Raw genomic sequence first — 56900 nt, 5'->3', positions numbered from 1 at the left:
GGCCCCGACGGCGCCGGCATCGAGCCGGGCCTGGCCGACACGCTCGTGATGCAGACCGCCGAGGCGGTGCAGCGCCAGGAGCAAATGGGCATCACGCCGGTGCTGCTGGTGCCGGGCCAGTTGCGTGCGGTGCTGTCGCGCTTTCTGCGTCGCAGCCTGCCGCAGCTGAAGCTGCTGTCGCATGCGGAGATACCGGATTCCAAGACCATCAAGGTGACGGCGCTGGTGGGAGGGCAGGGTTAAGGCCAGTCGCAGGCGCTAACGCGTCACAGGAAAATCTCGCAGTTCATCCGGCATGTGATGCGTGCTGAAGTAGGATGCATGTAACAGGCCGGTGCGGCGCGACGTGCAGGCAGTCCCATGCAATGGAAGGTTGGTGGTCGTAGGGTGGAATACCCCGAAGGGGCATTCCACCTTTGGTCGAGCAAGTCATGGCTTTAGATTTACCTGTCGTTCCAAAGCCAAAGCCAAAGCCAAAGCCAAAGCCAAAGCCAAAGCCAAAGCCAAAGCGCCAGTGCTGCCAGCGCGTTGCCGGGTGACGCAATGCGGCTGCACTGCCGTGGAGACAAGCCGGGAATCCGTCCCGGCGGCCGGGTCACTTTTTTTGCTTCGCCAAAAAAAAGTAACCAAAAAAAGGCGACCCGGTGATCGCGCCCCGCTAGCGCGGGGTACCGCTGACACGGCGCGCTCAACGGGATTTCACTTCAAAAGCAACGGCAACGGCAACGGCAACGGCAACGGCAACGGCCACTTCAACAGCAACGGCAACTGTCGCTTCGCGGACGTCAGACACAACAATGGCAACTGCGCCGCTGCCGCAACGGCAGATTAAATTGCGACTTCCTTCCTGCGGTTTTCCAGCCGCCGGGGAAAAAGGCCTATAAACCCCTCCTGTTCCCCCGATGCAACTTCTCTGTGATCCTCAATAATCTGTCCTGTAAGAAATCCCTGCGCAGCACCGGCGCCGGATCACACCACAGGAGCGGCATTGGCTAACAGCGACTTTCATGCAGATACTGGACCAGCGGCATGCAGCGGCATGCACGGAATCAGGCTGCCGTCGCTGGCCGGAATGCCGCCCGCCAAGAACATCAAAGTGACTGCCCTGATGGGAGGCCAAGCATGAACGTCAAGAAATTCTCTGCCCAGACATCGCGTGAAGCATTGCGCATGGTGCGCGACGCCCTGGGTGCCGACGCGGTGATCCTGTCCAATCGCACGGTCAACGGCAGCGTCGAAGTGCTGGCCCTGGCTAGTGCCGACATGGCATCCCTGGCCGAGCCGGCGGCAGATGCGGAAGTGCTGCCGCAACCTCTGGTAGCGGCGTTGGCAGGCAAGCGCCTGCCAGCCGCGGCACAGGCAGCGGCCACGGCGGCCGCTCCCGCAAAGGCGCCAGTGCCGGCGCCTGCCCAACCGCAGGTGCGCAACGGCTCGGCCGCCAGCGCCTTCGAGCGCCTGCGCCCGACTCCAGTAGCCGAGCCGGTACCCGTGGCTGCTGCGCCCGTCCAGCGCCAGAGCGCGCCGCAGCCGCGTGCCGCCGCCCCAGCCGACAGCACCCAGGCCGAAATGCGCCAGATGATGGAAGAACTCCGCTCGATGCGCAGCATGATGGAAGCCCAGCTGGCCGAGATATCCTGGGGCGCGCAGCATCGCCGCGAGCCGATGAAGGCCACCGTGATGCGCGAAATGCTGGCCGCCGGCTTTTCCGCCAGCCTGGCGCGCTATCTCACTGAAAAGCTGCCCGAGCATGACGGCGTCGATGGCATGGCCTGGATCAAGGGCGTCCTGATGCGCAACCTGTCAGCCGCGCCCGATGAAAACGCGATTCTCGACAACGGCGGCGTGTTCGCGCTGGTCGGGCCGACCGGCGTGGGCAAGACCACCACCACCGCCAAGCTGGCGGCGCGCTGCGTGATGCGCCACGGCGCCGGCAAGCTGGCCCTGATCACCACCGACGGCTACCGCATAGGCGGCTTCGAGCAACTGCGCATCTACGGCAAGATCCTCGGCGTGATGGTGCATTCGGTGAAGGATGAAGCCGACCTGCGCATCGCGCTGTCCGAGCTGAAGAACAAGCACACCGTGCTGATCGACACCGCCGGCGCCAGCCAGCGCGACCAGATGGTGGCGGAGCAGGTGGCGATGCTGTCCGGCGCCGACACCCCGGTCAAGCGCATCCTGTGCATGTCGGCCACCTCCACCGGCGAGACCCTCAATGAAGTGGTGCGCGCCTACAAGGGCAACGGCCTGGCCGGCGCCATCATCACCAAGCTCGACGAGGCCGCCACCATCGGCAGCGTGCTGGACGTGATCATCCGCCAGAAGCTGCAGCTGCAATACATCGCCAATGGCCAGCGGGTGCCGGAAGACCTGCACCTGGCGCGCCCGAACTTCCTGATCGACCGCGCCTTCAAGATGAAGCGCGAGACCGCGCCGTTCCAGTACCAGGATGACGAGCTGCCGCTGGTGATCGGCAACACCGCCCGCATGATGAATGACCAGTCGCTGCGCGAGGTGGCAATTGGCTAGCATCCGCATCGACCAGGCCGAAGGCCTGCGCCGCATGATCGCCAAGCCGGCGCCGCGGGTGCTGACCTTTCTGTCTGCCACGCCCGACCATGAAAAGAGCGCCACGCTGCTTAACCTGGGCGCCTCGCTGGCCCGCGCCGGCAGCGGCGTGCTGCTGCTCGACGCCTGCGCCACCGCGCGCGGCGTGGGTGCGGGGCTGGACCGCATGCACGGCGGCACCCTGCTGCAGGCGGCGCGCGCACAAGCGCGGCTGGCCGACGTGGTGCTGCCTATGCCGCAGGGCTTCGGTATCGCCGTGATGGCGCGCGGCAGCACCAGTGCCTTCGAGCGCGAGCATCTGTCGGCGCTGTTTGCCAGGCTTTCCCTGGACAACGACATCGTGCTGGTCGATGCCGAGCTCGATGCCGGCAACGCGCTGCCGCTGGACGCAATGGGCGAGGGCGACATCGTGGTGCAGGTGGAAGACAGCCCGGAATCGATTACCGCCGCGTACGCGCTGATCAAGCGGGTGTCCGAGCGTTATGGACGCCGCCCGGTCAGCGTGCTGGTAACGGGCGCCGGCATCGTGCGCGCCGGCATGATCTACAGGAATATCGCAGCGGCCGCCCGCCGTTACCTGGCGCTGGAGCTGCAATCCATCGGGTCGGTTCCGCATGACGAGCACCTGGTGCGGGCCACCCGCCTGGGCCGCACCGTGATCGACGCATTTCCACTGGCGGGCGCCTCCGTGGCGTTCCGCGACCTGGCTGGCCGCTTTTCCCGCTGCGCGATGCAGGCGGGCGGCCGGCGCAGCGCGCTGCCCTGCGGCGCCACCATCGGGGCTTGAAGCACATGTACACCGTACAAGGAAAATCCGACCGCAACCACTTGCTGACGCAGCATGCGCCGCTGGTGAAGAAGCTGGCGCACCTGATGCGCGCCAAGCTGCCGCCCAGCGTCGAGGTCGACGACCTGATCCAGGCCGGCATGATTGGCCTCCTGGATGCGATCGGCCGCTATGAGGAAACCCATGGCGCGCAGTTCGAGACCTATGCGGTGCAGCGCATCCGCGGCGCGATGCTCGATGAACTCCGCAGCAGCGACTGGATGCCGCGCAACATGCGCCAGAACATGCGCAAGATCGAGGTCGCGATGACCGAGATGCAGCAGAAGCTCGGCCGAGCGCCCACCGAGAGCGAAGTGGCGGGGCGGCTCAAGATGTCGCTGGCGGAGTACCAGGACATGCTGGCCGACGCCGGCGGCCATCAGCTGGTGTACTACGAGGACTTCCAGGATGGCGAGGCTGGCGAACACTTCCTGGACCGTTATTGCACCGACAGTGCGGCCGACCCGCTGCAGGCGCTGATGAACACCGGTTTTCGCAGCGCCGTCATCGAGGCCATCGAGGCATTGCCCGAGCGCGAGAAGATCCTGATGAGCCTGTACTACGAGCAGGAGATGAACCTGAAGGAAATCGGCGCCATCATGGGCGTGTCCGAATCGCGGGTCTGCCAGCTGCACAGCCAGGCCGTCGCGCGCATGCGCGCCAGACTCCGGGAACAGGCATGGACTGGGGTAGCCTAGCCGGCCTGCTGCTGGCCGTGGGCGGCATCGCCGCCGGCCAGATGCTCGAGGGCGGCCAGGCCCGCTCGCTGCTGCAGCCGGCGGCGTTCCTGATCGTGGTGGTGGGCACGCTGGGCGCGGTGCTGATGCAGTCGGGCCTGCGCAACTTCATCGCCGCCATGCGCATGGCGCGCCATGCCTTCCTGCCCCGGCGCGACGACCATGCCCGGCTGTCGCGTTCCTTCGTCTTCTGGAGCAACAGCGCGCGCCGGGAAGGCCTGCTGAGCCTGGAGCGTCATTGCGAGCGCGAGACCGATCCCTTCATCAGGAAGGGCTTGCGCATGATTGTCGACGGCGTCGACGGCGACCGGCTGCGGCTGGTGCTGGAGCAGGACATCAATATCTACGAGCGGCGCGAGCGCGCCGTGGTCAAGGTGTGGGAATCGGCCGGCGGCTATGCGCCCACGGTGGGCATCCTGGGCGCGGTGCTGGGCCTGATCCAGGTGATGGAAAACCTCGGCGACCCGAGCAAGCTCGGCGCCGGCATCGCGGTCGCCTTCGTCGCCACCGTGTATGGCGTGGGCCTGGCCAACCTGCTGTTCCTGCCGATCGCCGGCAAGCTCAAGGCGCAGGTGCAGAATGAAGTGGGGTGGCGCGAAATGCTGGTGGAGGTGATGGCGGGACTCGCCGCCGGCGAGAACCCGCGCCTGATCGAGGACCGCATGGCGGCCTGGGCCGCCTGAGCCGGCCATGGCGCGCAAACGCTACGAGGAAGAGCCGGAAAGCCAGGAACGCTGGCTGGTGTCCTATGCCGACTTCATCACCCTGCTGTTTGCCTTCTTCGTGGTGATGTATGCGGTGTCCTCCATCAACGACGGCAAGGTGAAGGTGGCATCCAACGCCTTGACCACCGCCTTCGGCCGCCTGCCGGCCGCCGCGCCGCCGGTGCGTGACAGGCTGGCCCCGGAACTGCCGCTGCTGCCGCGCCAGTCCATCTACCGCAGCCGCCTGAACGACAATGCGATCCGGCGCGAGAAGGAGCAGCTGACCACGATCGCGCGCGACCTGCTGACCGCATTGGCGCCCCTGGCCAGCCAGGGCAAGGTGAAAGTCACCCAGGGCGCGCGCGGTATCACGGTGGAGATCAATGCCAGCGTGCTGTTTGCGCCGGGCGACGCGAAGCTGTCAGCGCCGTCGACCGAAGCGCTGGCGGCGGTGGCGCAGGTGCTGAAGGACGACCTGCATGCGATCCAGGTGGAAGGCCACACCGACAATGTGCCGATCCGCAATGCGCTTTATCCCTCCAACTGGGAACTGTCCTCGGTGCGCGCCTCCAGCGTGGTGCGGCTGTTCATCGACAACGGCGTGGCGCCGGTCCGCCTCACGGCGATTGGCCACGGCGCGAACCGGCCAGTGGAATCCAACGACACGCCGGAAGGCCGGTTGCGCAACCGGCGGGTGCAGCTGATGATCATGTCGAATCTGCCGGATGTGCAGCGGGAGGTGGAGATTGGGTCGGGGAGTCGTTGACTCCTGGCAGTACACGCTATCTGGCGCGGCGGCCTGGGAGCGGTGTCCTAGCCCTTATCGAGCCCAATGTAATCCTATCAATTTACGATTAGGTACTCGCCGTTGTCGTTGTCGTTGTCGTTGTCGTTGTCGTTATCGCTACTGGTCTCAGAAATGCTTTCCAAGCGCCCATCTCGCAGCTTCCCTTTGGAAATGACGCTTGCATTACTGGTGACAGGGGACGCAGAGGAATTGGAGGCCTGATCCGGAATCCTCACGTCTTCCATCTCCAACTTTTTTGCCATGAGTGCCGACCATGCTTGGTTGTGAGCTTCAACATGTCTCGACGGCAAGAAGTCGTCTGCACGGTAAAGCGGGACCAGCATGATGGCTGGCTTGTCGCGCTCCGGCTGATCGGCCAGCCATTGTTTCGCAGCATCATATGCCGAACGCCAGTGATCATCGCCGTCGTCTCCCACTTCAAGCACCATCGTGCGCATGTTTCGACCGTACTCCACCAGCATGCCCATGTAGTAATCCTGCAGCCTGGCCCTATATCTAAACTGCCTCTCTTCCGGGCAAGACCATTGCGCTGATGGACTGCAGTTCTCCCCTGGAATCGGTAATTGATCTGCCAGGATGTGGGTTGCTTTTGTCAGGATGCGTACGTCGGCTGTCACCTTGAATGGCGCGATCCTGGCAATGGACAAGCCTTTGGGAACCGTAGTCATGCCGTGGTATGCCCTGCGCATTTCCTGGCTAAAGATATTCGTGTCCCCTTTCCTTTGCTTGTCCAGGACATGGCTGGGCTTGCTGCCGAAAAAGGAAGCAGGGTCGATGTGATCGGTATAGACGCGACAATCCAATCGGTCGAGCATTGCCATCCTTTCCGTATTCAGCAAGGCGGCATTCCGATTTTCCCCTAAGTTTTGCGTCATCACATTCGTGGTCATCTGTGCATCCAGATAGGGACGGATATACATCTGGATTGCGGCGCGAACCTTGTCGCATCGCGTTTCCTGCTCGGCGGGAAAGAGAAAGAGCGTTTCGTAGAAATACTGTCCCCAGGTTCGCGGACGCAGATACAGGACCTGTTCGCCGTCGACTTCCTTTTTCCATAACCTCAGGGGGCCTTTCCCAGCCTTGATCAGACTGTTGAGGACTTTGATCCGTTTCGAATCGCTCAGTCCTGCGAAAGCATTTAAATCGACCTTCTTGGTCTTTATGGCTCGCTTGACCCGGGCTTCCTGAGCATCGGTTTCAGCGGCATCCGATATGTGAGGGGAATTCGGTCTGTCAGATGCTGTCGACGTATTGTCTGCCATGAAGTTCAGGTCTCAATGCTCAGAATTGGTTGGAAGCAGCGCGTTCATTGGCGGCCCTGCAATGAACGCGCTTGGTAACTGCTCCGAGGAAAATCGTTCGCGCAGCATATTAGATCGGCCTGCGCGCGTATGACCAGGCAGCGCCAGGCAGCTTTTACGCTCGGTAAATCGTGAGCGTCAGTCATCGCGCAATTCCTCGCCTTTGACGTTCCAAATGGGCCAGCGGCGGTTAACGCTATTTCGCTATTTGGAGGCAAGCTACGCAAGATCTTCATCCAGACTTCGTACATATTGGTCTCTGGTCTTCAGCGGCTTATTCGAGCCTTGCTGGTTTAGGCCATCCAGGATGAATTGGAGACGATTGAGTGGGCTCAATCCCTGTTTCCCTCCCTTATGCAGAGCCTGCTCGAAACTCTCAAGCGGGGGGAGCAGCATGATTGATTTTTTCGATTGCGATTTTCTTCTGATATTGATGGCCGCTGAATAAGCCGCATCCCAATGTCTTTTTTCATCGGCGACAAGCTCCAGAACGACGGTGGAATTTTGAACTTGGCCAAGGCACTTTTCATAGTAGTCAACAAGGTTAATCTCGCCGTCCCCGGGAGGGTTTTGCAAAAGCCCAAGTTGCTCTGTCTCGACGGACCGGACAAGTTTGTCATGCTTGTCGCTGCCTGTTCCCAATGTGCGGACAATCTTGGCTTCTGCGATCACGTCCGATGACTTCGCCCATAGGATGGACACGCCGTCCGGGACGAGAACTGCACCTCCGACAGTACGCGTTTTGGCAAATTCGGGCGCAGATTGTGGTTGTCGTGTCCTGGCCGACGCGTGCATGGTCGATCGTTGAGACCGTGCTGAAGCAGTGAATTTTTTTTGTTTAACGCGTTCGTGCAATTTGCTTATTTGCGCTGCGTTCCGGCTCGGGTTTCCTTCATCGAGCAGCGGACGGACGAAGGTCTCAACAGCAATGTGCGCATCCCGCCTCCGTTGCTGTATGTCGTATAAAAAAAAGCCCAGCTTTTCCAGCAGGTATTCAAATCTGCCTACCTGGTACAAGCAGATCATGTCGGGCCGGCATCGGGATTGTCTAGTGCGGATGGGCCTGGTCGCGTTATCGACAAAAGAACTGATGTCTTCGGGTAGGGTAAGCGCAGGCATATCGCCAGACGATGCATTCTCCGGCGCCGCGGCGATAGACGGTACGGACTTGAAATACAGCTTTTCTGCCGTTCTCATGAGATGTCCTTTCAGCGTTGCTTCTTCTGCCAATTCGATCGGTAGGATTACGGGCAATGAACAGCAAATCTGTTACCGGTTAGCACGTCATCGTTCCAGCCAAATTGGAATCCGGTGAGATTTCCTGCACGGCTCCCGCAGTCCGGCAATCCGGCGCGAGGGACGGGGCTTGCGGACAATGAAGCAACATCTCTGAAAGGAGAAACGATTTCACGTACCGAAACCCATCTTCCACATTATGAAAAACATCCTGTGCATAGCACCAGATTTCGATTTCACGAAAAGGAATTTAATTTCGTATCGCAAAATATGATAATTAAGATGCTGATTTAAAAGAATAAATTTTATGTCATATGTCTTATATAAGACCTTGTTGCCCTGCAAAATAAAGCCTACTATTTATCCCATGCCGGAACGTTTTCAGGCGCTTCCGCACCGATCCGAATCACTTACATCAACACAGGAGAAATCACCATGGCAACCCGTCAAGAGCAGATCCAGGCACTGGAAAAAGATTGGGCAGAGAATGCGCGCTGGGAAGGCGTGAAGCGTCCTTACACCGCTGAAGACGTGGTCCGCCTGCGTGGCTCGATGCAGATCGAGCACACCATTGCCAAGCGCGGCGCCGAAAAACTGTGGAACCTGCTCAAGACCGAGCCGTTCGTCAACACCCTGGGCGCGCTGACCGGCAACCAGGCAATGCAGCAGGTGAAAGCCGGCCTGAAGGCGATCTACCTGTCCGGCTGGCAAGTTGCCGGCGACGCCAACCTGGCCGGTGAAATGTATCCCGACCAGTCGCTGTACCCGGTCAACTCGGTGCCGATGGTGGTCAAGCGCATCAACAACACCTTCCAGCGCGCCGACCAGATCCAGTGGTCCGAAGGCAAGGACGACATCGACTTCTTCGCGCCCATCGTGGCCGACGCCGAAGCCGGCTTCGGCGGCGTGCTCAACGCCTTCGAACTGATGAAATCCATGATCGAAGCCGGCGCCGCAGGCGTGCACTTCGAAGACCAGCTGGCATCGGTGAAGAAGTGCGGCCACATGGGCGGCAAGGTGCTGGTGCCGACCCGCGAAGCCTGCGAGAAGCTGGCGGCAGCCCGCCTGGCGGCCGACGTGTCCGGCACCCCGACCCTGGTAATCGCCCGTACCGATGCCGAAGCAGCCGACCTGCTGACCTCCGACGTGGACGATATCGACAAGCCGTTCTGCACCGGCGAGCGCACCGTGGAAGGCTTCTACCGCGTGCGTCCCGGCATCGAGCAGGCGATTTCCCGTGCGCTGGCTTATTCCGAGTATGCCGACCTGGTGTGGTGTGAAACCGGCAAGCCGGACCTGGCCTTCGCCAAGCAGTTCGCCGAGGCCGTGCATGCGAAGTTCCCGAACAAGATGCTGGCCTACAACTGCTCGCCGTCGTTCAACTGGAAGAAGAACCTGGACGACGCCACCATCGCCAAGTTCCAGCGCGAACTCGGCGCCATGGGCTACAAGTTCCAGTTCATCACGCTGGCCGGCTTCCATTCGCTGAACTACTCGATGTTCAACCTGGCCTACGGCTATGCCCGCAACAACATGAGCGCCTTCGTGGAACTGCAGGAAGCCGAATTCGCCGCCGCCGAACGTGGCTTCACCGCTGTGAAGCACCAGCGCGAGGTCGGCACCGGCTACTTCGACGCGGTCACCCAGACCATCCAGCAAGGCCAGTCGTCCACGACCGCGCTGCATGGCTCGACCGAAGATGAGCAATTCTTCGATGCAAACAAGAAGGTAGCCTGATTCACCCTGAAAAGTTCGTAATCGTTTGACCACGAAAGGCCGCTGACTGCGGCCTTTCGTGTTTCCTGAGGACAATTTCACTTCAGTGCGTGTTACCATCTGGAACTTGTGCGGACGAGAAGGTAATTTCGGCCGCATGAAACTTGCGCGACTGTTTCTGCGACCCGGGCTTCTGGCCAGCGAACCTGCGCGTTGCCGGCTTTGCCCGCATGGCGTCTGCCCGCGGGAGCCTGATCATCCATCGCAAGCGTCCAGGCATGCAAAAACTGCAGTTCTTGAAAGGCAATCTTCTGTCGGTGCTGATATGGCCAGCACTGTGTCTGCTGCTGGGCAGTATGTTGTGGGGTGCGACGCTGGTCAGGCTCCATACTGACCGCCAGCTGGCGCAGGACAATGCCTTGAAGAGCGTGGCTTCCCTGTCCGGCGCCTACGCGCAGTACCTCACCCGCACCGTCGAGCAGATGGACCAGATCGCGATGCAGGTGCAGTACGACTGGAACCGCACCGGCGGCGCGCTCGACCTGAAGGACTTCCGCCGGCAGGGCTTGCTGATCGCGCCGCAGCTCATCACCGTCACCATCCTGGACAAGGACGGCATGCCGGTCACTTCCACGGTGAACCTGAATGCCCGGCCGTCGGGCGCCACGCGCGAATACTTCGTCTACCACCGCAACAATGATTCCCTCGCCGCGCGCGTGGGCATGCCGCTGATCTGGCCGGCGACCGGCACCTCCATCCTGCCGTTCACGCGCCGGCTCAATGCGCCGGACGGCAGCTTCGCCGGCGTGGTCGCGGTATCGATCGGCTCCGGTTATTTTTCCGAGTTCTATGACGATGTCAGCCTGGGCAACGACGGCCTTCTGGCCATGGTCGACCTGGAAGGTGCGGTGCGCACCGCGCGCCTGGGCGATACGATCCATACTTCGGCTTCGCCGGTTCTGCATCACAGCACCATCTTCAGCAGCACCGAGGGCGCAATGCGCATGGAAGGCCGGCCTGCCTTCGCCGATGGCCAGGCGCGCTACGTTGGCTGGCGCAAGCTGCAGGGTTATCCCTTCATGGCGATGGTCGGCATTTCGGAAAATGAAGCGCTGGCGGGCTACCATGCCACGCGCGCGGCGTATCGCGACTATGCATTGGGCGGCAGCGTCGCGCTGCTGTTCTTCGGGCTGGTGGCCAGCATCATGGCGGCCCGCCTGGCCTGGCGCAAGCAGCAGATGGAGGCGGTGCGCGCCACTTACCGGGTCGCCACTGAAGGCGCCAATGAAGGCTTCTACATGCTGCGCCCGATGCGCTCGGGAGAGCGCGTCACCGACTTCGAAGTGGTGGACTGCAATGAGCGCGGCGCTTCCTTCTACGGCATGACGCGCGGACAGTTGCTGGGGCAGCGTTTCTCCACGCTCAATTCGCCGGCGACGCTGGCCGCCGTGCTGTCGACCCATGTCGCGGCGCTGGCGTCAGGCTTCTACGAGGACGAGACGGAAATCATGCCGGGCGGCTCGCTGCGGCTGGCGTGGGCGCACCGGCGCCTGGTGCGCTCCGGCTCGGATCTGGCGGTGACGCTGCGTGACATCAGCGACAGCAAGCTGCACGAGCAGCAGTTGATCCGCATGGCCAGGGAGGATGCGCTGACCGGCTTGCCCAATCGGCAGTGGCTCAATGAGGAACTGGCCGGCGCGCTGGGCAGGGCGCGCCGTCAGGGCGGCATGCTGGCGCTGCTGTTCATCGACCTCGACCGCTTCAAGCATGTCAACGATACCGCCGGCCACCAGGTCGGCGACGACCTGCTGAAGGCAGTGGCGCGCCGCATGCAGTCGGTGCTGCGGCCGGGCGATCAGGCGGTACGGCTGGGTGGCGACGAGTTCACGGTGATGATGGAGCGCCTCACCTCGGAGCAGGACGCCAACCATGCCGCCGAGCGCATCTGCGCGGTGCTGTCCGAGCCGTTCGCGCTGGCCGGCTCCCAACACAGCATCGGCGCTTCGGTCGGCATCAGCATCTTCCCGCGCGACGGCGACGGCCTTGATGCGGAGAAGATGCTCAACAATGCCGACATCGCGATGTATGCGGCCAAGGCGCTTGGCAGGGGCGGCCATCATGTGTTCGAACCGCAGCTCTATGACCGATTGCGGCAGCGCATCGATATCGAACAGGCCCTGGGCAGCGCCATCGCCAATGATGAGTTCGCGCTGTATTTCCAGCCGCGGGTGCGCACCAGGGACGGCGTACTGGTGGGCCTGGAGGCGCTGTTGCGCTGGAATCATCCGGAGCGCGGCCTGTTGTCACCGGGCGACTTCATTCCGCTGATCGAAAGCGCCGGCCTGCTGCAGGCGCTGGGCGACATGGTGATCAACAAGGCTGCCCAGCAGATCGCCCAATGGCAGCGACGCGATCTGCCGCTGGCGCCGGTGGCCGTCAATGTGTCGGCGCGCCAGTTCAACCAGGGCGACGTTGTTCAGCAACTGGCGGCCGCGATCAAGACCCATGAGATCAGTGCCTGCTGGCTGGAAATCGAGATCACCGACGTGGCCGCGCTGGCCGACAGTGCCAGCGTGAAAGCCCAGCTGGAGGCGCTGGGCGCTATGGGCGTGCGCCTGCATATCGATGATTTCGGCGTCGGCCCTTCCTCGCTGGCCCAGTTGCAGCAATTGCCGGTGCAGGTGCTGAAGATCCACCCGCGCTTCACCTCGCGCCTGGGAGGCGACCCGGCGGGGGCGGCTTTCTTCAATGCGATGATCACGATGGCGCATGCGCTGAAGCTGGTGGTGGTGGCCGAAGGCGTGGAGTCGCCATCGCAGCGGGCGCTGCTGCGGGAACTCGACTGCGACGAAATGCAGGGCTACCTGATTGCGCCGGCGCTGCCGGCCAGCCAGGTGGCGGCGCTGCTGCGCGCACCCCGCATGGTCGACGAAGCGCCGGCATAGCCGCCATCCTGCAACGGACCGTATCCGGCAAGGTCAGGCCGATGCCGCTTGCTACAATCGGCGCATGACCATTTCCCACTCCCTGCAGTTGCGGCTGCTGCTTGACGGCGTGATCGCTCTTGGCCCCGGCAAGGCGGCCCTGCTGCGCGGCATCGAAGAAAGCGGCTCGATCTCGGCCGCGGCCCGCACGATGAACATGTCCTACCGGCGCGCCTGGCTGCTGGTGGAAGACGTCAACCGCTGTTTCCGCGCGCCGCTGGTGGAAACCAGCACCGGCGGCGCCCGCGGCGGCGGCGCCCGTCTGACCGACCATGGCCGCGCGGTGCTGGCCCGTTACACCGCGATGGAGCAAGCCGCGCGCGCGGCCGTGGAAGCCGACATGGCCTATCTGTCATCGCTGCTGGCGCCCGGCCTGCAGCGATGACGCCTTTCCATGCTGATTCGCAAGACAAGTGACGTGGTTTTCGTTATATTCCTCCGGATATTACGAAAGCCCTCCATGTTCTCTTGCCTTATTCGCTGCGGCCTGCTGTTGCTTGCCGCGCTTCTTGCGCCGGCGGCCGTGGCGCAGCAGCAGCCGTTGCGCGTCGCCGCCGCGGCCGACCTGGCCACCTGCATCGACCGGCTCAATGCGGCTTCCGGCACCGGCGCCAGCGCCACCATAGGCGCCTCCGGCAGCTTTTACGCGCAGATCAACAATGGCGCGCCGTATGACGTATTCCTGTCCGCCGATACCGCCTATCCGCGCGCGCTGGCCGATGCCGGCCTGGCCGATCCGGCCTCGCTGTTCGTCTATGCCCACGGCCGGCTGGCCCTGTGGGCCGCGGCGCCCGGCATCCGGGTCGACAACGGCCTGCGCTTGCTGACCGATCCGGCAATCCGCCGCATCGCCATCGCCAATCCGGAGGTGGCGCCCTATGGCAAGGCCGCCAAAGCGGCGCTGCAGCGAGCCGGCCTGTGGGATCAGATCAGGGACAAGCTGGTGTTCGGCGAGAACATCGCGCAGACCATGCAGTTCGTGGAGAGCGGCAATGCGCAGGTCGGGCTGGTCAGCAGCGCGCACCTGGCCGGCAGGCGGGCGGGCTGGCTGCTGCCTGCCGATGCCTACCCGCCGATCGAGCAGGGCGCGATCCTGACCCGGCACGGCAGCGCCAATCCGCAGGCGGTGGCCTACCTGCGCTTCCTGCGCTCCGACAAGGGCCGCGCGCTGCTGGCCGAATGCGGCTTCACATTGCCGACGGGCCGGGAGTGATGCTGACGCCGCCCTGGGCGCTTCCGGCCGAGCTGTGGATGTCGCTGGCGCTGACGCTCAGGCTGGCGCTGGTGTCGACCGCACTGCTGATGCTGATGGCGCTGCCGCTGGGCGCCTGGCTGGCGTCGGCCCGCAGCCGCCTTGCGCTGGGCATTGAAATCCTGATCGCGATGCCGCTGGTGCTGCCGCCCACCGTGATCGGCTTTTATCTGCTGGTGCTGCTGTCGCCGCGCCATGCCTTCGGCCACTGGTGGCAGGAGGTGTTCGGCCAGCCGCTGCCGTTTTCCTTTGCCGGACTGGTGATCGGCTCCTGCGTCTACAGCCTGCCGTTCGCGGTGCAGCCGGTGGTGGCGGCGTTTCGCATGCAGCGGCCGGAGGTGCTGCAGGCCGCCTACAGCCTGGGCATGACGCGGCGCCAGGCTTTCCTGCATATCGCGCTGCCGCTGGCGCGCTCTGGCGTGATGGCCGGCAGCCTGCTGGCCTTTGCCCACACCATAGGCGAATTTGGGGTGGTGCTGATGCTGGGCGGGAATATTCCTGGCGTGACCCGGGTGGCATCGATAGCGCTCTATGACCAGGCGCAGATGCTCAACTATGCCCATGCCCACGGCTTTGCGCTGCTGCTGCTGGCGATGTCCTTCCTGCTGCTGCTGTGTACGACCCTGGCGCAGAAGCGCCAGGAGCGGCGCCGGCTGGCGCCAATGACGCTTAAATAGGGATACCGGGGGCCACTTGTTAAAATGGCCGCCACTTCTTCATTTCACGCCAGGCTTTCCTATGCTTAGTTACCGCCACGCCTTCCACGCGGGCAATCATGCCGACGTGCTGAAGCACTTCGTCACCATCCAATTGCTGAAGTACCTGGGGCAGAAGGATGCGCCCTACATGTACATCGACACCCATGCCGGCGCCGGCCTGTATGCGCTCGACAGCGGCGAGTCCACCAAGAATGCCGAGTTCGATACCGGCATCACCCGGCTCTGGAACCGCAAGGACCTGCCGCAGTCACTGGCCGAGTATGTCGACCTGATCCGCGCGATGAACCCCAGCGGCAAGCTGCGCTTCTACCCCGGCTCGCCGTACTGTGCCGAGAAGGTGATGCGGGAACAGGACCGGCTGCGGCTTTTCGAACTGCATCCGCGCGACGTGAAGATGCTGGCCGAAAACTTCCGCAAGCTCGAAGCCCATGAGGCCGCGCAGGGCAGGCCGGCGGCGGCGCGCGGCAAGCGGGTGATGATTTCCCATGCGGACGGATTTGCCGGCCTGAAGGCGCTGCTGCCGCCGCCATCGCGGCGCGCACTGGTGCTGATCGATCCGCCGTACGAGGTCAAGGACGACTACCGGCGCGTCAAGCAGACGCTGGAAGACGCGGTGGGCCGCTTCGCCACCGGCATCTACGCTGTCTGGTACCCGGCGCTGCAGCGCATGGAATCGCGCCAGATGCCCGAGAAACTGAAGCGCATCCCGGCCAACGGCTGGCTCAACGTCACCCTGTCGATCAGTGCGCCGGTGCCGGACGGCTTTGGCCTGGCCAGCAGCGGCATGTTCATCCTGAATCCGCCATGGACGCTGGAGCCGATGCTGCGCGAAGTCATGCCCTGGCTGGTCAAGACGCTGGGCGCCGACGCGGGCGCGAGCTTCGTGCTGGAATCGGGCCAGACGCTGCCGGTCAATACCGGCACCCGGCGCACCGGATAGGGGACCGCGATGAACAAGGCTTTCGTGAAGGAATCCGAGGATGACGACGAAGACCTGGCCGGCGCCCTGCCGCAGATCCCGGCTGGCGCGAAGAACTACATCACGCCGGGGGGCTACCAGCGCATCCGCGACGAGCTGCTGCACCTGATCGATGTCGAGCGGCCGGAGGTGGTGAAGGTGGTGCACTGGGCCGCCTCCAATGGCGACCGTTCGGAGAATGGCGACTACATTTACGGCAAGCGGCGCCTGCGTGAAATCGACCGCCGCATCCGCTTCCTGACCAAGCGCATGGACGCCGCCGAAGTCGTCGATCCGACCGTGCATCATGGCAGCGACCAGGTGTACTTCGGCGCCACCGTCACCTATTGCAATGCCGCCGGGGAAGAGCACACGGTCACCATCGTCGGCATCGACGAACTTGATCCGCTGCATGGAAAGATCAGCTGGGTCTCGCCCGTGGCGCGGGCGCTGACCAAGGCGCATGTCAGCGACACCGTCACCCTGCAGACGCCGGCCGGCCTGGATGAGCTGGAAGTGCTGGAGGTGTCGTACCCGGCGCCGTCGGCGTAGCCCCGGTTGCGCCGGGGGCTGCCCCCGTTGTCGCGTCTGTCTCAGGGTAGGGCGGAATACCCCGAAGGGGCATTCCGCCATCACCCGGCCGGGAAGCCGGCCGACAATGCCATCCACGCCTGCAAACCGGCCTGCGCAGCGGCGCGCGGTCGCCAGAGCGCTTTTTTTTGCTTGCTTCAAGACGTCGCTGCGAGGCAGCAAGCAACACGGTCCGGGCCCGGCGCGCTGCCGGCTCGCTAGGAGCGTTCCCGCAGGATGCGCGCCACGCTCGGTATCGCCCGCACATTGCGCATCAGGCGCGCCAGGTGAATGCGGTCTTCCACCTGCACCGTAAAGCGCAGCTGCTGCATCACCTGGTCCTTGTCATCGTCCATGCTCACATGGACGATGTTGGCGTCGGACTCGCCTAGTTCGGCGGCCACCCTTGCCAGCGCACCCTTCTCGTTATGCACCAGCACCTTGATGCGGCAGTCGAAGCGGCGGTTGACCTCCGGGCTCCAGACCACTTCGGTCCAGCGTTCCGGTTCCTTGGCGCGCTGGCGCTTGGCGATGTCGCAGTCGGCGGCATGCACCGTCAGGCCCTGGTCGCGCCGGAACTGGCCATACATGCTGTCGCCCGGAATCGGCAGGCAGCACTGGCCGAGATGCACCGCGGTGCCTTCGCTGCCGGTAATGACCACCGGGTCGAGCTTGGTCGGGATCAGTTCGCCCTGGTCGTCCACCGCCGGCGCCGAGCCGGTGACGTTTTCCGCCAGCCCGAAGATATGGCGCGCCACCAGCGTGGCCATGCGCTTGCCCACGCCGATGTCGGCATGGAGGTCTTCGAGGGACTTGGCGCTCGACTCCTTGAGCAGGCGCTCCGCCAGCGGCGCCGGCAGGTCGGGGGAGAGGCTCAGCGCTTCCAGCGCCTGGGCCAGCAGATCGCGGCCCAGCGCCACCGATTCGGAGCGGTTGATGGTGCGCAGATGATGCCGGATCGCGGAGCGCGCCTTGCCGGTGCGAACGAAACCCAGCCAGGTCGGGCTCGGCCGCGCGTCCGACGAGGAAACGATCTCGACGATGTCGCCGTTGCGCAACTCGGTGCGCAGCGGCACATGCTCGTGATTGATGATGCCTTCCACCGCATGGTCGCCGATGTCGGTATGGATGGTGTAGGCGAAGTCGAGCGCGGTGGCGCCGCGCGGCAGTGAAATGATTTTCGATTTCGGCGTGAACACATACACCGAATCCGGAAACAGGTCGACCTTCACATGCTCCAGGAACTCGGCCGAGTCGCCGGTCTGCTTCTGGATGTCCAGCAGCGACTGCAGCCAGGCATGGGTGCGCTGCTGCAGGTCGGTCAGCGCGCCTTCGTCGTTCTTGTACAGCCAGTGCGCGGCCACGCCGGATTCCGCCACCCGATGCATGTCGGCGGTGCGGATCTGGAACTCGACCGGCGTGCCGTAGGGGCCGATCAGCGTGGTGTGCAGCGACTGGTAGCCGTTGAGCTTGGGGATCGCAATGTAGTCCTTGAACTTGCCCGGCATCGGCTTGTACAGCGCATGCAGCGTGCCCAGCGCGACGTAGCAGTTGGCAAAGCTGTCGACCACGATGCGAAAGCCATAGACGTCCAGCACCTGCGAGAACGACAGGTGCTTGTTGCGCATCTTGCGGTAGATGCCGAACAGGGTTTTCTCGCGGCCATACACCTCGGCCTGGATGCCGGTGGCGGCCAGCGTGTTCTTGACCGCATCCATGATCTTGCTGACCACTTCGCGGCGGTTGCCGCGGGCCGCCTTCACCGCCTTGCCCAGCGTGCGGTAGCGCACCGGGTACAGATGCGAGAAGGACAGGTCCTGCAGTTCGCGGTACAGGTTGTTCAGGCCCAGCCGGTGCGCGATCGGCACGTAGACGTCCATGGTCTCGCGCGCGATGCGGCGGCGCTTGTGGGCGTCCATGTGGCCGAGGGTGCGCATGTTGTGCAGGCGGTCGGCCAGCTTGACCAGGATCACCCGCACGTCGCGGGCCATGGCCAGCAGCATCTTGCGGAAGTTTTCCGCCTGCATTTCGATCTGGGTCTGGAATTCGATCTTGTCGAGCTTGGACAGGCCGTCCACCAGAGACGCCACCGGCGCGCCGAAGCGCTCGATCAGCTCGTCCTTCCGCACATCCTGGTCTTCCATCACGTCGTGCAGCAGCGCGGCCATGATGGCCTGGGCGTCGAGCTTCCACTCGGCGCAGATTTCGGCGACGGCGATCGGATGGGAAATATACGGTTCGCCCGACTTGCGCATCTGGCCCAGATGCTTTTCATCCGAGAAGCGATAGGCTTCCTTGACCTTCTTCAGTTCGGAAGGCGTCAGGTATTCGGCAAGCTGCTCGGAGAGGCGGGAGACGGAGGCCACCCCCGGCGCGGGGGCGGGCGCGGCCGACGAGTCCTGCCGGGTCGGCCGCTGGTTGGGCGTGCGGGGGGTATCACCCCGCTGCGCGGTTGCGGCTGATACGGTCGAATCTGTTGAGGTCAGGTTCATGAATGCTAATCAGCGACGAGGCGCGCAGGAAGAGGAGGATTAGCTCGGGACTTTCTTCAGCATTTCAATGCCCACCTTGCCGGCGGCGATTTCACGAAGTGCCAGAACGGTCGGCTTGTCCTTGGCATCCACCATGGCGGTGTGGCCCTGAACCAGCTGGCGGGCGCGGTAGGTGGCGGCCAGGGTCAGTTGAAAACGGTTTGGGATCTTGACGAGGCAGTCCTCGATGGTAATGCGTGCCATGTATGCTCCAGGATGACAGTGATTAACTTAAGTTGGCATGAATGCCCAGTTGGGCAAACAGGGAGGCGTTGCGGGCCGCTTGCTGCGGGAACCTGCAGCGGGTTGCTTTAACGATGGAAGTCAGTTCGGATAAGGCCACGGAAAATTCGTGGTTGATAATAACATACTCGAAGTCGGGCGCATGGGCGATCTCCCCGCCTGCCGCCAGCAGGCGGCGGGTGATGACCTGCGGATCGTCCTGGCCACGCTTGTGCAGCCTTTCCTCCAGCGCGGCAATCGACGGCGGAAGGATGAACATGCCGACCGCATGCGGAAACTGCTTGCGTACCTGCTGCGCGCCCTGCCAGTCGATCTCCAGCAGCACGTCGGTGCCGGCGCGCATCTGTTCATGTATCCAGATGCGGGAGGTGCCGTAGTAATTGCCATGCACTTCGGCCGACTCCAGGAACTCGCCGGCCTCGCGCCGGGCAAGGAAGTCGTCGACCGTGACGAAATGGTATTCGCGGCCGTTCTGCTCGCCGGGACGCGGCGGCCGGGTGGTGTAGGAGACGGACAGGCGGATCGCGCTGTCCTGCGCCAGCAGCGCGTTGACCAGGGTGGACTTGCCGGCGCCGGAAGGCGCAACGACCATGAACAGGCTGCCGGAGGGGGCCGAGAGAAGGGGCATGGAGAACCTTGATGTGTAAGCCGGGTATTGCGGCGGTATTGTAGCAGCCGGCCGGCCGCCACTGCAGGCGGTGCGGACGGCGTCCTGCTGGAAAGCGGCCGTCAGCGGTATGATGCGGATCTGCAGTCAAACAAGGACGGAGCCGGTTGTCCCGCCAACGAGGAGCAAGACTTTGCGTGCTGACAAGATTCGTGTGCTGATCGTCGATGACCACATCATCGCGCGCAATGGCGTGCGGCTGATGCTCAGCACGGCGGACGATATCGAGGTGGTGGGCGAGGCCGAGACGGCCGAGGCGGCCATGCAGCTGGTGCAGAGCGAGCGGCTGGATGTGGCGCTGCTCGACATTGCGCTGCCCGACAAGAGCGGCCTGGAACTTCTGAAGGCAATCCGTTCGGCACGCCCGCGGCTGGCGGTGCTGATGCTGAGCATGTATGCCGAGCAGGTGTACGCAGTGCGGGCGCTGAAGATGGGCGCGGCCGGCTACCTCACCAAGAACACGCCGGCCGCCACCATTGCCGATGCGGTGCGCAAGGCAGCCGCCGGCGGCCACCATGTCAGCACGGCGCTCACCGAGAAGCTGGCCAGCATGATCAGCCGTGGCAATGTCGCTTCCCATGAAACCCTGTCGCAGCGCGAGCTGGAAGTGCTGAAGCTGCTGGCCGCCGGCGAGAGCCTGGTGCGCATCGCCGACATGCTGCATCTGAGCCCAAGCACTGTCACGACCTATCGCTCCCGGATCCTGGCCAAGACCGGAACCCGCAGCAATGTCGAGCTGACCCGCTATGCGCTCGAAACAGGCCTCCTGGTTTGATCGGCCGCCTTTACCGCGCGGCGGCCTGACCTGCCTGCGCTCCGCTCTGCGGCAGGCATACTTCGAACACCACCATGCCGCCGGCGCAGCGCACGCCGATCTCGCCGCCATGCGCCTTCACGATTTCATGCACGATGTACAGGCCCAGCCCCTGGCCGCCGCGGTTGCGGCTGTTGTTGAGCGAGCCGGGCTTGTAGGGCAGGAACAGGGTTTCCGCCAGTTCCGGCGCGATCGGCGCGCCACGGTTGCTGACCGTGATCACGACCGCGTCATCCAGCCGGCGGCCTTCCAGCAGCACTGGCGTGCCGGGCACGCCGTGCTTGCAGCTGTTGCTGACCAGGTTGGAGACCACCTGGCTGATGCGGTCCGGATCGGCCCGCGCCGTGCCCAGGCCATCGAGCCGTGTATGGAGCTCGACGCCGGGCTGCGCCAGCCGGATTTCCTCCGTGACTTCCGCCAGCAGCGGGCCGAGTTCGACATCGCGCATGCTGACCGGCAAGCCCAGTCCGCCCTGCAGGCTGCTGATGTCGACCATCTGGTCGATCAGGCGCTGCATGCGGCCGCTCGATGACGTGATGCGCTGCGACAGCCGGTTATGCACGCCGCCGCCGCCGCTGTTCAAGTCCAGCATCTGGGCAGCGATCATGATCGCCTGCAGCGGGTCGCGCAGGTCGTGTCCCAGCGTCGCCATCAGCATCTCGCGCGCACGGCGCAGGGCGCTGGCCTTGGCCATCGAGCCTTCCTGCAGGCCGCCGCGCAGCGCGAAGGCAATGTCGATATCGCTGCGGCCCCACGGCAGGCTCTGGCCGCGCACGGTTTCCTTCCATTCCTCGAAGGAGCCGCGCGGCGTCAGGCGCGGCCCCAGCGGGCCATGGGCCGTTTCCTTGTGCGGCGGGCCGGCCCAGCGCACGTCCATTACCTGTTCATTGCGAAACCAGAAGGCATAGCCTTTCTGCTCGCGGTCGAAACGCAGCGCCAGCACGCCGCAGACGGCGCCGAAGCGTGAAGCCAGATGCGGCACATCCCGGGGCAGGCTGGCGGTATGGAAGACGTCGGGCTGATCGGTGTCGATCAGCCACTCGATCAGCGCGCCCAGCGCTTCCCGCTCCGGTCCTGCGCCGCTGATATGCAGCGCGCCTTCGGCCGAGGCGGCCACGCCGTCGCAGCTCAGCAATTGCCGGAACGGCGCCGGATTCTCGGCCAGCGCCAGCACGATGTCGTCGTTGCCTTCGAACTGCTGCAGGATCACGTCGCGCAGCGCGAGCGATCGCTGCAATGCCGCCGCGTGCTGTGCGGTAAGGTTGCGGTCGACCAGCATGCTGACGATCTGCGACAGCACCTGGCACGACATGCGCACCGCATGCGGCACCAGATACGGCGTGGTGTGATGGCAGGCAAACAGGCCCCAGAGCCGGCCCTTGACCACGATGGAAATGCTCATCGAGGCTGCCACGCCCATGTTCATCAGGTACTCGATATGCACCGGCGAGACGCTGCGCAGCATGCTCTCGGACAGGTCGAGCGGCGCCCGGGTATGGGATGCGATCTCCGGCACCAGCGGCACCGGCTGGTAGCCGACGTCCGCGATCAGGCGGATCGGATTGAGCACATACAGGCGGCGCGCCTGGCGCGGTATGTCGCTGGCCGGATAGCGTTGTCCAAGATAGGGCGACAGATCGGCGCGCCGGTGCTCGGCCACCACTTCGCCGCTGTCGTCGTGCAGAAAGCGGTAGGCCATTACCCGGTCGAAGCCCGACAGCCGGGCGATCTCCTCCACCGCCACCGCCAGCAATTGCTCGATGCTGCGCTGTCGCTGGATGCGCGCAATCGATTTCTGGGCGCGCAGCGCAAAGGTTTCCAGCTTGTCGCTGGCGGCTTCGCGTTCCTCGAACTCGATGACCAGCAAGCCATCGGCCTGGTGCATGATCACGTCGAAACAGCGCTCGTGCAGTTCGGCCGACAGCGAGCCGAGCACGCTGTCGAAGGCCTGCAGCGCGCTGCCGATCTCGGCGCGCAGCAAGGGGCTAAGGTGGCGCTCGTCGAGCCGCTCGCCCGGCGCCGGCAGTTCCCCCAGCATCGCGCCCGCATTGGCGCTGCGCACCGCCAGGCCGCCATCGGGCATGAATGCCAGCAGCGCGCCGTGCGGCTGTATCGAGCCGGGGATATGGATGGGCTCGCGATCGCAGTTGCTCAGGTCCACTGCGGGCATGCCGTTGCTCATGCAGCGCCTCTTGCCTGAAACCAGTCGGCCAGGCTGCGGAATGCGGCTGCCGCGGCAGCGCCGGCCTCGGCCTGCGCCTGTGGGTCGTCCAGCGCCAGTTCGGCCTCCTTGCGAAAGCTCAGCCAGTAGGCGGAGGCGTTTTCGCCGTAGCCCGACAGCCAGCGCGCCGGCCATGGCGCCAGCTTCGGCTTCAGGGTCCTTGCCAGCAGTTGCGAACCGAGCTGGGCGCCTTCCATCACATAGGCCACGCCGAAACGCCGGGCCGGCGTGTCCAGCAGCAGGGTGTCGGGCGCCAGGGGCAGCGCGGCAATGGCGGCATCGTCGAGGCCGGCGGCGCGCAGGTCGCATTCCAGCCAGGCGCTTTTCCGGCCGCGCGCCTGCGGCGCCAGCGCCGGCGGCCATTCAGCCTGCCACAGGCGCGTCTCGAACGGGCTCAGCCAGCCATACATGGCGCTGATGAAGCTCAGGTATTCATCACGGCCGGCATCCGGCCGGCCGACTTTCAGGCCTGTCTCGAAATCATCATGAATGGCGCGGGTGGCTTCCCGCATGATGAGCATTGCATTTGGCATCAGGAAATATTTGGCGTGGGCCTTCAGGCTGGCTATCGGAGTATGTTTAGCGGGAAATTATACGCATCGCCAGAATGCTCGCTTAACGCCCTGCGCAGAATTTGCGCCCGCGCATTATCCGGCCGAACCGGAAGCCGCCATTGTTGTGTTGCTACCGCACGCAACCAGCTATTCGAGGTTTTGCACCTGCTCCCGCATCTGTTCGATCAGGAGTTTCAGGGCCATGGCCGCGTCGGACAATTCCTTGGCCGGCGCCTTGGAGCCTACCGTGTTGGCTTCGCGGTTGAGCTCCTGCATCATGAAGTCCAGCCGTTTGCCGACCTGGCCGCCTTTTTTCAGGATATGGCGGGTTTCTCCGAGATGCGCGCCCAGACGGGTCAGTTCCTCGGCGATATCGATGCGGATGCCATACAGCGTGACTTCCTGGCGAATGCGCTCGGCGGCCTCCTGCTGCGACATCTGCGGCTGGGCGCCGGCGTCGGCCGACTGCCAGGCCAGGCCCAGGGTTTCGCGCATGCGGTCGGTGGCCTTCTGCTGGAACTGGGCGATCACCTGCGGCACGATCGGCGTGATGCGGGCCACGATCTGTTCCATGTCGGCCACCCGCGCCAGCAGCATCGTCTCCAGCGCCGCGCCTTCGCGCTGGCGCGACTCGACGAAGGCGTCCAGCGTCTCTGCAACGGCCGCGCCGATCTCGGCCTGAAGGGTTTCCTGCGAGGCGGCGGCTTCCTCGACCATGCCGGGCCAGCGCAGCAGTTCATTCACCGACAGCGGCGCGGCATCGGCAAAACGCGCCTGCACTTGCGCCTGCAGTGCGGCCAGCTGCTCCAGCAGCGCGGTATTGACCGCATTGCCGGGTCCGGCAGCCTTGCGGCCGAAGCTCAGCCGGCATTCGACCTTGCCGCGCACGATGCGCGACATGATGGCTTCGCGCAACATCGGTTCGAACGAGCGCAGGTCGTCATTGATGCGGAACTGCAAGTCGAGAAAACGGGAATTGACGCTGCGCAATTCGAGTGTAATGGTGCCGTGCGCCGTTTCGCGGGTGGTGACCGCGTAGCCTGTCATGCTGCTGATAGCCAAGATGAAGTCCTTGAATTCTTTACAAATCGGGGATTGTTAAACACAATCCATGCTTGCCGGCGGCGCCGGCCTGCCAGTCAGTTGGTCAGTCAGGGCAGGGAGGGCCGCGGATCGCCAGACGCCTCGCGGCGGCAGTATACGACATCAAGGACTCAGGAAAGACATGGCCGCGCAAAACAATGCCCCATTGCCGGAAGGATTGCTGGTTTCCGGCTACCGCATTGTCAAGAAGATCGCGGCCGGCGGCTTCAGCATCGTCTATCTGGCGCATGACGAGGAAGGCAATCCGGTGGCGATCAAGGAATACCTGCCGAGTTCGCTGGCGCTGCGGAAGTCGGGCGAACTCGCGCCGCAGATCGCGCCGGAAAACCTGCCGGTGTTTCGCATCGGCCTTAAATGTTTCTTCGAGGAGGGCAGGGCGCTGGCCCGGATCGGCCATCCGAACGTGGTGTCGGTGCAGAATTTCTTCCGCGCCCACGACACGGTGTACATGGTGATGGCCTACGAGTCCGGACGCTCGCTGCAGGAGCATATCCTGCGCCGCCGCGAGCGCGGGGAAAAGCCGCTGGTGTCGGAGCGCTTCATCCGCCGCATGTTCAGCCAGGTGATGCAGGGGCTGCGCGAGGTGCATGCCAACAAGCTGCTGCACCTGGACCTGAAGCCGGCCAATATCTACCTGCGGCTGGATGGCACGCCCATCCTGCTCGATTTCGGCGCGGCCCGGCAGACCCTGCGCGCCGACCTGCCCAAGCTGTATCCGATGTACACGCCCGGCTTCGCGCCGCCCGAGCTCTATACCCGCGGCGGCGACCTCGGGCCGTGGTCCGACATCTACAGCATCGGCGCCTCGATGTTCGCCTGCATGGTGGGCGCGCCGCCGCAGGCCGCCGACCAGCGGCTGAAGAACGACCGCATGGAGCATCATTTCCAGAAGCTGCACGGCGTCTATTCGGCCGAGCTGATCCAGGTCATACGCTGGTGCCTGATGACCGATCCGCTGCAGCGTCCGCAAAGCGTGTTCGCGCTGCAGAAGGCGCTGCGCGAGGAACCTTTGGAAGCGCCGCCGGCGCCCGACCTGCTGACACGCGTGAAGCGCCAGTGGCGCGCGCTGTTCTCGCCGCGTCGCCAGCCCGACGCCGACACCATCCAGGAAAACACGAGGTAAGCCGCGATGCGATTCTCCATCTACCAGGAAAGCCTGATCGGCGGGCGCAAGCTCAACCAGGACCGCATGGGCTATTGCTATACCCGCGATGCGCTGCTGATGCTGCTGGCCGACGGCATGGGCGGCCACATCCAGGGCGAGGCGGCCGCCAACATTGCCATGCAGACGATGTCGGCGCTGTTCCAGGAAATGGCCACGCCGCATGTGAAGAAGCCGGAGCAGTTCCTGGAGGACGGCATGTTTGCCGCGCACCGCGAAATCCATCGCTACCGCGCCGTCAACAACCTGCCGGAAACGCCGCGCACCACGCTGGTGGCCTGCCTGGTGCAGCATGGCACGGCGCTGTGGGCGCACTGCGGCGATTCGCGGCTGTACTGGATGCGGCGCGGCCAGATCGTCTCGCGCACGCGCGACCATTCGCGGGTGGAAGCGCTGATTGCGCAGGGCAAGCTGGACCCGGCCGAGCGCGACACCCATCCCGACCGCAACAAGCTGTTCAACTGCCTCGGCGCGCCCCATATCCCGCTGGTGGACATGGGCAAGCCGGCCAACCTGCAGCCGGGCGACGTGATCATGATGTGCTCCGACGGCCTGTGGTCGGTGTTGCCCGAGCAGGCGCTGGCATCGGCGCTGGCCGGCAGCACCGTGGTGCGGGCGGTGCCGGACATGGTGCACGCGGCGGCCTCGCTAGCCGGGCGGCACAGCGACAATGTCACGGCGCTGGCGATGATGTGGGAAGATAGCGGCTTTGCCAGCCAGGGCAGCGGCCTGATCACCACCAGCCTGGTGCCGCTGGGCGCGGTGACCACCACCATCCATGCGCCGCGCCATGCCGATCTGGAAGAAGCCGACCAGTTCGACGAGCAGGAAATCGAAAAGGCCATTGCCGAAATCCGCGACGCGATCGACAAGTCGTCGCGGCTGACCTCCAAATAAAAGGATGACCATGCAGCAGCCAGAACGCGCCGGCGGACGCGCCGCCGACCAGTTGCGCCAATTGCGCATCACCCGCCACTACACCAGGCATGCCGAAGGTTCGGTGCTGATCGAATGCGGCGACACCCGGGTGCTGTGCACCGCCAGCCTGCAAGAGAAGGTGCCGCCTTTCCTGAAAGGCCAGGGGCAGGGCTGGCTGACGGCCGAGTACGGCATGCTGCCGCGCTCGACCCACAGCCGCATGGACCGCGAGGCGGCCAAGGGCAAGCAGTCCGGACGCACCCAGGAAATCCAGCGCCTGATCGGCCGCTCGCTGCGCGCCGCCTTCGACCTGCGCGCCTTTGGCGAGCGCACCCTGCAGCTCGACTGCGACGTGCTGCAGGCCGATGGCGGCACCCGCACCGCTTCCATCACCGGCGCCATGGTCGCGGCCTACGACGCATTTTCCAAGCTGGTCGACAGCGGCGCCATCGCCGCGGTGCCGGTGCGGCATTTCGTGGCGGCGGTGTCGGTCGGCATCTACCGCGGCCTGCCGCTGCTGGACCTGGACTACGTGGAAGACTCCGGCTGCGACACCGACATGAACGTGGTCATGAACGAGGCCGGCCAGTTCATCGAGGTGCAGGGCACGGCCGAGGGCGAGGCCTTCGACCGCCGCGCGATGAACAGCCTGCTGGACCTGGCCGAAGGAGGCATCGCCGAACTGGTGCGCCAGCAGCAGCGCGCGCTGGGCCTGATTGCCTGAATCACGATCCTCCTGATCGCCGCCGCATCCGGACGCCGGCTTCATTCAAGACGAATTCGCTTTTTCCATGACACAGACACTGATTCTTGCTTCAAACAATGCCGGCAAACTGCGCGAGTTCGCCACCCTGCTGGCGCCGCTGGGCCTCTCGGTCGAGCCGCAGGGGATGCACAACGTGCCCGAGGCCGAGGAGCCGCACCTGACCTTCGTCGAGAACGCGCTGGAAAAGGCGCGCCATGCCTCGCGCCTGACCGGCCTGCCGGCGCTGGCGGACGATTCGGGCGTATGCGTCAATGCGCTGGGCGGCGCGCCCGGCGTGCTGTCGGCGCGCTATGCGGGCGAACCGAAGTCGGACCAGCGCAACAATGACAAGCTGATTGCCGACCTGGCGCCGCATGCCGACAAGTCGGCCTATTACTACTGCGTGCTGGTCTACGTGCGCCATGCCGACGACCCGCAGCCGGTGATTGCCGACGGGCGCTGGAATGGCATGATGCTGGATGCGCCGCGCGGCGAAGGCGGCTTCGGCTACGATCCCTACTTCCTGCTGCCTGAGCTGGGCCTGACCGCGGCCGAGCTGCCGGCCGCCGACAAGAACCGGCTGTCCCATCGCGGCCAGGCGCTGCGCGCGCTGGTGGAGAAGCTGAAGTGATACCCATCGTTCCGGCCGGCGCCCGGCCCGCCGCCGCCCGCGCCGCCGGCGCCTATCTGTCGCCGGGCGCGCTCAACCTCACGGCCCTGCCGCCGCTGTCGCTGTATGTGCATTTCCCGTGGTGCGTGCGCAAGTGTCCCTACTGCGACTTCAACTCGCACCAGGCCAGCGGCGATTTTCCCGAAGAGGCTTACCTGGACGCGGTGCGGGCCGACCTGGAAACCGCGCTGCCGCTGATCTGGGGGCGCAAGATCTACACCATCTTCATCGGCGGCGGCACGCCCAGCCTGATGTCGGCGCGCGGCCTGGACCGGCTGATGTCGGACATCCGCGCCTTGCTGCCGCTCGATGGCGCGGCCGAGATCACGATGGAAGCCAATCCCGGCACCTTCGAGGCCGAGAAGTTCAGGTCCTACCGGGCGTCGGGCATCAACCGGCTGTCGATCGGCATCCAGAGCTTCAATCCGCGCCACCTGCAGGCGCTCGGACGCATCCACGACGGCGAGCAGGCGCGGCGCGCAATCGAGATCGCGCAGGCCAGCTTCGACAACTTCAACCTCGATTTGATGTATGCGCTGCCTTCGCAGACGCTGGCCGAGGCGGGCGCCGACCTGGCGACCGCGCTGTCGTTCGCGCCGCCGCATCTGTCGCTGTATCACCTGACGATGGAGCCAAACACCGAGTTCGCCAAATACCCGCCAGCCCTGCCTGACGATGATGCCAGCGCCGAGATGCAGGACATGATCGCCGAGCGCACCGCCGCGGCCGGCTTCGAGCATTACGAAGTGTCGGCCTATGCCCAGCCCGGCCGCCAGGCGCGGCATAACCGCAATTACTGGGAATTCGGCGACTATCTCGGCGTCGGCGCCGGCGCCCATTCCAAGATTTCCTTCCCACACCGCATCGTGCGCCAGGCCCGGTTCAAGATGCCCAGGACTTATATGGAGCATGCGATGGCCGGCAATGCCGTGCATGAGGAAAACGAAGTGGGCAGGGCCGACCTGGGATTCGAGTTCATGCTCAATGCCTTGCGGCTCACGGGCGGCTTCGATCCGCGTCTTTTCAACGAGCGCACCGGCCTGTCGCTCAATGCCATCGAGGAGCGGCTCAATGCGGCGGAGGCCAAGGGCCTTCTGTACCGCGATCACAGGCTGATCCAGCCCACCGTGCTGGGACAGCGCTTCCTGAACGATTTGCAGGAAATGTTCCTGATGGAACAGCCGTAGCAGGCCAGCGCCGGCGATGAACCATCCGCCTGTTCCCGTACGCTCAAAGACGGGCCAGGCGGCCGCCATCCACGATCAGCGTCGTGCCTTGAATGAAGGCGGCATCGTCCGATGCGAGGAAGGCGACCGCTGCCGCCACATGCTCGGGCTTCCCGACATCCTTGGGGTTGATGTTTTCCGCGCCTGACTGGACGTTGGGATTATCCCAAAGCATGGGCGTGTCGATCGCGCCTGGCAGTACTGCATTGACCCGGATCTGCTTGTTCGCACCTTCAATGGCGGCGCTGCGTGTCAGCGACAGCAGCGCTGCCTTCGCAGCGGCATAGGGCGCATCCAGCGGACTGGTCTGGATTGCATGGATGCTGGCGACATTGACGACTGCGCTTCCCGGCTTCATTACGGCAAAGCCGTGCTTGATGAAATAGAACGCGCCCAGAAGATCCACATCCAATACCCGTCGCCAGTCTTCCTGCGTCAACCTGCCCAAGGGATGGAAGGTCATCAGCCCGGCATTGTTGACGACCACATCGAGCCGGCCGAAGTGGCCGATGGCGGCATCGATCGTCGCCTTGACCTGCGCTTCCACCGAAACGTCGCAGGTGCTTGCCAGAACGCCGGCTGTGCCCGTCCTGCGCAATTGCTGCGCGGCGGTTGCCGCTCGCTGGCCGTCCCTGTCCGCAATCACCACGTTTGCCCGCTCCGATGCGAACCGCTCTGCCGTGGCCAGGCCGATGCCGCTGGCGCCGCCCGTGACGATGACCACCTTTTCCGAAAATCGCATCTTCTGCTCCTCGGCATCTATTCATCTATTGCGTGTTGGCTGGCGCTGCAGTCGCAGCGGTTGCGGCTGGCCCGTGCAGCTCCGCCGCTGGCGCAGTGTCCTGCGCTTGCTCGGGCATGACGATGGGCACCTGCAGGCATATGCTTTGGGTCGGCAGCACTTCCCGCCAGTTCGCAATCAGCTTCTGGTAGGCGCTGCCAACCGGCCGCATGTTGCGGTCGAGGTCATACAAGCCAAGGGCATTGACGTTGCCATTGTTTTCACGCAGCGCACTGTCCCAGTCGACCTGGTCCGTCAGCGAATACCAGGTGAAGCCAACGATGGGCACGCCATCGTTCCTGACCCGCAGCACATTGGCCCATTCCTTCCACAGCCAGTTCACCGCCTCATTGCCTTTCGGGCCCTGGTAGGTGTTGGTCTCGGTATGCATGACTGGCAAGCGGTACCGCTGGTAATACATGTTGGTAATGACCGAGTAGCCAAAGATTTCACCCGATGCGCAGCAAACGCCGCTGGCATCGACCCGGTGCTCATTGGTGATGTAGTAGTCGTTGCCCATGATGCAATGATGCTTCAGATGATTGTCGAGAAAGAAGTGGTACTCCTCGCGCGTCATGCCGTTGTCCATCAGGTACTCATACATCTCCGAATCGACCCGGCGGCCATAGTTCAGGTCCAGCGACAGGAAGCGGCGATCATTCATCAGTTCGGCCGGACCGATGGCCTTCGGGTTCTCGGCGTGGAAATACTCGGAGGATTCGCTCTGGATAAAGATGGCATCCGGCCGCGTTGCCAGAATCGCCCGCATCGCAAGCAGGTTGGCCTTGACCACATGCTTCAGGGCCGTGACGAAACCGCGGTCCGTGGTCAGTTGCTCGTTCCACCAGCCGTACAGCCCCGAAAACAGGGCGCAGATATACATCTCGTTGACCGGGGTATAGAGCTGCACCCAGGGGTAGCGCTGGGCGAAGGCGGCTGCGTATTGCGAAAAGTGGGCCGGGAAATCCGGGTTCTGAAAGTTGCCTATCCAGTCGGGTACGCCGAAATGGCACAGGTCGACGATGGGCACGATGCCGAGTTTCCGCAAGCGCGCGAACGCAAGATCGGCGAATTCCCAGTCGTACCGGTCAGGACCGAGGAAAGTACGGTGAAGCGGCGGGCCGTAGCGCAAGAACCCAATGCCGAGTTCCCTGACCAGCCTGAAATCGGTTTCCCAATGCTGGTAGTGGCCGCACTTGTCGAGCTCATCCATTCTCAGACGGCCGCCGTCGATGGTCGGAATGCTGTTTTCTATTCCGGTTGAAAAAATGAATCCAGACATCATCGCATCACTCCTCCTGCGGATTGGATGCTGCACAGCGCCCAGGGTTTCGCGAACCTGAAGCTGCCGGCTGACGTCGCGCGGCTAGTGGAATCATCCCTGCGCCATGCCGGCGAAACGAGGCAGCGGGCGGCCCGGAACGGCAATTCCCTGTCAGGTCCGCATCGCGAAAGGGACGGTCATGCTGCCATCCAGTTCCTTCAATCGATCCACGAGCCATTGTTCCGGCGCGCCAAAACTCAGCTTGCGCAATGCGACGGGCGATGACTTGAACTGCGGTTGCTTGCTGACCGGATCGCGTGCATACCAGGTGTGCTGGTTTGCCGCTTCCAGGCCTTGCCCGTAGTGAAACGGGATGAATACTTCGCCTTGCCGCACCGAGTCAACGACCATTGCCAGGCCCTGCCATGTCCCTTGCGGCGACGTGATTTCCACCGTGTCCCCGAGTGCAATCCCATGACGCGCAGCGTCTTCGGGATGAATCTCGACATAGGCGTGGGGCGCACGCCGGTTCAGGACGTCCGACCGGCCCGTCTTGGTGCGCGTGTGGAAGTGATACACCAGCCTGCCGGTATTGAGCAGGAACGGAAATGCTTCGGTCACCGGGTTGGGCTGGCGTCGGTAATGCGCAGGTTTCAGAAATGCCTTTCCCTTGGGATCGATGTGCTTGTAGTTGTCCCGCGTATGCTTGTTGCCGGTTAAGAAGTCGGCGCCATAGCTTTCGCAGTCATCGATGCCAGTCCAGAAATGCAGATCCTCGTACAGGCGCTCCGTGCCACGCGGATGCCTGGCGTTGCAGGGCCAGCGCACGGCTCCCATTTCCAGAATGAGCTCATAGGTCATTGCCGAATAATCACAGGGGCGTCCGGCCGAAACCCGCCGCCATTCTTCAAATGCGTCCCTGGGTTCCTGGAAACCGATCAGAGGTTTCTTGTCCTGGTCCAGAAAACCCAGGCGCCGCGACACGTCGATGAAGATATCGAAGTCGCTGCGCGCCTGGCCCGGCGGCTCGACTGCCTTGAGCATCAGATTCACGCTGCGCTCGGCGTTGGTCACGCAACCGGTCTTTTCTCCCCACATCGCGGTCGGGAAGTAAATGTCGGCCAGCGCAACCGATTCCGTGTCGACGAACGGGTCCTGCACGACCAGGAACAGCTTGTCCAGGATCTTCCTGCTGCGGTTCTGGTCCGGCAGGCTGACCAAGGGGTTGGTGCCTATCACCCACATGAATTCGATCTCGCCCCGCTCGGCACTTTCCATCATGGTGAGTATGTCGTTGGGGACTTCGGGGTGGAAATCGTCGAACGGGATATTCCATAGCGCGCACAGTTCCCGCATGTGCTTTTCGTTGTGCGGGTTGCGGTAAGCAGGGTAGGAACCGTCAGCGCCGGCCTCGCGGTTTGACATGGCCGAGGGCTGGCCGGCCATGAGCAGGGGGCCGGCCCCTGGCTTGCCAATGGCGCCTGTCAGGAGATGCACGGTGTTGACAAGGGATGAGGCGGCGGTGGCCTCGACGCTCTGGTAGAAACCCTGCAGCACGGTCGATACCATCTTCTCGGTGCCGCCTATCCAGTCGGCCGCGGTTTCCAGAATGGATTGTTCAATGCCGCAGATCTCGGCTACGCGTTCCGGCGGATATTCATCGCAGACAGTCTTGAGCATCGGGAAGCCGCTGGTATGCGCGTTAACGAAATCCTCGCGGACCGCTTCGCGGCGGATCAGCAGATGGATCAGCCCATTCATCAGCGCCACATTCGTTCCTGCCCGCAGCTGGATATGAAGATCCGCGCCCTGGCGCACCGTCGGGCTCTTGCGCGGATCGACGACGATGATGCGGCCACCGTTGTTCTTCTTCGCTGCAAGCATGCGTTCCCATAACACTGTCTGAGATTCCGCCACGTTGTGGCCATACAGGCACAGCAGGTCGGCCTGATCGATGTCGACGTAGGAGGCTACCGGGCCGTCCGCGCCGAAATTGGCCATGAGCCCGGTGGCGGAAGTGGCCGTGCAAAGCCGGGTATTGCCATCGATATTCGACGACTGCAAGCCGCCGCGCCATAGCTTGGCCAGCGTATAAAATTCTTCCAGCGTCAATTGCCCGGAGTTGTAGCACGCCAGGTTCTCATGGCCCTGGTCCCAGGCAGCCCGAAAGCGCGCAATGAAAAAGTCCATCGCCTCGGGCCAGTCGACCTGTTCCATGGCGGCGCCCTTGTGCCTGCGTATCATCGGCAGCGTGCCGCGTTGGCGATCATTGTTGGCTACCCACGCATGCTTGCCCTTGGGTCCCAGGTGGCCGAAATTCACCGGGTGGTCCGGGTTGCCGCGCACGCCGGCAATGCGTCCATCCTTCACCGCAATGTCCATGCCGCAGCCGTTGGAACAGAGCAGGCAGGCGGAGTGCACCCACTGATCCGGTTCTCCTTCGATCTGCAGATTGCTATCGATGCGTTTTTCCATGTGCTCCTCCATGTCAAGATGAGATCGGGCGCAGGCGCCTGCCGGGCAGCCCCTTGCAGTCACGTGCCAGAGACTGCGGATGGTTCGGCATCAGGCTTTTCCCTTGTCATTAAAGTCGTCACCAAAGCCGAAAATATCGACGACCCGGAAAAGGCCATCCAGCGATTCCAGTTCCGCCCGGTGCAGGGCGGCGAGACTGCGCAATTTCGTCTCGCCCAAGGCTGTCATGCCGATCCGTACCTGACGGCGGTCGCTGGCATCTTCCGATCGCGTGATCAGGCCAGCTTCCTCGCAGCGGTTCACCAGGGCCAGGGCGCCATGGGGCAATATCTGCAGCCGCTCTGCAAGTTCGCCCACGGTAGCGCTCTCGCGTCCAGGCAGTCCCTTGAGATGAAGCAGGAGCAGATATTGCTGCGGCGTCAGTCCTTCCTTTCCAACGGCCAGTTCGCTAAAGCGCAGGAAGCGGCGAAGTTGATAACGGAATTCCGACAAGGCCTCGAAGTCGGACTTGGCCAGTTTTCTTGAGCTTGGCACGGTCGGGCGAGATGCGGATCAGGTTGATTTGATTTTTTTAATATATCACCACGTGATGTAATCGCATCTCGATTCGGACAAGCCCTGAACGCGTGACAAGCCCGTTTGAGGGTCGTCCTGGCACCATTGATCCTGAACCCTCGCACCCGCAGCGATTCGTCGGCATGGAAGATTTCATGAGGCCATGGAATAGTCGACGGCCCGCGGGGGAAGGGCGACTCATCTTTCGATCGTGCCCGGAAAGCCTTCAGGCAGGGCATGAAAAGAGGCATGGCCTGAAAAGGCGTACCTCCATCGCATGATTGATTCAAAGATAACTCGCTCCACTTAATGAGCATCGAGGCGACTTTCGAAGACTAGGCTGTGATGCATCAAGCCTCACAGGCGCAAATGCGGGGCGCCGAAACGGCGAGGCAGGCCGTGAGCCTGCTGCAACGCCATTCCCCACACTGATCGCGAGCGTACTCATGAACATTCAGGCTTCAAACCATCGCTCCGTCATTGCCAACGCAATGTACGGCGTCCTCAATCCCATTCCGTTCGGCTTCTTTGTGGCCGCACTGATATTCGATCTCATCTATTTGCGCACCGCCGTGATGCTGTGGGACAAGGGCGCCGCCTGGCTCATTGCCATCGGACTGCTGTTCGCGGTCATTCCCCGCCTCGTGAACCTGGTGCAGGTATGGATCACCTCACGCCACAACGTCGCGCGCGCCGACAAGGTCGACTTCTGGCTGAACCTGGTTGCGATTGTCGCGGCTATCCTCAATGCGTTCGTCCATAGTCGTGACGCCTATGCTTCGATGCCTGCCGGCGCCTGGCTCTCGGCCATCACGGTCATTCTGCTCGCCATCGGCCGCATCGGCGTGGCAGCGCAGCTTGCCTCGGAAGGAAAAATCGTCCATGAATAAGATGTCCCATTGCACCATCACGACGCTGGCCTTGAGCATGTCATTGCTTGGCTGCAGCGGCAAAGCCACCATGGAGCCCGTGCAACAGTCGGGAAGCAACCCAGCCTTGCCGGAGCCGAAAGACTTCCTGATGCCGCCCATGCAGGTTCCCACCGGGACCGGCTGGCAGCCGGGCCAGACTCCCAAAGTTGCCTCGGGACTAAAAATCGAGAAAGTCGCCAGCGGCCTGATGCATCCACGCCAGTTGCTTGCACTGTCCAATGGCGACGTGCTGGTGGTCGAGTCCAATGGTCCGGGAGAGGAGCCTGTCACGACGCCGAAGCAGCTGATCGCCAACAAGGTGAAGGGGAGCTCCGGCAAGGGCGGCAAGGGCGGAAACCGGATCACGCTGTTGCGCCCCAAGGCCGGCGGTGAGTGGGACAAGCATGTGCTGGTTGAGCATCTTCATTCGCCTTTCGGCGTGCAGATGATAGGAGACGCGCTCTACGTTGCCAACACCGGTGCCATCGTCAAGTTTCCCTACCATGTCGGGGACACCAGGATAGCCGCGCCGGGAGTGGAGTTTGCGGACCTGCCGAGCACGGTGAATCACCACTGGACCAAGGCGCTGCTGGCCAGCCCGGACGGCAAGAAGCTTTATGTCGGTGTCGGCTCCAACAGCAATATCACCGAGAACGGAATGGATATCGAATACCGGCGCGCCGACGTGCTGGAGGTGGACGTGGCCACGGGCGGCAGCCGCATCTACGCTGCCGGACTTCGCAATCCGACCGGGTTGCAGTGGGAACCGCAGAGCGGCAAGCTGTGGACCATCGTCAACGAACGGGATGAAATCGGCGCGGACCTGGTGCCGGACTACATGACTTCCGTACAGGAAGGCGGATTTTATGGCTGGCCTTACAGCTACTACGGCCAGAACGTGGATCACCGCGTGGTGCCACAGCGCCCGGACCTGGTCGCCAGGGCGCTCAAGCCGGATTACGCGCTGGGCTCGCACGTCGCCGCGTTGGGCCTGCTTTTCTCGCCTGACAATGCGCTGCCGGCGACGTACCACGGCGGCGCGTTCGTCAGTGAACATGGCAGCTGGGACCGTTCGCCGCTCAGCGGGTATGCAGTCGTCTTCGTCGGTTTCGAGCAGGGCAAGCCGGTGGGCCAGCCCAGGGTGGTCGTCAGCGGCTTTCACTCCGACGACGAGAAGAAGCTGTACGGCGCACCAGTCGGACTGGCGCAGGACCGGCAGGGCGCTCTGCTCATCGCCGATGACGTGGGCGATGCGGTGTGGCGGGTCACTGCCCAGGCGCAATAAGGCACTGGCGTTGACGGCTACCTGGAAGGTGGCTCCCCAGGTGCCGGATTGCCCGATGGCGCCTGGCGCGGGCTCGTATGGTCTCTCCGGCGCCTCCTGATGAGCGCTTTGATCCTGTTCAATCCTCGTTGAGGAACCAAAGCTTCGCTTCTTGTACCGACGCTGACTTCGCCCTGCGGCGAAGCGCGCCAGCGATCCCCGCTTTGGGCTCGCGTCGATCAGGAAAGCAGGAAATGAACAATCGCATTGATGTCGTTGGCGAGTCGAGGTACGCGAGGACCGGGCACCCTGAAGCTCTGCCAGAGCAGGGCGCCGAAATGGTTGTGCCTGATGCGCCTTTGCGCAGCGAGCAGCGGGAAACGCCGTTGCTGGAGAAATCAACGTCAGCGCAAGGCCGGACGCGATCGCCTGCAAGCACGGGATTGCGTTTCAGGGAAGAAGCCAGTGCTTCACCCACGGAAGAAAGCGCGGCCTCGGAATCGGAATCAGAATCGGAATCGGAAGAAGAGGACAGCCTGGAGGCTGCACTGCGGCAGCAGGATCCGGCTGCCATCGAGGCGGCGTTGCTGGCCTGCGCCGACCTGTCCCAGCGGGCGAGGAAAAGTCCGATGTTGCTGCACGCACTGGCCAGTCTGGGCCATTTGCATGGCGTGCATCTGCTGTTGGATGCCAACGTCGACGTGAACGCGCGCTCCGGTCAAAGGCGAACGCCGCTGATCTATGCGGCCGCTGGCGGCTCGGCAGAGGTGATCGGAGCGCTGCTCGATCATGGCGCCAATGCGGGTAAGCGCGACAATGCCGGCAACACCGCGCTGCATGTGGCTGTGCTGTGCCGGCAGTACGCCGCTGCCGCGGCGCTGCTTGCCCGGATGAACCGTCAGCAGATCGACCAGCCGAACACGAAGGGCTGTTCCGCCCTGTTCGAGGCGGTGTCGCTGGAGGATGCGGCCATGACGCGCCTGCTGCTTCAGGGGGGGGCGCAGGTCGATTGCCTCTGGCACGAGGCATCGAGCGTGACGCCGCTGATGCTTGCGGCTGCCAGAGGCAATGCCGACATGCTCCACGACCTGCTAACCGCCGGTGCAGATCCCGATGCGCCGGACTGGATGGCTGCCACGGCGCTGTTTTATGCGGTGCGCGGTGGCAGCCTGGCCTGCGTCGGGGCATTGCTCGATGCCAGGGCCGACATCAATGCCCGCGATACGCGCTATTTCACGCCGCTGCTATGCGCGGTCGAGCTGTCCAGCACGGACATGGTCCATGCGCTGCTGGGGCGGGGAGCTGCAATGGCGCACCATGCGCGCATGGCGCGCAGTATTGGAGAGGTCAGATGCAAGACCGAGGATGCCGAATTCGTGGATGAGGACGGACCCTTCATGCGGACGCTGGTGGCGCCGCGCCTGGAACGCGTGCCGCAGCCGGCTCTGCTGCTTGCCGTTTGCAAGGGTCTCGATGGCATGGTGGAATTGCTGATTGATTGTGGCGCCGACGTCAACTTCGTTGCCGCAAATGGGGACACCGCGCTGGCCAAGGCGAACGAACTCGGGCATCACGCGATTGTCGAGCGCCTCCTGGCCCATGGCGCGCGGCAATAAGGCGATCCCCTGTGGACGGGCCGTTGCCGAATCTCACCACGTATCGACAAAGCCGCGCTTCTTTCCCTCCCGCGCCGCCGGCGCCGGCGCCGACTTCAGGCCGCGCATGATCCAGCCGCGCGTCTCGGCCGGGTCGATCACGTCATCGATCTCCAGGTAGGACGCCATGTTGACTGCGCGTCCGTTCTCGTAGGCCGCGGCCACCATTGCATCGAACTGCCGCTTGCGCTCGTCCGGGTCGGCGATCGCTTCGAGTTCCCTGCGATAGCCGAGCCGGATCGAGCCTTCGATGCCCATCGCGCCGAACTCGGCCGATGGCCAGGCGATGGTGAAGAAGGGCGCGCCAAAGCTGCCGGCCGCCATCGACTGCGCGCCCAGGCCATAACCCTTGCGCAGCACGATGGCATACAGCGGCACCGACAGGCTGGCGGCGGTGACGAACATGCGCGACACATGGCGCACCATGCCGGTGGCTTCGGCATCGGGGCCGACCATGAAGCCGGGCGTGTCGCAGAGCGACACGATGGGCAGGTCGAAGGCGTCGCACAGCTGCATGAAGCGGGCGGCCTTGTCGGCGCCGTCGGCGTCGATGGCGCCGCCCAGGTGGGCGGGATTGTTGGCGATCAGCCCGACCGGCCGGCCCTCGATGCGCGCCAGCGCGGTGATCATGCCCACGCCGAAGTCGCGCCGCAGTTCCAGCACCGAGCCGGTGTCAGCCAGCGTCTCCACCAGGGTGCGGATGTCGTAGACCCGCAGCCGGTTCTCGGGGACCACATGGCGCAGCAGGCGCTGGTCGGCGCAGCGCCAGTCCGCGAGCGGCCCCTGGAAGTAGGCCAGGTACTGCTTTGCCGCCCGCACCGCCTCGGCCTCGTCGCGCACCACCAGGTCGATCACGCCGTTCGGGCTGTGCATCGCCACCGGCCCGACTTCCTCGGGACGGTAGACGCCCAGGCCGCCGCCTTCGATCATGGCCGGCCCGCCCATGCCGATGGTGGCGTTCGCGGTGGCGATGATGACGTCGCTGCAGCCGAGGAAGGCAGCATTGCCGGCGAAGCAGCGGCCCGACACGATGCCCACCCGCGGCACCAGGCCCGACAGCCGGGCATAGGCGGCGAAGGAGGTGCAGTCCAGGCCGGCCACCAGCAGCGCATCGGTGTCCCCCGGCCGGCCGCCGCCGCCTTCGGTGAAGAACACCACCGGCAGCCGCCACTGCTCGGCCAGGCGCAGCATGCGGTCGGTCTTCTTGTGGTTCATCATGCCCTGGGTGCCGGCCATCACGGTGTAGTCGTAGGCCATCACCAGGCAGCGCGCGCGTTCCTCGTCGAACAGGTCACCATTGATGCTGGCGATGCCCGACACCAGGCCGTCGGCCGGGCTGATGCGGATCAGCTCATCCATCGGCCGCCGGCGGCGCTGAGCGGCCAGCGCCAGCGCGCCGTATTCGCGCAGGCTGCCGGGGTCGCACAGGTCGTCGAGATTTTCCCGGGCGGTGCGCTGGCCGGTCTTGCGCCGCCGCGCCACCGCGTCCGGCCGCTGCGCGTCCAGCCCGATCGCATGCCGTTCCAGCGCATGGCGCAGGTCCGGGCGGATCGCGTCGGGGTCGATCTCGGCGGCGGGGCCGGTATCGGCGCCGTCGATATCGGCCGGCTCGATATGGCACAAGGCGTCGCCGGCGGCCAGCACCTGGCCGGGCCGCGCCGCCAGCTGGCGCACGATGCCCGACAGCGGCGCCGTCACCAGATGCTCCATCTTCATTGCTTCCAGCACCGCTACCTGCGCGCCGGCGCGCACCGTGTCGCCGGCCTGCACCGCCAGGCTGACCACCGAGCCCTGCAGCGGCGCGAGGATGGCTTCCGTGCCGGGCGGCGCGGAATGGCTGGCCCGCGAGCCCGCTGTGCCTGCCCCGGCGCGCTGCGGCGCATGGCGGCGCGGAGGCGGCGCGGTCGACAGCAGTTCGGCCGCGTGCCTGTCGATGAAGCCGGTGCTGGCCTGGCCGTCGGCCAGCGCCGGATGGCGCAGCAGGTTTTGCAGGAAGGCGAGATTGCTGTCCACGCCTTCCAGCCGGAATTCCGACAGCGCCCGCGCCGCGCGCGTCAGTGCCTGCGCATAGTGCGGCGCCTGCACGATGACCTTGGCCAGCAGCGAGTCGAAGGCGGTGCTGGTGGCGTAGCCGGCATAGCCATGGCCGTCGACCCGCACGCCGGGGCCGGATGGCGGCTCGTAGGCGGTAATGACGCCGCCGGCCGGCAGCGCGCCGCCGTCGGCCGTCATGGTTTCCAGGTTGACGCGGCATTGCAGCGCATAGCCGCGCGGCGCCGGGATGTCCTGCTGCTGCAGGCCAAGCGCCGCCAGCGTGGCGCCGCCGGCGATCTGCAGCTGCGCCTGCACCAGGTCGATGCCGGTGACCTGCTCGGTCACGGTGTGCTCCACCTGGAGCCGCGGATTGGCCTCGATGAAGGCCCAGTCGGCAGGGCCGGCATCGGCCTCGGCATTGAGCAGGAATTCGAAGGTGCCCAGGCTGGCATATCCCGCTTCATGCGCCATGCGCAGCGCGGCTTCCATCATGGCCTCGCGCTGGCGCGCATGCAGCGCCGGGCTCGGCGCGATCTCAATCAGTTTCTGGTGCCGCCGCTGCAGCGTGCATTCGCGCTCCCACAGATGCGATACCGCGCCGCGGCCATCGGCCAGCACCTGCACTTCGATATGCCGCGCCGCCGGCAGATAACGCTCCAGGTACAAGTCGCCATTGCCGAATGCCGCAACGGCCTCGGAGCGGCAGCGCTCGAAGGCTTCGGCCAGTTCATCGGCATGCCGCACCATGCGCATGCCGCGCCCGCCGCCGCCCGCCACCGCCTTGACCATCGCCGCGGCGTTGCCGCCCAGGCCAGCCATGAAGTCATGCGCCTGCGCCAGCGTGGTCGGGCCATCGGTGCCGGCCAGCACCGGCACGCCCAGCCGCCGCGCCAGCGCCCGCGCCTGGCCCTTGTCGCCGAACAGGCGCAACGCCCGTGGCGACGGGCCGACGAACACCAGGCCGGCGGCGGCACAGGCCTCGGCGAAGGCGGCGCTCTCGCTCAGGAAGCCATAGCCGGGATGCAGCGCGTCGCAGCCATGCGCCTGCGCCGCCGCCAGCATCTGCCCGATGTCGAGATAGGGACGGGCGCCGCGGCCGTCGAGCGCGTGGCATTCGTCGGCCAGGCGCACATGCAGCGCATCGGCATCGTCTTGGCTGCAGACGGCAACGGTGGGTATGTCCAGCGCCGCCGCGGCGCGGGCAATGCGGATCGCAATCTCGCCGCGGTTGGCGATCAGTAGCTTCTTCAATGTCATGCGGAATGTCCGTTGTCAGGTTTGCGTGTCAAACCGGCGCTGCCAGGCCACGGCGGGCTGCCGGACCGGTGCGGTTCAGGCCTTGGGCCACAGCACCATCTGCGTGCAGCGGAACAGCGCGATCGTCTTGCCGCTGCCGGCGATGGTCACGGTGGCATCCCAGACCTGGGTGGTGCGGCCCAGGTGCACCGGGCGCGCATGGCATTCGATGCTGCCTTCCAGCGCGGTGCCGAGGTGGTTGCTCTTGAGTTCGACGGTGGTGAAGCCGCTTGCGCCCTGCGGCAGTTGCGACATGCAGCCATAGCCGCAGCAGGTGTCGGCCAGGGTCACGATGGAAGCGGCATGCAGAAAACCATTGGGCGCCATGTGGGCCGGCGTGATGGCCATGGTGGCACGCACGCCATCGGCGCCGACCGCGGTGACCCGCATGCCGAGCACGCCGGGCAGGCTGCCGTTCTGGATGGAATTGAAATGCTCGGGCGTATGCTGCATGGCGGGCTCCGGTCAGAAAAAGGCATGCTATTCTTGCACGAAAATTTGCTGTCCATGCAGCCTTTCACCGCTCCGGTCCCGAGAGAAACGAGGAGAATGCCGTGCCCGTCATCGTCATTGCAAATCCCAAGGGCGGCGTCGGCAAGAGCACGCTGGCCACCAACCTGGCGGGTTGCCTTGCCCGCAAGGGGCACAAGGTGATGCTGGGCGACCTCGACTGCCAGCAGTCCTCGCGCGCCTGGCTGGCCTTGCGACCGGCGGGGCTGCCGGCGATTGCGCCATGGGACATCGGCCCGGACCGCATCGCCCGGCCGCCGCGCGGCGTCACCCATCTCGTGCTCGACACGCCGGCCGGCATGGCCGGGCCGCAGCTGGAGCGGGCGCTGCGCGTGGCCGACCGGCTGCTGGTGCCGCTGCAGCCTTCGATGTTCGACATCCTCGCCACCGAGGCCTTCCTGCAGCGCCTGGCGACGCGGCGCGGCAGCCTGCATGTCGGCGTGATCGGCATGCGGGTCAATCCGCGCACCCGCGCCGCCGACCAGCTGGCCCACTATGTCGGCCAGCTTGGCATGCCGGTGCTGGGCTATCTGCGCGAGACGCAGAACTATGTGCAGCTGGCCGCGCTCGGCGCCACCCTGTGGGATGCGGCGCCGGCCCGGGTCGAGCGTGACATTGCGCAATGGCAGCCGCTGCTGGACTGGATAGATTGCTGAACAACTTCCCTCATTCTCTGGAGCTTCCATGGACTTTTCCACCTGCGACCTGTGCGACGCCAATGAAAACCTGATCGCCGGCGGCAGCCTGACCGTGCTGCCGCCGGTCTTCATCGCGCTCGGCCGGCGCGCCGCCTTTTCCGGCCAGGCCGCCACCCTGAAGGTATTCGAAGACAATGTGCTGGTGCGCGCCACGCTGGAAACGCCGGGCAATGGCCGGGTGCTGGTGGTCGACGGCGGCGGCAGCCTGCGCTGCGCGCTGGTCGGCGGCAACCTGGGCGTGCTGGCCGAAAAGAATGGCTGGGCCGGCATCGTCGTGCATGGCTGCGTGCGCGATTCGGCCGAACTCAATGCCTGCGATATCGGCATCCGCGCGCTGGCGCTGCATCCGCAGCGCAGCGTGCGCAAGGGCGCAGGGGACAAGGAACTGCAGGTGTTCATCGCCGGCGCGGCGGTGCGGCCGGGCGACTGGATCTATGCGGATGCGGATGGGGTGCTGGTGTCGAAGACGGCGCTGGGCCAGGGCTGACGCCTTGCCGGGCTGCCTTCCCGGCTGACCGGATCAGCCGGCGACGAAGCTGCGGCCGGCGGTGCGGACATTCTGCTGGCCGTCGCGGCCATACACCGCCGGCTGGCCGCCGCCGCGCAGGGCCTGCAGGCCGGCCTGGTTGCGGCTGATGTGCTGATGGATCAGCAGGCCGTTGGTGCGGTTGAGTTCCTTGCCGGCTGCGGCTGCCGCCAGCAGCGCCTGCCAGTCGGCGCGCACCGCATCGTCCTGCGCGGCCAGCCAGGCCAGCATGCCGGCTTCGGTGGCCGCATGGCCGGCGGCGGCGAGCGCCTGCATGCGGGCTTGGGCCAGCAGGTTCATCTGGTCGACGATGCCGCTCTTTCGGCCCGCCGTCTGCACCAGCGCAGCCACGTCCGCCCGCACCAGTTCGGCCTGCTCCTGCTGCAGGCATTCCTGCAACTGGCGGGCGAGTTCGCGTTCCCTGGAGAGGCCGGCGGCCGGGCTGTGCTGCGCTGGATGCATGTTATTTCCGTTTCTGGGTCATCAGGTCCTTGACCGAGTCGATCAGGCCGTCGGCAACCTTGCTGGCGTCGACCTGGAAGGTGCCATTGGCAATGGCAGCCTTGATCTCCTCGACCTTCCTGGCGTCGAAGACGCCAGTGGACGACGTGGAGGAAAGCGCCTTGGCCTGGCTGGACAGGCGCACGTTGTCGGTGGCCGCCGTGGTGGCGGCGGCTTTTTCGGCGCTCTTGCTGGCGCCGGTCTGGGTTGCGGCCACGCCGGTCGCGGCGGGCTTCTTGATGGAGCCGGAGTCATTGATTTTCATGACGTTTCCTTAGTCGTTTCGAGGGGACATTCCTCTGCCATGTCTGCTTTACGGCGCGTCTGGCAAAAACTTTAACCCTCTTTCCGGCAACAGGTCAAAAAGTCACTTCCACCGTGCCGCCGGCACGCGCCACGCCCGATACCACCTGGCCGTTCTGGGTCTTGACCTGCACCACCTGGCCGTCGCTGCCATTGGCCAGCGCGCGGCCGTCGGCCGTGACCTTGAATCCCGGCCCCGAGGATACCAGCCGCACCACCTGGCCCTGCGCCACCGCCTGCTGGCTGCGCAGCGCATCCTGGCGCAGCGGCGCGCCGACCGCCACCGAACGGGCCACGGTATGGCCCACCGCCTGCGACTGTTCGGTGACGATGCCGGGCGGCAGCGCGGTCAGGTCGCCGCTGACCCTGGCGATGTCGTTCGGGCCTATGGTCTGGCCCTGGGCCAGCGGCACCGCCGCCGCCAGGTATTCGCCCTGCACCTGCACCATCGCCGGTATATAGACGGTCCAGGGCGAGGGCGCCACGCAGCGCACGCCGACCGAGGTCTTGCCCCAGGCGCGGGCGCCGTTGGGGAGGAAGGCTTCCGGCGCGGTGCAGGCGGCCAGGTTCAGGCGCGGGTCGATGGCGCCGACCGTGACCGTGATCTGGCCCGGCAGGCCGCCCGCCTGCACCGTCAGGAACTGGCTGGCCGTCTGGCGCAGCACGCCATGGTCCTGCCGCGCCGGCGCGGTCTGCGCGCTGGCGGCGCCGGCAAGGACGAGGAGCGCCGCCAGGGCTGTGTACGGAGGTTTCATAGTCGGACCCGAGTTTTATTCCAGCCTGCATGGTAAGGCGCGGCGCTTGCGGCAAAGCGGCAAACAGGCCGTGATTTGCCGCCTTTATTGCTCGATGGATAGTGTCGCCGCCTATTTACCATGCACAGCATGCAATTCCACCATCAGGAGCGGGAATGATAGGAAAACTGGATCAGGCGCTGGCGTTTCACGAAGCGGCACTGAAGCTCGGCGCCCAGCGCCAGCAGGTTCTGGCTTCGAATATCGCCAATGCCGACACGCCCAACTACAAGGCACGCGACTTCGACTTCGCGCAGGCCCTGCAGGGCGCGGTGGGCCGCGGCAATCCGGCCACGCCTTCCGTACCGGCGCCGGGCCTGGCGCGGACCACAGCTGGCCACCAGGCCGCAACGGGCGCCAATGGCGCGACGCTGGTCGCCGGCGCGCCGTCGCTGCTGTACCGCACCGGCGTGCAGGGCGGGGTGGATGGCAACACCGTGGACATGGAAGTCGAGCGCAACCAGTTCACCAACAATGCGCTGCGCTACGAAGCCAGCATCACGATGATCAGCAGCCAGATCAAGAACCTGCTGACCGCGATCCAGGGTTAAGGGAAACCGCCATGTCGCTGTTCAATATCTTCAACGTGGCCGGCTCGGCCATGAGCGCCCAGGGGCACCGGCTCAACACCGTGGCTTCCAACCTGGCCAATGCCGACAGCGCCACCAGCGCCACCGGCCAGCCGTACCGCGCCAAGCAGGTGGTGTTCGAAGCGGTGGAGGGCGCCACGCCCGGCTCGACCTCGGTCAGGGTGCAGCAGGTGGTCGAGGACAGCGCGCCGGCGCGTACCGTCTACAACCCGTCGCATCCGCAGGCCGACGACAAGGGCTATGTGCAGATGCCCAACGTGAACGTGGTGGAGGAAATGGTCAACATGATTTCCGCCACCCGTTCCTACCAGACCAATGTGGAAACGATGAATGCAGCCAAGACGCTGCTGCTGAAAACCCTGACCATCGGCCAGTAAAGGAACCAGGCATGACCACGATAAGCGACAACACCGTTTCCCCGGCGCTGCTCAATGCGATGAATCCGTCCAAGGCCGGCGCCGCCAGCGCCGAAGGCATCGCCGGCACCCAGGACCGCTTCATGAAGCTGCTGATCACGCAGATGAAGAACCAGGACCCGCTGAACCCGATGGACAACGCCCAGGTCACCAGCCAGATGGCGCAGCTCTCGACCGTGACCGGCATCGAGAAGCTCAATGCCAGCATGGCCAGCATGCAGAGCAGCTACCAGGCCAGCCAGACCATGCAGGCCACCAGCCTGATCGGCCATGGCGTGCTGGTGCCGGGCAGCAGCGCCATGCTGGCCGACGGCAAGGCGGTGCTGGGCATCGAGCTGCCGGCGGCGGCCGACAAGGTGACCGTCACCATCCGCGACGGCGCCGGCAAGGCCATCCACAAGATCGAACTCGGCGAGCAGGCGGCCGGCACGCTGCCGCTGGCATGGGACGGCAAGACCGACAGCGGCGCTGCCGCCGCCAACGGCCAGTACAGCTTCGACGTCACGGCCAGCAGCGCCGGCTCGGCGATCAAGGCCGGCACGCTGGCCTTCGGCCAGGTCGGCAGCGTCTCGACCGGCGCTTCCGGCGTCAAGCTCAACCTGACCAACGGCGCCTCGGCCACCATGGCCGACGTGCGCGAAATCATTTGACCGCACCCGCAAACCCATAGCAAACGGAGAAGAACATGAGTTTCCAGCAAGGTCTGAGCGGTCTGAACGCCGCGTCCAAGAGTCTCGAAGTCATCGGCAACAACGTCTCGAATTCCAGCACCGTGGGCTTCAAGGCATCGCAGGCGCAGTTCGCCGACGTGTACGCCACCTCGCTGTCCGGCGGCGGCGCCTCGCAGGTGGGCATCGGCACCAAGCTGTCCAAGGTGCAGCAGCAGTTCAGCCAGGGCAACATCACCGCCTCCAACAATGCGCTGGACATCGCCATCAACGGCGCCGGCTTCTTCCGCATGGACACCAACGGCACCGTGACCTATGCCCGTAACGGCCAGTTCGAGCTCGACAAGGCGGGTTACATCGTCAACGCCACCGGCGCCAACCTGACCGGCTACAGCGCCAACGCCGCCGGCGTGCTCTCGACCGGCGCGCCGGGCAAGCTGCAGATCAACACCGCCGACCTGCCGCCCTCGGTCACCAAGCTGGTCAAGGAAGTGGTGAACCTGGATTCCGGCCTCGCCGCGCCGAGCAACTCGCCGTTCAACCCGGCCGACCCGACCACCTACAACAACGCCACCTCGATCTCGGTGTTCGACAGCCTGGGCAATTCGCACGTGATGCAGAGCTTCTTCGTCAAGACCGGCTCCGGCGCCTGGGATGTATACGGCGTGGCTGACGACAAGGTGCTGACCTCGCCGGCCGGCGGCAAGATCGCCTCGCTCGCCTTTGGCCCGGATGGCGCGCTGACGCAGGCCTCGAAGGACGCGATGCCTTTCTCGGTGACCATCCCGGCCACCGCCACCGGCGCCTCCGACATCGTGACCAGGGTGGACTACACCGGCAGCACCCAGTACGGCTCGGCCTTCATCGTCAATGCGCTGTCGCAGGACGGTTATACCTCGGGCCGCCTGACCGGCTTCAACACCGGCGCCGACGGCATCATCACCGGCCGCTACAGCAACGGCAAGTCGTCCACGCTGGGCCAGGTGGTGCTGGCCAACTTCACCAACGTCAACGGCCTGCAGCCGCTGGGCAACAACGTATGGGCCGAGAGCACCGGCTCCGGCGTGCCGCTGGTGGGCACGCCGTCGAGCGGCACCTTCGGCACCCTGCAGTCTTCGGCGGTGGAAGACTCCAACGTGGACCTGACGGCCGAGCTGGTGAACATGATCACCGCGCAGCGGGTGTACCAGGCCAATGCGCAGACGGTGAAGACGCAGGATCAGGTCATGCAGACGCTGGTGAATCTGAGGTAAAGGGGAGGGCGGCTGCTGTTGCCGTAAGCGCAGCGGCAGTTCGTAGGGTGCAATACCCCGCAGGGGCATTGCACCGGTGGTTAAACATGGGAGTCGGACGACAAGGCGGTCCCGGTCGGCGACGGAAGGTGCAATGCCCTTCGGGTATTGCACCCTACGACAACGATTACCGTCGCATTTGAAGTACGCGCAGCGACAGTTGCCGTTGCCGTTGCCGTTGCCGTTGCCGTTGCCGTTGTTTTTGAAGTGGCAGTTAAACCCGTTGAGCGCGCCGTGACGTCGATGCCTGGAGCGGGAAAAGGTGCGGCGTCTGTTTGAGCGCAGCGCAGCGTAGCGAGTTTAGCCGCGCCCCGCTCCAGGCATCGACGGCACGGGGACCCCGCGCAGCGGGGCGCGATCACCGGGTCGCCTTTTTTTGCCTACTTTTTTTGGCGAAGCAAAAAAAGTAGGTCGCCCGCCGGGGCGAATACCCGGCCTGGTCATGACGACAGTGCAGTGGCGTTGTTTTACCAGGGGTAAAGACGTCACTGCGAAGCCGCAGTTGCTTTTGAAGTTTGAAGTTTGAAGTTTGAAGTTTGAAGTTTGTAGTTTGAAGTTTGCCGACAAACGTCAAAAGCTAAGACGACAGTGCTGCCCGTGCGTTGCCGGGTGACGCAAGGCGGCTGCACTGCCGTGGAGACAAGCCGGGAATCCGTCCCGGCGGCCGGGTCACTTTTTTTGCTTCGCCAAAAAAAGTAACCAAAAAAAGGCGCCCCGGTGATCGCGCCCTCGCTGCGCGAGGGTCCCCGTGTCAGCGGTACCCGGAGCGGGGCGCGGCTAAACTCGCCAAGCTGCGCTTGGCTCAGACAGACGCCGCACCTTTTCCCGCTCCGGGCACCGCTGACACGGCGCGCTCAACGGGATTTCACGGCAACGGCAACGGCAACGGCAACGGCAACGGCAAAGGCAAAGGCACCGCAACCGCAACCGCAACCGCAACCGCAACCGCAACCGCAACCGCAACCGCAACCGCAACCGCAACCGCAACTGTCGCTGCGCGGAGCCAAAAGCGACAAACGCAGGGCGCGCATCACATCAGCCGCCCTGCCCGAAACGAAGCGTTGAAAGGAAATGAAATGGACCGTCTGATCTACACCGCCATGACCGGCGCAAAACACATCCTTGAACAGCAGGCCAACAACTCCAACAACCTCGCCAACGCCACCACCACCGGCTTTCGCGCCCAGATCGACGCCTTCCGCGCCGTCCCGGTGGTCGGCAACGAACTCCCCACCCGGGCCTTCGTGGTCGACGCCACCGTCGCCACCGACTTCACCCCCGGCCCGATACAGCAGACCGCGCGCGAGCTCGATGTCGCCATCCAGGGCAAGGGCTGGCTGGCGGTGCAGACCGCCGACGGCGCCGAAGCCTATACCCGCCATGGCAGCCTGAAGCTGTCCGAGAACGGCCAGCTGCTTACCCAGCGCGGCGACGCGGTGCTGGGCGATGCCGGTCCGATCAGCATCCCGCCCGATACCCGCATAGCGGTCGCCAAGGACGGCACCATCACCGGCATGGCGGCCAACCAGCCGCCCACCGTGCTGGGCCGCATCAAGCTGGTCAACCCGGCGGAAAACAACCTGGCGCGCGGCAGCGACGGGCTGTTCCGCACCAGGGACGGCGGCGCGGCCGATGCCGATGCGGCAGTCAACATCATCGGCGGCGCGCTCGAAGGCAGCAACGTCAATACCGTGGACGCCATGGTCAACATGATCAGCTTGGCCCGCCAGTTCGAAATGCAAATGAACCTGATGAAGAACGCCGAGAGTAACGAGACAAAAGCCAGTCAACTCCTCGCTTTGAATTAAGGGTTTCTGCAAGACAATAAAGACTAGCCAACAAGAAGCGGCCGCGCCGCGACGGAGTTAGTCATGATTCGATCCCTGTGGATAGCCAAGACCGGCCTGGATGCGCAGCAGACGCAGATGGACACCATCGCCAACAACCTGGCCAATGTCAGCACCAGCGGCTTCAAGCGCTCGCGCGCCGTGTTCGAGGACCTGCTGTACCAGAATCTGCGCCAGCCCGGCGCGCAGACCTCGCAGCAGACCCAGCTGCCATCCGGCCTGCAGGTCGGCACCGGCGTGCGGACCGTCGCCACCGAGCGCATCTTCACCCAGGGCAATCTGCAGCAGACCAGCAATGACAAGGACCTGGCGATCCAGGGCAGCGGCTTCTTCCAGGTGCTGATGCCCGACGGCACCACCGCCTATACCCGCGACGGCTCCTTCCAGGTCGATAACCAAGGGCAGATGGTGACGTCCAGCGGCTTCGTGATCCAGCCCGCCATCACCATCCCGGCCAACGCGCAAAGCATCTCCATCGGCCGCGACGGCACGGTGTCGGTGACCCAGCCGGGCAGCGCCAACGCAACCCAGGTCGGCCAGCTGCAGCTGGCCACCTTCATCAATGCGGCCGGCCTGGAAAGCCGCGGCGAAAACCTGTATGTCGAGACCACCGCCTCCGGCAACCCGAGCACCAATACGCCCGGCACCAACGGCGCCGGCATGGTCACGCAGGGCTATGTGGAAACCTCCAACGTCAATGTGGCCGAGGAGCTGGTCAACATGATCCAGACCCAGCGCGCCTATGAAATCAACAGCAAGGCGATCACCACATCCGACCAGATGCTGCAGAAGCTGACCCAGCTCTGAAGCGCCATCGTCCACACATGAACAACGCCATTTCCTTCTTCGCCCGGGCCGCCCTGCCGGCGCTGCTGCTATGCGCCTGCAATACCGTGCCGGACTCCATCGTCCAGCGCCCGACCAGCGCGCGCGCGCAGCCGGTCGCCGCGCCCCTGCCGGCCAACGGCGCGATCTTCCAGACCGCCAGCTACCGGCCGCTGTTCGAGGACCGCCGCGCCCGCCATGTGGGCGATGCGCTGACCATCGTCATCAATGAAAAGACCAGCGCCGGCAAGACCGGCACCGACACCGGCAGCAAGACCGGCAGCAGCAGCTTCTCGGTCGGCAAGCTGCTTGGCCTGAACACCGCCGTCACCGGCCGCATGGGCGTGGATGCGAAGGGCGCCAACAAGTTCGAGGACAAGGAAGCGTCCAACTCCAGCAATACCTTCACCGGCACGCTGGCCGTGACCGTCAATGAAGTGCTGCCCAATGGCTACCTGGCCGTCAGCGGCGAGAAGCAGGTGGCGTTCGACAAGGGCGCCGAGTACATCCGCTTCTCCGGCACCGTGAATCCGGACACCATCCTCAACGGCAACCAGGTGGCGTCGACCCAGGTCGCCGACGCCCGCCTCGAATACCGCAGCAATACCCGCATCGACCCGGTGGAAGTGGCATCCCAGCTGGGCCGCTTCTTCCTGAGCGTGATGCCGTTCTGAGAATGCCCTCCATGCAAATGAATCTTCTGCTCAAGGCGCTGCTGTGCGGCGCGCTCATCGCCGGCAGCGCCGGCGCGCAGGCCGAGCGCCTGAAAGACCTGGCCAGCATCGGCGGCGTGCGCCAGAACCAGCTGATCGGCTATGGCCTGGTGGTGGGCCTCGACGGCAGCGGCGACCAGACCACGCAGACGCCATTCACCGTGCAGAGCGTGGTCAGCATGCTGCAGCAGATGGGCGTGAACCTGCCGCCGACCGGCCAGCTGCAATTGAAGAACGTGGCCGCGGTGATGGTCACCACCTCGCTGCCGGCCTTTGCGCAGCCAGGCCAGACACTGGACGTGACGGTGTCGTCGATGGGCAATGCCAAGAGCCTGCGCGGCGGCACGCTGCTGATGACGCCACTGAAGGGCGCGGACGGCCAGATCTACGGCATGGCCCAGGGCAATGTGCTGGTGGGCGGCGTCGGCGCGGCGGCCAATGGCAGCAAGGCACAGGTCAACCACCTGAGCGTGGGCCGCATTTCCAGCGGCGCCACGGTGGAGCGCGCAGTGGCCAGTTCGCTGGGCCAGAACAACATGGTCACGCTGGAATTGAACGACAGCGACTTCTCCACCGCCAGCCGGGTGGTGGAAGCGGTCAACCGCCGCTTCGGCGCCGACACCGCCTCCGCCCAGGACGGCCGCGTGATCCGGGTGCGCACGCCCGCCGGCAGCGACGAGCGCGTGGCCTTTCTCGGCGCGCTGGAAAGCCTGAGCGTGACGCCGGCCCAGGTCGCGGCCAGGGTGATCCTGAATGCCCGCACCGGCTCGGTGGTGATGAACCAGTCGGTCACGCTCGACACCTGCGCGGTATCGCATGGCAACCTGTCGGTGATCATCAATACCGAAAACACGCCCAGCCAGCCGGCGCCGCTGTCGAACGGCCAGACCGTGGTGGTGCAGAACTCCGCGATCGAGATCAAGAAGGACCCGGGCCAGGTGGTGCTGCTGAAGCAGGCCGCCTCGCTGGCCGACGTGGTCAAGGCCCTGAATGCGATCGGCGCCTCGCCGCAGGACCTGCTGGCCATCCTGCAGGCGATGAAGGCCTCGGGCTCGCTGCGCGCCGAACTGGAAATCATTTGACGAACCAAGGACGGGCCAGCGCATGATCAGCCAGAACCCCCGCATCACCACCGACGGCGCCGACCTGCCGGCGCTGCGCCGCGCCGGCAAGCAGGATTCGCCGGAAGCGCTGCGCGCCGCGGCCCAGCAGTTCGAGTCGCTGTTCATGAACATGGTGATGAAGTCGATGCGCGACGCCACGCCGCAGGACAGCCCGTTCGACAGCCAGCAGAGCCGGATGTACACCTCGATGCTGGACCAGAAGATCAGCGACAACTTCGCCAAGCGCGGCATGGGCCTGGCCGACGCGCTGATGCGCCAGCTTTCCAACAACGCCGGCGTCGCGCCCAACGCGGACGGCGCCGCGCCTGCCGGGTCGGCTGCCTCAGTTACATCAGCCACGCCCGCAAGGCAGACCGGCCTGTCGGCCACGCCGCCGGACGGCGCGACGCCATTGGAGATCTCGAGCGCGCGCCAGTACCCGCCGCGGCCCGGCCATGTGCAGGCCTTCCAGGACAAGCTGGCCGAGCATGCCAACGAGGCAAGCCGCAGCACCGGCATACCGGCCAAGTTCATGCTGGGCCAGGCGGCGCTGGAAACCGGCTGGGGCAAGCGCGAGATCCGCGGCGCCGACGGCAGCAACAGCCACAACCTGTTCGGCATCAAGGCCGGCGCCAACTGGACCGGCAGGACGGTCGAGGTCGCCACCACCGAATATGTGAACGGCGTGCCGCAGAAGCGCATGGAAAAATTCCGCGCCTACGACTCCTACGCCGATTCGTTCCGCGATTACGCCAGCCTCCTGAAGAACAACCCGCGCTACCAGAACGTGATCGCCAACAGCCAGGATGCCAGCAGCTTCGCCCAAGGCCTGCAGCGCGCCGGCTATGCCACCGATCCGAACTACGCGGCCAAGCTGTCGCGCATCATCAAGCAGTCGCTGTCGGCCTGAGAGCGCCTGGCTGGAGCGCCGGCGCAGACAACTCAGGCAGCACGGCAAGCGGGCGCAACGGCGCCAGGGACATTTCACCAGGCGGGCTAAAGATTTCCGCAAAGCCGCCGTAGACAGTGCCATAGAGACAAGGAAGGACCATCATGTCCAGCATACTCAGCGTCGGTCAAAGCGCGCTTTCCGCGGCCCAGGCGGGCCTGGTCACGACCGGACACAATATCGCCAACGCCTCCACGCCCGGCTACAACCGCCAGGTGGTGGTGCAGGGCGCGGTCAATGGCCAGGATGCCGGCTACGGCTTCATCGGCAAGGGCACCGAGGTGACGGCGGTGCGCCGCGTCTACAGCGAGTTTCTGAACACCCAGGTACTGTCGACCCAGACCGCCAGCACCCAGTTGAGCAGCTATTACGGCCAGATCCAGCAGGTCAACAACATGCTGGCCGACAGCAAGGCTGGCCTGACGCCGGTATTGCAGGATTTCTTTTCCAGCCTGCAGGCGGCCGGCGCCGACCCGGGCTCGGGCGCGGCGCGCCAGTCCATGCTGTCGTCGGCCAACACGCTGGCGGGGCGCTTCCAGAGCATGGATGCGCAGCTCGGTGAACTGCGCCAGGGCGTGACCACCGAAATGCGGGCCAGCGTGGACGCCATCAATGTCTATGCCCAGCAGATCGGCAAGCTCAACGACGCCATCGAAAAGGCCACCAGCAATGGCGGCGGCACGCCCAACGACCTGCTGGACCAGCGCGACCAGGCGATCTCGGAGCTGTCCAAGGAAGTCAAGGTCAGCGTGGTGAAGCAGGGCGCGATCTACAACGTGATGATAGGCAGCGGCCAGCCGCTGGTGGTGGGCACCAAGACCTATGACCTGTCGATGGCGCAGTCGCCGACCGATCCGAACCGGCCGATGGTGGCCTATCAGACCGTGAACGGCGCCACGCTGCTGTCGGATGAAAGCCTGTCCGGCGGCAAGCTGGGCGGCATGCTGGAGTTTCGCAGCAAGACGCTGGACCAGGCGCAGAATGCGCTGGGCCGGATAGCCATCACGCTGGCCTCGTCCTTCAATGCCCAGCATGTGCTGGGGCAGGATGCCAATGGCAATCCCGGCGCGGAATTCTTCAAGGTGGCGGCGCCCGTGGTGTCGCCCAGCAGCAGGAACGGCGACCAGGCCGCCACCGCCAGCGCGGCCATCGTCAATCCGTCTGCGCTGACCACCAGCGACTACAAGTTGCAGGTCACCGCTGCCGGCACGCCGCCAGCCTACAAGGTGGTGCGGCTGTCCGACGGCAAGCCGTTCGACGGTCCCGCCGACGGCTCGTCCATGGTGCTAGACGGCGTGAGCTTCGGCGTCTCTGGCCCGCTCACGGCGGGCGACGAGTTCCTGGTGCGCCCCACCGCCGACGGCGCATCGCTGCGCAACGGCATCAATGTGAAGATCACGGACAAGGCGGCGATTGCGCTGGGCTCGCCGCTGGCCTCGGCCGCCGCCAGCGGCAACAGCGGCACCGGCATCATCAGCGCGCCCACCGTGACGGCGGCCGGCGCCAACCTGACGCAGCCGGTGGGCATCACCTTCACCTCCGCCAGCACTTTCGACGTCACCGGCACCGGCCCGGGGCTGCCGGCCACCGGCGTGACCTTCAAGGCCGGCGAGGACATCAGCTACAACGGCTGGAAGCTGCAGATCAGCGGCGCGCCCGCCAGCGGCGACAGCTTCACGGTGGGCGGCGGCAGCAACGGCTCCGGCGACAACCGCAATGCGCTGGCGCTGGCCGCGCTGCAGTCGGCCAACACCACCGACGGTGCTTCCACCAGCTTCCAGGGCGCCTATTCGCAACTGGTCGGCCAGGTCGGCAACAAGACCCGCGAGCTGGCATCCACCAGCGCCGCCGCCGAGCAGCTGCGGGCATCGGCGGTCAACGCGCAGCAGGCCGAGTCGGGCGTCAACCTGGACGAGGAAGCCGCCAACCTGCTGCGCTACCAGCAGGCCTATCAGGCCGCGGGCAAGGTCATGAAGACCGCCAGCGACATGTTCGACGTGCTGCTCTCGCTGGGCCGCTGAGGAGGAAAACGATGCGCATCAGCACCAACAGCCTGTATGAATCGAATGTCAGCCGCATCGGCGACACCCAGTCATCGCTGGCCAAGGTCCAGCAGCAGATCGCCAGCGGCAAGCGGCTGCTGTCGCCGGCCGACGATCCGCTTGGCGCGGCCAAGGCGCTGGACCTGACCCAGGGCCAGGCGATGAATACGCAGTACACCGAGAACCGCAGCAGCGCCCGCAGCGCGCTGTCGATGCAGGAGGGCACGCTGCAGAGCGTCACCGGCCTGCTGCAGGACGTGCGCTCGCAGGTGGTCGCGGCGGGCAGCGGTATCCTGGACGACACCTCGCGGAAATTCATTGCCGTTGAATTGCGCAGCCGGCTGTCGGAACTGACCAGCCTGGCCAATAGCCGCGACGGCGTCGGCAATTACCTGTTCGCCGGCTTCAGGGACAATGCCCAGCCGTTCAACAGCAATGGCGGCGCCGTCAGCTATGCCGGCGACAATGGCCAGAAGATGCTGCAGGTCGGGACCTCGCGCCAGATCCCGGCCGGCGACAGCGGCGATGCCATTTTCATGAACGTGCCGGCCAGCGCGGTTTTTTCCAGCACGAGCAGCGGCACTGGCAGCGCGGCGCTGTCGAACATCACCATCCAGGATGCAAGCCAGGCCGTGCCTGGCCACCAGTACGAAGTCCTGTTCGGCGCAGACCCCGGCGGCGCGCCGACCTACACGGTGTACGACACCACCAAGGACCCGAACAAGACAACGCCACTGGCAACCGGCCCCTACGCCAGCCCGCAGACCATCGAAGCCGCCGGGCTCGAAATGACGGTGTCGGGTACGCCAGCGACGAACGACACGCTGAGCATCAAGCCGGCCCGCACGCAGAGCATGTTCAAGACGCTGGACAAGCTGATTGCCACGCTGGAGACGCCGGTCACCACGGAAGCGGAACGCAAGCAGTTCACCTACGACCTCGGCGTGGCCGGCCAGAACGTCGACAATGCCCTGAACAACGTGCTGTCGGTACGCGCCTCGGTCGGCTCGCGGCTGCAGGAACTCGATACCCTGGACGACGCCGGCAGCGCCCGCGACCTGCAGTATGCGGAGCAGCTGTCGGACATCCAGGACGTGGACTACGTCAAGGCGGTCACTGACCTGACCCAGAAGCAGATGCAGCTGCAGGCGGCGCAGCAGAGCTTTGCGAAGGTATCGGGGCTGTCGCTGTTTAATTTCCTGTGAGGCGAGATTGTGTGACGGCTGAGAGGCCTTTCGGTCACGCGGTTGTCCGATTGCGTTGAAGGTATAGGAGATGGATGGAATGCTGGCGGGTGCGGGTGCGGGTGCGGGTTCGGAATAGATCGTGATTGTTTCGGCTGTGAGGGTGCAATCTGATTGAGGGCTTGCAGGGTGTGCAGTTGCAGTTGCAGTTGCTTTTGAAGTGGCAGTGAAGTCCCGTTGAGCGCGCCGTGGCAGCGGTGCCCGGAGCGGATAAGGTGCGGCGTCTGTCTGAGCCAAGCTTTGCTTGGCGAGTTTAGCCGCGCCCCGCTCCGGGCACCGCTGACACGGGGACCCCGCGCTAGCGGGGCGCGATCACCGGGTCGCCTTTTTTTGTTACTTTTTTTGGCGAAGCAAAAAAAGTGACCCGGCCGCCGGGACGGATTCCCGGCTTGTCTCCACGGCAGTGCAGC

52 protein-coding genes (1 of these 52 running past the window's edge) are annotated in these 56900 nt (G+C 64.8%); 35 read left to right on the top strand and 17 right to left on the bottom strand.

Features of this window, described 5'->3' with window-relative positions; genetic code table 11:
• From flhA to motD, 6 genes are all read left to right on the top strand, one after another.
• A protein-coding gene (gene flhA, locus IGW04_RS20190; protein ID WP_194714895.1) for a flagellar biosynthesis protein FlhA crosses the window boundary here: on the top strand, positions 1–243 show its 3' end. It extends 1845 nt beyond the left edge of the window; 243 of the gene's 2088 nt are visible here — the last part of the coding sequence; its start codon lies off the left edge, out of view; it ends in the stop codon at positions 241–243.
• 879 nt (positions 244–1122) lie between these two features.
• A complete protein-coding gene (gene flhF / locus IGW04_RS20185; protein ID WP_194714894.1) occupies positions 1123–2529 on the top strand; it encodes a flagellar biosynthesis protein FlhF in 1407 nt (468 codons plus the stop codon).
• On the top strand, positions 2522–3355 hold the full coding sequence (locus IGW04_RS20180) for a MinD/ParA family ATP-binding protein (RefSeq protein ID WP_194714893.1): 834 nt from the start codon (positions 2522–2524) through the stop codon (positions 3353–3355). The genes flhF and IGW04_RS20180 overlap by 8 nt, the downstream gene beginning before the upstream one ends.
• Positions 3356–3360: 5 nt before the next feature.
• A complete protein-coding gene (locus IGW04_RS20175) occupies positions 3361–4092 on the top strand; it encodes an RNA polymerase sigma factor FliA (protein ID WP_194714892.1) in 732 nt (243 codons plus the stop codon).
• Positions 4074–4814, top strand: coding sequence for a flagellar motor protein (locus IGW04_RS20170; RefSeq protein ID WP_194714891.1), 741 nt, complete (start codon positions 4074–4076; stop codon positions 4812–4814). The genes IGW04_RS20175 and IGW04_RS20170 overlap by 19 nt, the downstream gene beginning before the upstream one ends.
• 7 nt (positions 4815–4821) lie before the next feature.
• Complete coding sequence (gene motD, locus IGW04_RS20165) at positions 4822–5601, top strand: flagellar motor protein MotD (RefSeq protein WP_194714890.1); 780 nt, start codon at positions 4822–4824, stop codon at positions 5599–5601.
• Positions 5602–5678: 77 nt separating this feature from the next.
• Here the strand turns inward: motD and IGW04_RS20160 are convergent, their stop codons facing one another.
• A complete protein-coding gene (locus IGW04_RS20160) occupies positions 5679–6905 on the bottom strand; it encodes a hypothetical protein (protein ID WP_194714889.1) in 1227 nt (408 codons plus the stop codon).
• A gap of 258 nt (positions 6906–7163) precedes the next feature.
• A complete protein-coding gene (locus IGW04_RS20155; protein WP_194714888.1) occupies positions 7164–8141 on the bottom strand; it encodes a hypothetical protein in 978 nt (325 codons plus the stop codon).
• A 474-nt stretch (positions 8142–8615) separates the two neighbouring features.
• On the opposite strand from IGW04_RS20155, the gene aceA reads away from it, so the two are divergent.
• The 7 genes from aceA (at position 8616) to greB (ending at position 16361) form a co-directional block, all read left to right on the top strand.
• Positions 8616–9917, top strand: coding sequence for an isocitrate lyase (gene aceA / locus IGW04_RS20150; RefSeq protein WP_194714887.1), 1302 nt, complete (start codon positions 8616–8618; stop codon positions 9915–9917).
• A 257-nt stretch (positions 9918–10174) separates the two neighbouring features.
• On the top strand, positions 10175–12841 hold the full coding sequence (locus IGW04_RS20145) for a bifunctional diguanylate cyclase/phosphodiesterase (RefSeq protein WP_194714886.1): 2667 nt from the start codon (positions 10175–10177) through the stop codon (positions 12839–12841).
• 64 nt (positions 12842–12905) lie between these two features.
• Positions 12906–13265: a winged helix-turn-helix domain-containing protein gene (locus IGW04_RS20140; RefSeq protein WP_194714885.1), complete on the top strand. Its 360-nt coding sequence runs from the start codon at positions 12906–12908 to the stop codon at positions 13263–13265.
• A gap of 75 nt (positions 13266–13340) precedes the next feature.
• Positions 13341–14093 (top strand): molybdate ABC transporter substrate-binding protein, encoded by a 753-nt coding sequence (gene modA / locus IGW04_RS20135; protein WP_228527250.1) that lies wholly within the window; start codon positions 13341–13343, stop codon positions 14091–14093.
• Positions 14060–14809 carry a molybdate ABC transporter permease subunit gene (modB, locus tag IGW04_RS20130; RefSeq protein WP_228527248.1) on the top strand — a complete coding sequence of 250 codons (750 nt, stop codon included), beginning with the start codon at positions 14060–14062 and terminating at the stop codon, positions 14807–14809. Before modA ends, modB begins: the two co-directional genes overlap by 34 nt.
• 61 nt (positions 14810–14870) lie before the next feature.
• Positions 14871–15791, top strand: a complete 921-nt coding sequence (locus IGW04_RS20125) for a 23S rRNA (adenine(2030)-N(6))-methyltransferase RlmJ (protein WP_194714884.1) — start codon at positions 14871–14873, stop codon at positions 15789–15791.
• Positions 15792–15800: 9 nt separating this feature from the next.
• The gene (greB, locus tag IGW04_RS20120; RefSeq protein WP_194714883.1) at positions 15801–16361 is read left to right on the top strand and encodes a transcription elongation factor GreB; all 561 of its coding nucleotides are present in this window, start codon (positions 15801–15803) and stop codon (positions 16359–16361) included.
• Between the two features lie 236 nt (positions 16362–16597).
• On the opposite strand, the gene IGW04_RS20115 is transcribed toward greB, so the two are convergent.
• From IGW04_RS20115 to gmk, 3 genes are read right to left on the bottom strand one after another with little or no spacing between them, the layout of a single operon-like run.
• Positions 16598–18871 carry a RelA/SpoT family protein gene (locus IGW04_RS20115; protein ID WP_194714882.1) on the bottom strand — a complete coding sequence of 758 codons (2274 nt, stop codon included), beginning with the start codon at positions 18869–18871 and terminating at the stop codon, positions 16598–16600.
• 39 nt (positions 18872–18910) lie between these two features.
• Positions 18911–19114 carry a DNA-directed RNA polymerase subunit omega gene (rpoZ, locus tag IGW04_RS20110; RefSeq protein ID WP_194714881.1) on the bottom strand — a complete coding sequence of 68 codons (204 nt, stop codon included), beginning with the start codon at positions 19112–19114 and terminating at the stop codon, positions 18911–18913.
• 22 nt (positions 19115–19136) lie between these two features.
• Positions 19137–19781 carry a guanylate kinase gene (gene gmk / locus IGW04_RS20105; RefSeq protein WP_194714880.1) on the bottom strand — a complete coding sequence of 215 codons (645 nt, stop codon included), beginning with the start codon at positions 19779–19781 and terminating at the stop codon, positions 19137–19139.
• Positions 19782–19953: 172 nt separating this feature from the next.
• Here gmk and IGW04_RS20100 point away from each other — a divergent pair, with 172 nt between their 5' ends.
• On the top strand, positions 19954–20595 hold the full coding sequence (locus tag IGW04_RS20100) for a response regulator (protein ID WP_194714879.1): 642 nt from the start codon (positions 19954–19956) through the stop codon (positions 20593–20595).
• Positions 20596–20605: 10 nt separating this feature from the next.
• Here the strand turns inward: IGW04_RS20100 and IGW04_RS20095 are convergent, their stop codons facing one another.
• The 3 genes from IGW04_RS20095 to IGW04_RS20085 all read right to left on the bottom strand — a co-directional run bounded on the left by IGW04_RS20095 (position 20606) and on the right by IGW04_RS20085 (position 24456).
• A complete protein-coding gene (locus tag IGW04_RS20095) occupies positions 20606–22816 on the bottom strand; it encodes an ATP-binding protein (protein ID WP_194714878.1) in 2211 nt (736 codons plus the stop codon).
• Positions 22813–23376, bottom strand: a complete 564-nt coding sequence (locus IGW04_RS20090; RefSeq protein WP_194714877.1) for a biliverdin-producing heme oxygenase — start codon at positions 23374–23376, stop codon at positions 22813–22815. Before IGW04_RS20090 ends, IGW04_RS20095 begins: the two co-directional genes overlap by 4 nt.
• A gap of 180 nt (positions 23377–23556) precedes the next feature.
• On the bottom strand, positions 23557–24456 hold the full coding sequence (locus IGW04_RS20085; protein ID WP_194714908.1) for a YicC/YloC family endoribonuclease: 900 nt from the start codon (positions 24454–24456) through the stop codon (positions 23557–23559).
• Between the two features lie 178 nt (positions 24457–24634).
• Here IGW04_RS20085 and IGW04_RS20080 point away from each other — a divergent pair, with 178 nt between their 5' ends.
• The 5 genes from IGW04_RS20080 to hemW all read left to right on the top strand — a co-directional run bounded on the left by IGW04_RS20080 (position 24635) and on the right by hemW (position 29195).
• The gene (locus IGW04_RS20080) at positions 24635–25636 is read left to right on the top strand and encodes a serine/threonine protein kinase (protein WP_194714876.1); all 1002 of its coding nucleotides are present in this window, start codon (positions 24635–24637) and stop codon (positions 25634–25636) included.
• A gap of 6 nt (positions 25637–25642) precedes the next feature.
• Complete coding sequence (locus IGW04_RS20075) at positions 25643–26572, top strand: PP2C family protein-serine/threonine phosphatase (RefSeq protein ID WP_194714875.1); 930 nt, start codon at positions 25643–25645, stop codon at positions 26570–26572.
• Between the two features lie 10 nt (positions 26573–26582).
• Positions 26583–27317, top strand: a complete 735-nt coding sequence (gene rph, locus IGW04_RS20070; RefSeq protein ID WP_407672153.1) for a ribonuclease PH — start codon at positions 26583–26585, stop codon at positions 27315–27317.
• A gap of 67 nt (positions 27318–27384) precedes the next feature.
• On the top strand, positions 27385–27969 hold the full coding sequence (gene rdgB / locus IGW04_RS20065) for an RdgB/HAM1 family non-canonical purine NTP pyrophosphatase (RefSeq protein ID WP_194714873.1): 585 nt from the start codon (positions 27385–27387) through the stop codon (positions 27967–27969).
• Positions 27966–29195: a radical SAM family heme chaperone HemW gene (gene hemW, locus IGW04_RS20060; RefSeq protein ID WP_194714872.1), complete on the top strand. Its 1230-nt coding sequence runs from the start codon at positions 27966–27968 to the stop codon at positions 29193–29195. Before rdgB ends, hemW begins: the two co-directional genes overlap by 4 nt.
• Before the next feature lie 43 nt (positions 29196–29238).
• Here hemW and IGW04_RS20055 read toward each other — a convergent pair whose 3' ends face one another.
• The 4 genes from IGW04_RS20055 to IGW04_RS20040 all read right to left on the bottom strand — a co-directional run bounded on the left by IGW04_RS20055 (position 29239) and on the right by IGW04_RS20040 (position 34288).
• Complete coding sequence (locus IGW04_RS20055) at positions 29239–29976, bottom strand: SDR family NAD(P)-dependent oxidoreductase (RefSeq protein ID WP_194714871.1); 738 nt, start codon at positions 29974–29976, stop codon at positions 29239–29241.
• A 25-nt stretch (positions 29977–30001) separates the two neighbouring features.
• Positions 30002–31300, bottom strand: coding sequence for a family 1 glycosylhydrolase (locus tag IGW04_RS20050; RefSeq protein ID WP_194714870.1), 1299 nt, complete (start codon positions 31298–31300; stop codon positions 30002–30004).
• Between the two features lie 150 nt (positions 31301–31450).
• Entirely contained in the window at positions 31451–33754 is a 2304-nt protein-coding gene (locus IGW04_RS20045; RefSeq protein WP_194714869.1) for a molybdopterin oxidoreductase family protein, read from the bottom strand.
• A 90-nt stretch (positions 33755–33844) separates the two neighbouring features.
• Entirely contained in the window at positions 33845–34288 is a 444-nt protein-coding gene (locus IGW04_RS20040) for a MarR family winged helix-turn-helix transcriptional regulator (protein WP_194714868.1), read from the bottom strand.
• Between the two features lie 467 nt (positions 34289–34755).
• Here IGW04_RS20040 and IGW04_RS20035 point away from each other — a divergent pair, with 467 nt between their 5' ends.
• The 3 genes from IGW04_RS20035 (at position 34756) to IGW04_RS20025 (ending at position 38100) form a co-directional block, all read left to right on the top strand.
• Complete coding sequence (locus IGW04_RS20035) at positions 34756–35199, top strand: DUF2231 domain-containing protein (protein ID WP_194714867.1); 444 nt, start codon at positions 34756–34758, stop codon at positions 35197–35199.
• Positions 35192–36505: a PQQ-dependent sugar dehydrogenase gene (locus IGW04_RS20030; protein WP_228527247.1), complete on the top strand. Its 1314-nt coding sequence runs from the start codon at positions 35192–35194 to the stop codon at positions 36503–36505. Before IGW04_RS20035 ends, IGW04_RS20030 begins: the two co-directional genes overlap by 8 nt.
• Before the next feature lie 233 nt (positions 36506–36738).
• Positions 36739–38100: an ankyrin repeat domain-containing protein gene (locus IGW04_RS20025; protein WP_194714866.1), complete on the top strand. Its 1362-nt coding sequence runs from the start codon at positions 36739–36741 to the stop codon at positions 38098–38100.
• Positions 38101–38133: 33 nt separating this feature from the next.
• On the opposite strand, the gene IGW04_RS20020 is transcribed toward IGW04_RS20025, so the two are convergent.
• Positions 38134–41430: an acetyl-CoA carboxylase family protein gene (locus tag IGW04_RS20020; RefSeq protein ID WP_194714865.1), complete on the bottom strand. Its 3297-nt coding sequence runs from the start codon at positions 41428–41430 to the stop codon at positions 38134–38136.
• Positions 41431–41505: 75 nt separating this feature from the next.
• Positions 41506–41922 (bottom strand): PaaI family thioesterase, encoded by a 417-nt coding sequence (locus tag IGW04_RS20015; protein WP_194714864.1) that lies wholly within the window; start codon positions 41920–41922, stop codon positions 41506–41508.
• A gap of 101 nt (positions 41923–42023) precedes the next feature.
• Here IGW04_RS20015 and IGW04_RS20010 point away from each other — a divergent pair, with 101 nt between their 5' ends.
• Together IGW04_RS20010 and rraA are read left to right on the top strand one after the other, a co-directional pair.
• Positions 42024–42635 carry a nucleotide-binding protein gene (locus tag IGW04_RS20010; protein WP_194714863.1) on the top strand — a complete coding sequence of 204 codons (612 nt, stop codon included), beginning with the start codon at positions 42024–42026 and terminating at the stop codon, positions 42633–42635.
• Between the two features lie 28 nt (positions 42636–42663).
• Positions 42664–43164 (top strand): ribonuclease E activity regulator RraA, encoded by a 501-nt coding sequence (gene rraA / locus IGW04_RS20005; protein WP_194714862.1) that lies wholly within the window; start codon positions 42664–42666, stop codon positions 43162–43164.
• 33 nt (positions 43165–43197) lie between these two features.
• Here rraA and IGW04_RS20000 read toward each other — a convergent pair whose 3' ends face one another.
• The 3 genes from IGW04_RS20000 to flgA all read right to left on the bottom strand — a co-directional run bounded on the left by IGW04_RS20000 (position 43198) and on the right by flgA (position 44762).
• On the bottom strand, positions 43198–43665 hold the full coding sequence (locus IGW04_RS20000) for a flagella synthesis protein FlgN (protein ID WP_194714861.1): 468 nt from the start codon (positions 43663–43665) through the stop codon (positions 43198–43200).
• A 1-nt stretch (position 43666) separates the two neighbouring features.
• Entirely contained in the window at positions 43667–43969 is a 303-nt protein-coding gene (gene flgM / locus IGW04_RS19995) for a flagellar biosynthesis anti-sigma factor FlgM (protein ID WP_194714860.1), read from the bottom strand.
• Positions 43970–44063: 94 nt separating this feature from the next.
• Complete coding sequence (flgA, locus tag IGW04_RS19990; protein WP_194714859.1) at positions 44064–44762, bottom strand: flagellar basal body P-ring formation chaperone FlgA; 699 nt, start codon at positions 44760–44762, stop codon at positions 44064–44066.
• A 155-nt stretch (positions 44763–44917) separates the two neighbouring features.
• Here flgA and flgB point away from each other — a divergent pair, with 155 nt between their 5' ends.
• The 11 genes from flgB (at position 44918) to flgL (ending at position 56451) form a co-directional block, all read left to right on the top strand.
• Positions 44918–45352, top strand: a complete 435-nt coding sequence (gene flgB, locus IGW04_RS19985; RefSeq protein ID WP_194714858.1) for a flagellar basal body rod protein FlgB — start codon at positions 44918–44920, stop codon at positions 45350–45352.
• A gap of 11 nt (positions 45353–45363) precedes the next feature.
• Positions 45364–45768, top strand: a complete 405-nt coding sequence (gene flgC, locus IGW04_RS19980; protein WP_194714857.1) for a flagellar basal body rod protein FlgC — start codon at positions 45364–45366, stop codon at positions 45766–45768.
• 11 nt (positions 45769–45779) lie between these two features.
• Positions 45780–46457, top strand: a complete 678-nt coding sequence (flgD, locus tag IGW04_RS19975) for a flagellar hook assembly protein FlgD (RefSeq protein ID WP_194714856.1) — start codon at positions 45780–45782, stop codon at positions 46455–46457.
• A 35-nt stretch (positions 46458–46492) separates the two neighbouring features.
• Positions 46493–47728 (top strand): flagellar hook protein FlgE, encoded by a 1236-nt coding sequence (gene flgE / locus IGW04_RS19970; RefSeq protein ID WP_194714855.1) that lies wholly within the window; start codon positions 46493–46495, stop codon positions 47726–47728.
• Between the two features lie 1115 nt (positions 47729–48843).
• A complete protein-coding gene (gene flgF, locus IGW04_RS19965) occupies positions 48844–49575 on the top strand; it encodes a flagellar basal-body rod protein FlgF (RefSeq protein WP_194714854.1) in 732 nt (243 codons plus the stop codon).
• A 63-nt stretch (positions 49576–49638) separates the two neighbouring features.
• Positions 49639–50421: a flagellar basal-body rod protein FlgG gene (flgG, locus tag IGW04_RS19960; protein ID WP_194714853.1), complete on the top strand. Its 783-nt coding sequence runs from the start codon at positions 49639–49641 to the stop codon at positions 50419–50421.
• 17 nt (positions 50422–50438) lie between these two features.
• The gene (locus IGW04_RS19955; RefSeq protein ID WP_194714852.1) at positions 50439–51113 is read left to right on the top strand and encodes a flagellar basal body L-ring protein FlgH; all 675 of its coding nucleotides are present in this window, start codon (positions 50439–50441) and stop codon (positions 51111–51113) included.
• Between the two features lie 17 nt (positions 51114–51130).
• On the top strand, positions 51131–52234 hold the full coding sequence (locus IGW04_RS19950) for a flagellar basal body P-ring protein FlgI (protein ID WP_194714906.1): 1104 nt from the start codon (positions 51131–51133) through the stop codon (positions 52232–52234).
• Between the two features lie 22 nt (positions 52235–52256).
• Positions 52257–53165 carry a flagellar assembly peptidoglycan hydrolase FlgJ gene (gene flgJ, locus IGW04_RS19945; RefSeq protein ID WP_194714851.1) on the top strand — a complete coding sequence of 303 codons (909 nt, stop codon included), beginning with the start codon at positions 52257–52259 and terminating at the stop codon, positions 53163–53165.
• Positions 53166–53308: 143 nt separating this feature from the next.
• Complete coding sequence (gene flgK, locus IGW04_RS19940) at positions 53309–55225, top strand: flagellar hook-associated protein FlgK (RefSeq protein WP_228527245.1); 1917 nt, start codon at positions 53309–53311, stop codon at positions 55223–55225.
• 11 nt (positions 55226–55236) lie between these two features.
• Positions 55237–56451 (top strand): flagellar hook-associated protein FlgL, encoded by a 1215-nt coding sequence (gene flgL, locus IGW04_RS19935; protein ID WP_194714850.1) that lies wholly within the window; start codon positions 55237–55239, stop codon positions 56449–56451.
• Positions 56452–56900: the final 449 nt, after the last annotated feature.

The sequence above is a fragment of the Noviherbaspirillum soli genome, assembly GCF_015352955.1.
Classification (GTDB): domain Bacteria; phylum Pseudomonadota; class Gammaproteobacteria; order Burkholderiales; family Burkholderiaceae_D; genus Noviherbaspirillum_A; species Noviherbaspirillum_A soli.
The sequence above is the reverse complement of the archived record's forward strand: the minus strand, read 5'-3'. Positions and strand labels throughout refer to the sequence as shown.

Excerpts from the sequence above, each read along its gene's own strand:
- flhF (WP_194714894.1), top strand. The coding sequence starts at position 1,123 with ATGAACGTCAAGAAATTCTCTGCCCAGACATCGCGTGAAGCATTGCGC.
- IGW04_RS20175 (WP_194714892.1), top strand. The coding sequence starts at position 3,361 with ATGTACACCGTACAAGGAAAATCCGACCGCAACCACTTGCTGACGCAG.
- IGW04_RS20170 (WP_194714891.1), top strand. The coding sequence starts at position 4,074 with ATGGACTGGGGTAGCCTAGCCGGCCTGCTGCTGGCCGTGGGCGGCATC.
- motD (WP_194714890.1), top strand. The coding sequence starts at position 4,822 with ATGGCGCGCAAACGCTACGAGGAAGAGCCGGAAAGCCAGGAACGCTGG.
- IGW04_RS20160 (WP_194714889.1), bottom strand. The coding sequence starts at position 6,905 with ATGGCAGACAATACGTCGACAGCATCTGACAGACCGAATTCCCCTCAC.
- IGW04_RS20155 (WP_194714888.1), bottom strand. The coding sequence starts at position 8,141 with ATGAGAACGGCAGAAAAGCTGTATTTCAAGTCCGTACCGTCTATCGCC.
- aceA (WP_194714887.1), top strand. The coding sequence starts at position 8,616 with ATGGCAACCCGTCAAGAGCAGATCCAGGCACTGGAAAAAGATTGGGCA.
- IGW04_RS20145 (WP_194714886.1), top strand. The coding sequence starts at position 10,175 with ATGCAAAAACTGCAGTTCTTGAAAGGCAATCTTCTGTCGGTGCTGATA.
- IGW04_RS20140 (WP_194714885.1), top strand. The coding sequence starts at position 12,906 with ATGACCATTTCCCACTCCCTGCAGTTGCGGCTGCTGCTTGACGGCGTG.
- modA (WP_228527250.1), top strand. The coding sequence starts at position 13,341 with ATGTTCTCTTGCCTTATTCGCTGCGGCCTGCTGTTGCTTGCCGCGCTT.
- modB (WP_228527248.1), top strand. The coding sequence starts at position 14,060 with ATGCGGCTTCACATTGCCGACGGGCCGGGAGTGATGCTGACGCCGCCC.
- IGW04_RS20125 (WP_194714884.1), top strand. The coding sequence starts at position 14,871 with ATGCTTAGTTACCGCCACGCCTTCCACGCGGGCAATCATGCCGACGTG.
- greB (WP_194714883.1), top strand. The coding sequence starts at position 15,801 with ATGAACAAGGCTTTCGTGAAGGAATCCGAGGATGACGACGAAGACCTG.
- IGW04_RS20115 (WP_194714882.1), bottom strand. The coding sequence starts at position 18,871 with ATGAACCTGACCTCAACAGATTCGACCGTATCAGCCGCAACCGCGCAG.
- rpoZ (WP_194714881.1), bottom strand. The coding sequence starts at position 19,114 with ATGGCACGCATTACCATCGAGGACTGCCTCGTCAAGATCCCAAACCGT.
- gmk (WP_194714880.1), bottom strand. The coding sequence starts at position 19,781 with ATGCCCCTTCTCTCGGCCCCCTCCGGCAGCCTGTTCATGGTCGTTGCG.
- IGW04_RS20095 (WP_194714878.1), bottom strand. The coding sequence starts at position 22,816 with ATGAGCAACGGCATGCCCGCAGTGGACCTGAGCAACTGCGATCGCGAG.
- IGW04_RS20090 (WP_194714877.1), bottom strand. The coding sequence starts at position 23,376 with ATGCTCATCATGCGGGAAGCCACCCGCGCCATTCATGATGATTTCGAG.
- IGW04_RS20085 (WP_194714908.1), bottom strand. The coding sequence starts at position 24,456 with ATGACAGGCTACGCGGTCACCACCCGCGAAACGGCGCACGGCACCATT.
- IGW04_RS20080 (WP_194714876.1), top strand. The coding sequence starts at position 24,635 with ATGGCCGCGCAAAACAATGCCCCATTGCCGGAAGGATTGCTGGTTTCC.
- IGW04_RS20075 (WP_194714875.1), top strand. The coding sequence starts at position 25,643 with ATGCGATTCTCCATCTACCAGGAAAGCCTGATCGGCGGGCGCAAGCTC.
- rph (WP_407672153.1), top strand. The coding sequence starts at position 26,583 with ATGCAGCAGCCAGAACGCGCCGGCGGACGCGCCGCCGACCAGTTGCGC.
- rdgB (WP_194714873.1), top strand. The coding sequence starts at position 27,385 with ATGACACAGACACTGATTCTTGCTTCAAACAATGCCGGCAAACTGCGC.
- IGW04_RS20055 (WP_194714871.1), bottom strand. The coding sequence starts at position 29,976 with ATGCGATTTTCGGAAAAGGTGGTCATCGTCACGGGCGGCGCCAGCGGC.
- IGW04_RS20050 (WP_194714870.1), bottom strand. The coding sequence starts at position 31,300 with ATGATGTCTGGATTCATTTTTTCAACCGGAATAGAAAACAGCATTCCG.
- IGW04_RS20045 (WP_194714869.1), bottom strand. The coding sequence starts at position 33,754 with ATGGAAAAACGCATCGATAGCAATCTGCAGATCGAAGGAGAACCGGAT.
- IGW04_RS20035 (WP_194714867.1), top strand. The coding sequence starts at position 34,756 with ATGAACATTCAGGCTTCAAACCATCGCTCCGTCATTGCCAACGCAATG.
- IGW04_RS20030 (WP_228527247.1), top strand. The coding sequence starts at position 35,192 with ATGAATAAGATGTCCCATTGCACCATCACGACGCTGGCCTTGAGCATG.
- IGW04_RS20025 (WP_194714866.1), top strand. The coding sequence starts at position 36,739 with ATGAACAATCGCATTGATGTCGTTGGCGAGTCGAGGTACGCGAGGACC.
- IGW04_RS20020 (WP_194714865.1), bottom strand. The coding sequence starts at position 41,430 with ATGACATTGAAGAAGCTACTGATCGCCAACCGCGGCGAGATTGCGATC.
- IGW04_RS20015 (WP_194714864.1), bottom strand. The coding sequence starts at position 41,922 with ATGCAGCATACGCCCGAGCATTTCAATTCCATCCAGAACGGCAGCCTG.
- rraA (WP_194714862.1), top strand. The coding sequence starts at position 42,664 with ATGGACTTTTCCACCTGCGACCTGTGCGACGCCAATGAAAACCTGATC.
- IGW04_RS20000 (WP_194714861.1), bottom strand. The coding sequence starts at position 43,665 with ATGCATCCAGCGCAGCACAGCCCGGCCGCCGGCCTCTCCAGGGAACGC.
- flgM (WP_194714860.1), bottom strand. The coding sequence starts at position 43,969 with ATGAAAATCAATGACTCCGGCTCCATCAAGAAGCCCGCCGCGACCGGC.
- flgA (WP_194714859.1), bottom strand. The coding sequence starts at position 44,762 with ATGAAACCTCCGTACACAGCCCTGGCGGCGCTCCTCGTCCTTGCCGGC.
- flgB (WP_194714858.1), top strand. The coding sequence starts at position 44,918 with ATGATAGGAAAACTGGATCAGGCGCTGGCGTTTCACGAAGCGGCACTG.
- flgC (WP_194714857.1), top strand. The coding sequence starts at position 45,364 with ATGTCGCTGTTCAATATCTTCAACGTGGCCGGCTCGGCCATGAGCGCC.
- flgD (WP_194714856.1), top strand. The coding sequence starts at position 45,780 with ATGACCACGATAAGCGACAACACCGTTTCCCCGGCGCTGCTCAATGCG.
- flgE (WP_194714855.1), top strand. The coding sequence starts at position 46,493 with ATGAGTTTCCAGCAAGGTCTGAGCGGTCTGAACGCCGCGTCCAAGAGT.
- flgF (WP_194714854.1), top strand. The coding sequence starts at position 48,844 with ATGGACCGTCTGATCTACACCGCCATGACCGGCGCAAAACACATCCTT.
- flgG (WP_194714853.1), top strand. The coding sequence starts at position 49,639 with ATGATTCGATCCCTGTGGATAGCCAAGACCGGCCTGGATGCGCAGCAG.
- IGW04_RS19955 (WP_194714852.1), top strand. The coding sequence starts at position 50,439 with ATGAACAACGCCATTTCCTTCTTCGCCCGGGCCGCCCTGCCGGCGCTG.
- IGW04_RS19950 (WP_194714906.1), top strand. The coding sequence starts at position 51,131 with ATGAATCTTCTGCTCAAGGCGCTGCTGTGCGGCGCGCTCATCGCCGGC.
- flgJ (WP_194714851.1), top strand. The coding sequence starts at position 52,257 with ATGATCAGCCAGAACCCCCGCATCACCACCGACGGCGCCGACCTGCCG.
- flgK (WP_228527245.1), top strand. The coding sequence starts at position 53,309 with ATGTCCAGCATACTCAGCGTCGGTCAAAGCGCGCTTTCCGCGGCCCAG.
- flgL (WP_194714850.1), top strand. The coding sequence starts at position 55,237 with ATGCGCATCAGCACCAACAGCCTGTATGAATCGAATGTCAGCCGCATC.